The following is a 56,996-nucleotide window of genomic DNA, read 5'->3' as shown; positions in this document are numbered from 1 at the left end:
TCGAGGGCGGCGAGGAGGGCGGCGGTGTGTGCTTCGGCGCGGGTCATGCCGCCTGCGAGTGGGACGGCACCGCCGGGCAGGGCGCGGAGGTTCGGCCATTCCGGGGTGGGAGTGCGTTCCCGGGCGATCCATGTGCGCCAGTCGGCGCCCCACGCGGCGGCGGGGCGGAGCGCCCACGTCGCCCGGTAGGTGCGCCACTTCTCGTCGGCCGCCCACAGGCCGTACTCGCCGAGTCGGGCGAGGTGCCCGTCGTGCCGCAGCCAGGTCCAGGTGGCGTCGTCGATCTCCCACTGGGCGGCGGTGATGAGGGAGGCAGAGCTGCTGCTCTTACCGTTCACCTTCGGTTCACTACCGTTCTGGGGGTCGGAATCCGTGCCCCCTGAGGGCTGGAATCCGGTCCCCCCAGGGGTCGGAATCCGGTCCCCGGGGCCGTTATCCCGCTCCCCTTCGAAGACGTCGGCAGGGTCGGATTCCGACCTTCCGAGGGTCGGAATCCGACCCCCCGGAGGGGCCGAATTCCGGTCCCCCTCGTCTGCTTGGTCGGCGAGGAAGGAGGCGGCGATGGGGAGGTGGTAGTACGTCTCTCCGCGCGGCCCCTTGCGGCCCGCGAGCTGCGTCAGCTCCCCGCTGGCGATCAGCTTCGTGAGGGCGTCGCGCACGGCCGTACGGGAGGCGTTCGAGCGCTTCATGAGGGTGGGCACGGACGCGTACGCGATGCAGCGGCGATCGCGGCACCGGTCGGCGATCAGGGCGAGGACCATGCGGGCGGTGCCCTTGCTGTTGCTGTGGTCCCACACCCATTCGCGGGCGTCGTAGCTCATCGGGTGGCGGCTCCTTCATCAGGGCAGGCGGATGCGACGGGCCCTCTTCGGGCGGTGCACAGGGTGGGGGTGGGGTACGGTCCCCGGTGCCGACGTGTCGGTGAGGGCCGCGAGGGCACGGGGGATGAGACCCGGCCACGGTTGATTCCTTGGCCCAGGGCGCGCTGGGGTTTCTGTTTCTGCGGGCCAGCACTCCAGGCGGAACACCAAGACAGCCACACCCGCGCGCGAAGATCCAGCGTTCGGCCGAGAAACCACACAGCTCACGGCGAACGCGTCCTTGGCTGCGTCTCCGAAGCTGCTAGCTGGTGCGCTGATACCGGTTGCTAGCGGCTGCAGGGCCGCTCTGCGAGCCAGTGCCGGCCGTCCTCGGACCCGCGACGAGGCGGGACCGTACCTCCGGCTCCAGTCAAGCTGCCTGGGCGTAGGTCGAGGCAGAGAGCAGGTCCGCGAGCCGCGCGGCGCTCTGTGGGCTGATCGTCGTCGTGAACCCCGCGCACACGCGCTGGAGAGCGGCGTCCCTCGCCGAGTCCACCTTCTGACGGACGGCGCGAGCTCCTTCGGGGGCGATGACGGGCTGGATGACGGCGGGTTCGGTCTGGCGTTGGGGCATGGACGTCCTCAGGGCGGCGTTCGGTCGGCGACCCGCCGGTGTGTGGTGAGGGGCCGGCGGTTGGCTGGGGAGGTCCATGGTCCGGAGAATCGCCGGTTAGGCTAACCGGCGATCGTCGGCTATGTTGCGCCCTTCATCGCCTCGGTCGGCAGGGCAAATTCCACCGGCCTCGCCCCGCTACAGCGGGTTCTGCTCGATGCTGATCCGGTCCCAGTCCATGTACCGGCCGAACTTCTTGGGCTCGTCGATGACGATCCCGGAGAAGAGGAACCGCAGCACCGCGTTGCGCCGCTCGTCCGTCATGTCCTCAGCGTTCCAGGCAGCCCGCGCGCCCGCGCCCGTCAGACCGTCGAGGAGCACCATCGGCCGGACGACGACCTTGCGCTGCGCCTTGGCGATCCGGTCGGTGATCTCCTTGCGCATCTTGCGGTACTCCGCCGTAGAGATCTCCTTCGCGGTCCACATCTGGTTCAGCTCGCCGAGCAGCCGCTGGTCGTCCTCCAGCTCCTCGGTCACGCTCTCGGAGAGGTTGCTGCTGGCGAGTCGGCCGTCCACCCGCAGTTCGCCGAGAAGCTTGACCGCGGCGTCAGCGACGAAGTCCTCCAGCGTCTGGGCCATGATCGACCGGGTGCACTTCTTCTCGTCGTTCCGGCCCCGGCGGTTGCACTGGTAGACCGGCCCTGTGCCCTTGGCCGTACCGGACATCAGCGTCCCGCACCGCCCACACATCACCAAGCCGCGCAGCAGGTAGTAGCGCTGCGCGGGCTTGCTGAGCGCCTCCCGGTACACCGCCGACCGGTACTCACGCCGCGTCCGCACCTCGGCCCACACGCCCGCGTCGATGATCGCGGGCCAGGTGCCGGGGCCGGCCTCCTCACCCTGATGCATGCGGATTCCGGCGACGTGGCGTGAGTCGAGCAGAGCGCGGACGGTGCCGCTGTTCCATGCCTTGCCGCTGGCCGTGCGGATGCCCCTGCGGTGGAGGTCCTTCGCGATCGGCGCCGCTCCCTCGCCCTTCAGGTAACGGTCAAAGACCTCCCGGACGATCTCGGCCTCCTCCTCGACGATCGTCATCCCGTCCTTGGTGTAGCCGAATCGCCTCACACCGCCCTGCGGCTTCCCCTCTCGAGCCCGGTCCTGCATTGCGGACTTCAGCCGCCGCGAGGTGTCGTCCGAGGAGCGGCAGGCGTGCGCGACCTCGATGCGGAGGATGAAGCGGTCGTCGGGGTCGGATAGGTCCCGCCGGTTCGCCTCACCGTGGAGCGTGATGGCGTGGTCGTCGGAGACCTGGAGCAGTTCCTCCAGGTCCCGGGGCTGCCTCATGAGCCGGTCGGGGTGGTAGGCGATGATGTGCCGGAAGCCGCGATTCCGGGCGTCCTCCAGCAGGCGGTCCCAGCCGGGTCGCTTCCGCTTGCGGCTCCAGGCCGAGCGGCTGTTGTCCACGAAGATGTGGGCGGGGTCGATGACGAGGCCGCGTCGTTCGGCGACCTCGCGGCAGATGCGTTCCTGGCGGTCGACGCCCGTCTGATCGTCGTCGTCCGCCTGGGATATGCGGCAGTAGATGGCGGCCGGTTCACCGGCGGTGCTGGAGTTGCCCCTGGTGGGCCTGTTGCGCGACACGCGAATGAGTGTACGAACGTGGAGTCGCCTGGGTCACGGCGGCGCCGGGTCTGGTGTCGGCGGTGCGGGCGGCGAAGCAGTACCTGACGTACGTGGCGTCCGGCCCGTTCCAGTACGCCGTCGCCGAGGCGCTCCGCCTGCCCGACGCCTACTTCACGGCCTTCCGCGACGACCTGCGCGCCAAGCGGGACCTGCTCGGCGCGGGCCTCACCGACGCCGGCTTCGCCGTCTTCCGGCCGACCGGCACCTACTTCGTCACCACCGACATCCGGCCCCTCGGCGAGGGCGACGGCCTCGCCTTCTGCCGCGCCCTGCCTGAGCGGGCGGGTGTCGTCGCGATCCCCAACGCCGTCTTCTACGACCACAAAGAGGCCGGCGCACCATACGTCCGGTTCGCGTTCTGCAAACGCACCGAGGTACTGATGGATGCGGCGGAACGGCTCCGCAAAGCGTTCGCGCACTGACCGCCGCTGCATGGGGTCAGTCGTCCTTGGCACGGCCGTCCTCCGACTCCGGTCGGCCCGCCACCTGCACTGCAAGAGCCCATCGCAACCCGCACCCCGGTTCGCCTTGCCTTCCGCACGGGCGCAACGCCGGAGGCTATTCGGTGTCCTTCGGGTGTCGCGGGGAGGCGTACACAAGGATCACAGTCGAGGTGTCCGGGCTGACCAGGTAGCGGACCCGGCCGCCGCTGGTGATCTCGTACTCCCACTGCTCCAGCTCGGAGCCCTTCCATTCCCTGGTGGCGTGTCTGCCTCGGAGCTGGTGCTGGCGGTTCCAGTTAGCCCGCGACAGCGGGTCTGCGCGAAGGGCTTCCAGGCAGCGATGCGCGTTCGGCAACGCCACCCGGCACAGCTCCTCCCAACCGGTCGCGGCCTCCGTCGTGCCGTAAATGACGCTCCAGCCGCTCAGCGGAGGAACACTGACCCGATCGCCTTTCTTCGGACTCACTCGTGCACCTCGACGGGGCCGAGGTCGACGTCACCGAGCGGACGGAGCGCTTCCCTGAGCTGGTCAGGATCGGCGTTGATGCGGGCAGTGGCCCGCCACGAGACGATCGCTCGGTGCACAGCCTCCCTGGCGCCCAGTTCAGCGGCGTCGGACAGCGCTTCCAGAAGCTCAACAGTGAATTCCCGGACTTCCTCAGCGTCCAGGTGGCGCACCCACGGGAACACCTCGGGCAGCGCGAGCAAGAGCGACTTGGCACCGTCGTCCTGCTTCAACAGAGCAAGGAACAGCCGGGACGCCGTGGTCAGGTTTTCCTCGGCGCGCTCTGCGTATATGGCCGTGGTCAACATCATGTCGGGCGCGTCTCGGTGCGTAACACGCAGACATCCCAGGGCGGCGGCCCTGGCGGCGACAGCCTTCGGGTTCCGCGACAGATCGGTGAACGAGACAGACTCCGATTCGAATGCCAAGGGTGCGATGTTCATACTCAGACTGTACTCTGATTGTGCTCTGATTTCTGTAGCGCGAGGTGGATAGCAGCTGAAAGCCCCACTCCTGCGACAGGGCCCACCCCCTCCGACGCTGCTGCTGCGCCGACAACGAGCACCGGGGAACCGACCTGGCCCGACGCGGAGCCAGGAAACAAATGGATGCATGAACACGGAGTCACCTGGGTTACCGGCGCCCCCGATCTCGTCGCCGCCGTCCGCTCGGCCAAGCAGTTCCTGACGTACGTCGCCTCCGGACCCTTCCAGTACGCCGTGGCCGAGGCCCTGCGCCTGCCGGACTCGTACTTCGAGGAGTTCCGCGCCGACATGCGGGCCAAGCGCGAGCTGCTCGCGGGCGGTCTGGAGCAGGCCGGATTTACGGTCTTCCGTCCGGCCGGTACGTACTTCATCACCACGGACATCAGGTCACTCGGCGAGTCGGACGGCTTCGCCTTCTGTCGTGCGCTGCCCGAGCGTTGCGGGGTCGTGGCGATCCCGAACGCGGTCTTCTACGACCACCGCGAGCAGGGCGCGCCCTTCGTCCGGTTCGCGTTCTGCAAACGGGCGAGCGTTCTTGAGGAGGCGGCTTCCCGGCTCAAGGGGCTGGCCGCGTAGTAGCCAACAACCGTACGAGCGAGGGTACCGGCCGCACGGCATCGGCTGCTCCGAGCCGCCGCGCACAACACCACCACACCGGAGGAACCACGCAGCGCGCCCGTGACCTGCGCAGACATCGATCGACGGACCCGTACGCGCCTACGAACTGCGGAACTCAGATGGCTGATGGCCGTGCGCGGTCGGGGGCTTGCGTAGCGTCATGCGTGAGCGGGTGTGCCCGCGATCTGCACGCGTCAGGCTTTGATGACCTCGACGGCGGGTCCACAGAGCAGGCTGATGTCCTCAAGGTCGGAGGTGAGGACGGTGACGGGTCTTGGCGCCGAGCGTGCAATGGCCGCGAGGACGGCGTCGATGGCGTACTTGTGGCCGCTGAGGTGATGGTCGCGCAACAGTGCTGCCGCTTGGTCGGTGACGCTCTTGGTGACGTCGTGGACGTCGATCCGGGAGAGTACCCACCGGATGCGGGCGGGGTGGATGCGATCGTAGTCCGCCTCGAGCGTGGTCATGGCGGTCGTGGCCACGCGGATGCCCTCTTCCGAGGCCGCTTGGACGAGAGCCAGGACCGTGCGGTCTTTGAGGTAGAGCTTGGACAGGCCCTCGCTGTCGAGGAGGAGCGTGCCGGGCATCAGGCTGCGGCACCGCTCGAGTCGCGCTGATCATGGCGCAGTACGGCGCGGGCCGCTTCGATCTCCTCCCGGGACAACGAGTCGTTGTCGGTCTCGAAGTCGGCGACCATCTCACGAAGCTTGTCCATGGCCACACGCTGCTCGAGGGCCTCGGCCACGTAAGCGGAGAAGCCGCCTGGACCTACATGGGTACGTGCGGCCTCAGCGAGGTCTTCAGGGAGGCTGATCGAGTATTTCTTGCTACCACTCATGGTCCAGATCCTACCAGGGGTAGCAATTCGGTGTCTCTGAATCCGGGCTGGGCGGATGGCCTGTAGTGGCAGGCAGCCGAGCGAGGTGTCAGCGGGCAGGGAGACTCGGCGCCAGATCGGCGGGCTGGTGCCTCGCAGGGCGATCTTCAACTGTTAGGTCGGCACGCGCTCGGCGGTCACGGCGAAGGGTTCCCTCAGGGCGGAGGCGGATTCCGGCACCGGCAACGGGCTGCGATCGCGAAGGGGTCGCGCCGGTCCCTGGCGAGTGCCGGTGACATCTTTCCGCACTGCGCCGAGTGGGCGAAACACTTCTGGCGTTCCCTGCCCATCCGCGCGGATAGCCTTGACCCGCCCAGGGCGCGTGGGCTACCCGCGCCCTCGCGAACAGTTGCAAAAGCCTGGCCAGGAGTGGGCGTGGTGGCGAAGACTTACCCGTCGGCGGAGCCCGAGTCGGCGACTTGGGACCGGGAACGGATGTTTGCCGGGTTGCCGGAACTTGCCCTGGGCGAGGCGGTGTTCCTTCCCGAGGACCCGCCCCGGATGGGACGGATGGCGTTCTGGACGCCTGGTAGTGAGCCACCGGACCGCGGGGTGGAACCCGAGGAACTCACCGTGGTCCGCCCGCACGGCTCGTCCGTGCGCCGGGCACGGGTGGTCGCCGTTCTGTTGCCGGTGGAGCAGGCGCTGCCGCTGCTGACCCGCTGCCGTGCGCTCGGCGCGGACGGCAGCGGGCGGGCTTCGGCCGGTACCGCGTTCTGGGGCACAGCGGCCCTGCTGGGGCTGCGTCTGCTCGCCCGGGGCCGGATACTGCCCGGGGTGTCGCCGGAGGGATTCGACGCCTGGCGGGTCGGCCCGCTGGACACCGAGGACCATGAGCGGCTGACCGCCCTTGCCGCCGCGATGCCTCCTCAGGCCCGCGCGGTCGCGGTTCCCGGACTCTCCCGCCTCACGCTTGCGGCGGCCGAGCCGCTGCTGCGGGCCTTCCTTGACGCCGTGGCCGATTCCCTCGCCCGCCCTCCCGCCGCCCGCCAGGTGACCGGCGGACCGGCGTTCGCGGCGCGCGCTCCGCAGTCCGTACCCGAGCAGCGGGCGTGGGCGGCGGAGGTCGCCGCCGGCCGCGACGCGGGTCTGGCTGTCTCACTGCGGCTGGAACTGGACCGCGCGGACTCCTTCCGGGCCGTGGTCCAGCTGCGCAGCCTGGCCGATCCCACGGTGCTCGCTGACGCCGCGGACCTGTGGTCCGGCCACGCCACCGCCCCCGAACTGTTCGGCCCACGGGCCAAGGTGGACACGCTGCTGACGCTCCGCCGGGCCACCCGCGCCTGGCCCCCGGCCGGACGGCTGCTGGACTCCGCCGCCCCGGCCGACCTGGAGCTGTCCGACGAGGAGGCCCGGTCGCTGCTGGGCGACGCGGCGGAAAGCCTTGCCGCCACCGGGGTCGCCGTGCACTGGCCCAAGGAGCTGGTACGCGAGCTGACGGCCTCCGGCGTCCTGGAACCCGTACGCCGCCAGGGGACGCAGTCCGCGGCCGAGTCGTTCCTGTCCTCCGGCGGCCTGCTGGACTTCCGCTGGCGGGTCGCCCTCGGAGACCGGGAACTCACCGAGGAGGAGCTGGAGCGGCTGGTCCAGGCACACCGGCCGATCGTGCGACTGCGGGACCAGTGGGTGGTCGTGGACCCGGATCTGGTCCGCCGGCTGCGCCGGGCCGCACAGTCCACGACGACCCCGCTCACCCCGATCGACGCGCTGGGCGCCGCGCTGACCGGCAGCGTGGAGGTGGACGGCGAACAGGTGGCGGTCACCGCGAGCGGCGTACTGGAGGAGCTGCGCTCCCGGATCGCCGACCCCGAGGCCCGCGCCGCGCGCGAGCCCCAGGGGCCGCCGAAAGCCTTGGCCGCGACCCTGCGCGACTACCAGCTGCGCGGCCTGAACTGGCTGCACCGGATGACCTCGCTCGGCCTGGGCGGCTGCCTCGGCGACGACATGGGCCTGGGCAAGACCGTGACCCTGATCGCTCTCCACCTGCGTCGCCAGGAGGGGAAGACCACCGCCGGCCCCACCCTGGTGGTCTGCCCCGCCTCGCTGCTCGGCAACTGGGAGCGCGAGATCCGGCGCTTCGCACCGGCCACCCCGGTGCGCCGCTTCCACGGCCCCGGCCGCGACTTGGCGGGCCTCGACGGCGGAGCGGACGGCGGCTTCGTCCTGACCACCTACGGGACCATGCGCCGCGACACCGAACGCCTCACCGAGCAGCCCTGGGGCCTGCTCGTCGCCGACGAGGCCCAGCACGTCAAGAACCCGCACGCGCTCACCGCCCAGGCCCTGCGCCGGATCCCTTCCCAGGGACGGGTCGCGTTGACCGGCACCCCGGTCGAGAACAACCTGTCGGAACTGTGGTCACTGCTCGACTGGACCACCCCCGGCCTGCTCGGCACGCTCACCTCCTTCCGTGACCGCTACGCCACGGCCGTCGAGGGCGACCGCGACGAACAGGCCGCCCGGCGGCTGGCCACCCTGGTCCGACCCTTCCTGCTGCGCCGGCGCAAGTCCGACCCCGGCATCGCGCCCGAACTGCCGCCCAAGACCGAGACCGACCAGCCGGTGTCCCTGACGAAGGAGCAGGTGTCGCTGTACGAGGCGCTGGTACGCGAGCTCATGGCCGAGATCGAGGAGAGGCAGGGCATGGCGCGGCGCGGCCTGGTGATGAAGCTCCTCACCGGCCTGAAGCAGGTCTGCAACCACCCCGCGCAGTTCCTGAAGGAGCCCGCGGGTGCCAGGCTCGCGGGCCGTTCGGGGAAACTGGAACTCCTGGACGAACTCCTCGACACCGTCCTGGCCGAGGACGGGTCTGCCCTGGTCTTCACCCAGTACGTGGCCATGGGCGCGCTGATCGAGCGCCACCTGGCCGACCGCGGCGTGGGCACCCTGTTCCTGCACGGAGGCACCACGGTCAAACGCCGCGAGGAGATGGTCGACGCCTTCCAGACCGGCAAGAAGAAGGTGTTCCTGCTGTCCCTCAAGGCCGCCGGGACCGGTCTGAACCTGACCCGGGCCGGACATGTCATCCACTACGACCGCTGGTGGAACCCGGCCGTGGAGGATCAGGCCACCGACCGCGCCTACCGGATCGGACAGACCCAGCCGGTCCAGGTGCACAAGCTGATCGCCGAGGGCACCGTGGAGGACCGGGTCGCCGAGATGCTCCGCCAGAAGCGGGAACTGGCCGATTCGGTGCTCGGCTCGGGCGAGGCGGCCTTCAGCGAACTGAGCGACAGCGAACTGGCCGAACTGGTCACACTGCGAAGGACGGGACGATGAGCAGACGCATCCCGGCTCAGAGGGAAGCCGCGCGCACCTTCGACGCACTTCCGCCGGCCAAGGGCAGCCGCGCGCCCTTCGCCGACTCCTGGTGGGGCCGCGCATGGCTGCGCTCCCTCGAGGAGTCCTCCCTGGACTCCGGCCGCCTCTCGCGCGGCCGGACCTACGCGCGCGGCGGCGCGGTCGGACCCGTCACCGTCGCCCCCGGCTCGGCTGCCGCCCCGGTGCAGGGCAGCCGCCGCACCCCGTACCGCTCCACGGTCCAGGTGGAACAGCTGACGGACCGGCAGTGGGACCGGCTGCTCGACATGATCGCCGAGCGGGCCGCCAACATCGCCGCCCTGCTGGACGGCGAGATGCCCGCCGGGCTCGCCGACGACGCCGCGGCCGCCGGCGTCCCGCTGCTGCCCGGCCCACGGGACCTCGACCCCGAGTGCAGCTGCCCCGACTGGGGCTACCCCTGCAAACACGCCGCCGCCCTCTGCTACCAGGTCGCCCGGCTCCTGGACCGCGACCCCTTCGTACTGCTGCTCCTGCGGGGTCGCGGCGAACGGGAGCTGATGGACGAGCTCGGCCGCCGCAACACCGCCCGAGCCTCCGCCGAAGCCGCGGTGTCCACGGCAACGGCAGGCGCAGATCGGGACGGGTCCCCGGCCCGGCCCGGCGATCTCGCAGGGCCCGCCTTCGCCTCACGCGCCGACCTGCCGTCCCTGCCCGCCCCACCCCCGCTGCCCGAACGGGCCGGCCGCGGCCCCGCGCTGGTGGACGCGGCCGTCCCGGAGCCCGGCGTGGACCCGGCCGCGCTCGAACTGCTCGCCGCCGACGCCGCGATGCGTGCCCGGCATCTGCTCGCCGGAGCCCTCGGAGCGCGGCATGCCCATACCCTCCCGCCCCTCCCGCTCACCGAGTGGCAGGACGCCGTCCGCTTCGCCGCCGCCCACCCCGCCCCGGAGGTCTTCGCCCGGATCGCCTCGAACTGCGGCCGCACCCCCCGCGACCTCGCCGCCGCCGCCCGCGCGTGGCGGCACGGCGGCACAGCGTCCCTGGACGTACTGGAAAGCTCTTGGATCCCACCCGCCTCCCGTCTGGAGCGCGACCGCGCGGCGCTGCGAGCGGACTGGGCCGACGGCAGACCGCCCCGGCTCCGCGCCTGGCGCAACCGCTGGACCGTCGAGGGCCGCGATGCCCAACTGCGCATGGGCCGGGACGGTATGTGGTACCCGTACACCAAGGACCAGGGCATCTGGTGGCCGGCCGGACCGCCTGACGCCGATCCCGCCGTGGTCCTGACCGCTCTCCTCGAAACATGATGCTCGGGGTGTCCTGCGATCCACCGATTCCGTCCCCGGCCGCACGTCGCGTTCGGTCGCGCGGCGGAGATGCGCGGATCGGTCGGCGCCCCGACCGGCGACGGCGGACTGCGGTGAGCCCAGTGCACCACCTACGAATGAGTGTGTGAACGATGAGTCGCCTGGGTTACCGGCGCCCCCGATCTCGTCGCCGCCGTCCGCTCGGCGAAGCAGTACCTGACGTACGTGGCGTCCGGCCCGTTCCAGTACGCCGTCGCCGAGGCGCTCGCGCTGCCGGACACGTACTTCACCGCGTTCCGTGAGGACATGCGGGCCAAGCGGGATCTGCTGGCGGCGGGGCTGGCGGACGCGGGCTTCGGGGTGTTCAGGACGGCCGGCACGTACTTCATCACCACCGACATCCGCCCGCTCGGCGAGAGCGACGGTTTCGCCTTCTGCCGTTCGCTGCCGGAGCGCGCGGGCGTCGTCGCCATCCCGAACGCGGTCTTCTACGACCACCGCGACGCGGGCGCTCCGTTCGTGCGGTTCGCGTTCTGCAAGCGGACGGGGGTGCTGGAGGAGGCGGTGGGACGTCTGAAGGCGCTGGCGGGCTGACGACACGCCCCGGGTGCCGTCCACGAAAGGAGGGCGGGCGTTTCCCGGCAGTTCCGACCTGCGGACGTCGTCTTGCGTCAGCTGGGCAGGGGCGTCGTACTCGACCAGAACGCGGACCGCACGTTCGGCTCCGGCAGCGTCTGCCTCGAGTAGTCGGGGCCGTTCGGCTTGCTCGTCGGCTGAGCGACCTCGGACTTCTCCACGCACGGGGTGGTGACGCTCAGATGGGCCTGGCCGTTCGGCCCGATCAGAACCTCCAGCTGGAACCCGTCCCGAGTCTCGAAATTGGCTGCAAGGCCGTTCGGACTCGTGGCGACGAGCTGGTAGCCCCTGCTCTTCCAGTGGCGTTCCAGGACGCCGAGGAAGCTGCCGCGCCGTTCGGCGGAGATGACCGTCATGACGGAACGGTCACGGTCCACGTAGCAGTCACCCGGCATGGAGTACAGGTGCGTCCACTGAACCGGGGGCTTGATGGCCTCGAACGCCTCGTCCAGAATCGCGTCAGCCCTGTCGGCAGCCTCCTGCAGGTTCATCTTCGACCGACTTTCCTTGCTCGTCGACGCGCTGCCTGCCGCGCCGCATCCGGAAAGAACCAGCACCAGCGCGGCAGCCGCTGCAACCCTCGCCCTCATCGTGGCGTCTCCCTCACGACGTATCCCGGCTGCCCTGCGACGATGGCAGCGATGTTCCGCGCAGAAACCTTGTCCTTCCCTTCCTCCGGGGAGAAGTAGTTGCTGTGCGCCTCGATATCCAGGGTCGAGTTCCACACCTCGGGGAAAGAAGGCTGCGCCAGCTCCGGTCCGGGTAGGGTCTGGAACCTGTTGGCCCCGAACGCTTTGCTCGCAGGATCCTTGCCGAACCAGACGTCGTCATCACCCTGGTCGGCCAGGTCGCCAGCGAGGTACGCGCCGAGCGGACCGCCCCCGAAGAACCCCATGGTCCCTGCGGTGGCCTCCTTCGAGGAAGGCAGCTTGGTAACGATGTCATTCTCAGCCGCGCCCACCCAGACGTGCTCCTTGCCCACCCCGAGGTCCTCCGCCTTGTCGACGCCGACACCGGGACTTCCTACGAGGACGATGTCATCGGCGCCCGCGATCCCGCCCGCCTCCTGTGTGGCAGCGCCCACCAGTCGAGAACCGTAGGAATGCCCGATGGCGGTGACGTGAGGATCCGCGTTCTCGTTGGTGGCCGAAATTCCACTCATGAAACTGTTGTAGGCGGGGGCGCCTCGCTCGGCATCGGCCGTCGTCATCACGTCGAGTGACTGAGGCGCGTCGTAGCCGAGCCATACGATCGCGGATGAGGAGGGGTCGAACTTCTGGGCGCCCTGCGCGGTGTAGAAGGCACGCTTCACCGTGCCATCGGCGAATCCCGAGTCGAGCTTGGTTCCCAGGCCAGGCACATAGGCCGACACGTTCTTCGACGTGTCAGGGTTCCCGTACGCGACGATCGCCCTCCCGTTTCCTTCGAGACCGATGCCCAGAAGGAACATGGGCGGCTGGCTTCCCGCATTGAGCTTGGCCTGTATGCCCTTCAGTCCTTCGAGCTTTTCTTTGGACGCCTCTCCGGGCTGGCCCTCCAACTGCGCGATGAGCAGGTGGATGTTCTCCCGGTTGGCCTCATCCCGGACCGTGGACGGGATCCCGTCCAAGTTGCCGATGATTTCCGGGAAGGCCGCCTTGTACTCCTCCCGCTCCTCGTTACTGAGGCTGTCCCACCACTCTTTGCGGTCGGCCGGCGACTTGGCCAACGGGATATGATCCTGGAGGTATTTACTGGCCGCTGAACTCACAGCATCGACATCCGATGCCACGTCCGCCCATGTTTTGGTGTCGACATTCAGCCCCGGCGCCGCCTTGAGCTTGTTCAGCGCCTTGCTGTACCGATCGTCGATCTCCTGTGCTTCCCGTACGGCGTGGGCGATGCGGTCGGCGATGTCCACGGCTTTGGCATGGTGCGGGTTCGGGTTCTTGAACTGAGGATTGTTCGGCATCAGCCCCGGTGCTTGAAATCCTGTGTCGTTGCCGGTGATCAAGCCGTTGTTGCCCATGACTTTCCCGCCGGGGATCGACTCACCGGTGAGCTCGTTCTTACCGCCGGCGGGATACGTGACGGTGCCGTCCTCGTTGACGGTGTATGCCAGCGCTGCCGCATCGTCCAGTGCCTCAGTCAGCCGCCGTTTGGGTGCGGTGATCTCGGACGAGAAGCCGTCGAGAGCTCCAGTGATCAGGCCGCACTCGACTTGGGTGTAGTGGAAATTCTCCGACAGCTTCCGCAGCTGCTTGAGTGCCGCGTCCGCGGCCTCACCCTCGTTGGCCTTCCGCATGGCCGCGGTGATCTGCTTGTCAATGCGGTCCATGGCCGCGTCGGCCGAGCCGCTGATCGCGCGGTATCCGTCAGCCGCCTCGGTGTACTCGGACGGCGTGAGCGCCTTGAGCGTCAGGTGGTCCATGTCCGGGTCACCGCCCCTTGGCCTGGCTGCCGGGGTGCGTGTCCTCGTAGTACTCGGTCTTCAGCTTGACGATCTCAGCTTCGATGGCCTGATCCGTCCGCAGCTGGTCGTTGCCCGCCTTCTCCAGCACGCCGGCAAGCCCGTCGCACACCTCGCCCACGTCCTTGATGTAGCGCTTCCAGGACTCGTAGACATCCTGTTGGGCCGCTGCGGTCAGGCACCCGGTTCCCTTCCCGAGCCCCGTCTGGCCCGACTCCATCTTCACCCACGCCTTGCCAAGGTCCTCACGCAAGGACCCGACGTCCTCCCCCGCCTTGGTCCATGCCGCCTTGTCCGACCTCAACTTGCCAGAAGAAGCACCGGCGTTACTCGTGCCGCCGCCTCCCTGGTCGGCCAGCACATGGTTGAGCTGCATCTGCGTGGTGTGCCGCTCGACCGCTGCGGCCTTGAGCTGCTCCCACTCATCCCACGCCATGCGTGGTTCCTCCCCGTGTCCTGTCGTACCCGACGAGCGGACGTGAACCTGTCACAGCAGCGCTGCGGTGACCGAGCCGTACCATAACTCCCCTGCATAACGCGCAGTATCCGTATCGGCCACCACGGCGCCTGAGTAGTTCTACTCAGGCGGAAGCCCGTCCCCGATCGGACGGAGTGACGTTGTCGGATGCACCTTGCAGCGTGCGCGAAGGGGACGTGCAACCCGCTGTCCGGGCGCGGGAGCTCGTCGAGGTTGAGGGTGAAGGTGCGGTCGTCGGCCAGGGGGATGGGGATCTTGCCCGTGCCGTACTTGTGCGTGTGTGCCGCGGCCGTACGGCTGCGCCCGGTCGGACCCCGCACAAATGGGTGTGTGAACACGGAGTGGCCTGGGTCACGGCGAACGGCCCGCTCGTCTCCGCCGTCCGGACGGCCAAGCAGTACCTGACGTACGTCAGCGCCGGCCCGTTCCAGTACGCGATCGCCGAGGCGCTGCGCCTGCCGGACTCCTACTTCGAAGAGTTCCGCGCCGGCCTCCGCCGCAAGCGCGACCTGCTCGGCGACGGCCTGCGCGCGGCCGGGTTCAAGGTCTACGAGCCGCAGGGCACGTACTTCATCACCACCGACATCACCCCGTTCGGAGAGAAGGACGCCTACGCCTTCTGCCGCGCCCTCCCCGAACGCTGCGGCGTCGTCGCCATCCCCAACTCCGTCTTCTACGACGACCCCGACGCCGGCCGCAGCCAGGTGCGCTTCACCTTCTGCAAGAGGGACGACGTTCTCGACGAAGCCGCGAGCCGCCTGCAGCGCCTCGCGTCCTGAATGAGGCAGGGCCGGCCGCCCACCTGTCGGTATTGCCGTTTTGCGGTTGGTCTCGGGCGGTCTCTCGCGTGGATCTCACCGCCGCCGCGAGGCCGTCCGAGGTCAGCTGGACGCTGCGCCGGGACGAGGCGGACGACAGGAGACTCCGGAGCAATCCCGCCTCCAGCGACCGCACCCACCGTCACGTACGTGAAGTACTTGACGTACGTGACGGATGGGTGCACGCTGGGAAGGCCGGACGATCGAGGAGGCAGGTCATGGCCGCTGTGCACTACGAGAGCTACACCCAAGCGCGCGCACACCTGAAGGACCTCCTCGACGCGGCCGACGAGGGACGGGTGGCGACCGTACGCCGTGACTCCGGGCGCTCGGCAGTCGTGGACGTGGAGCGGCTGCGCCAGCATCTGTCGCTGGTGTGCCCCGCAAAGGCGGAGGTGGTCCCCGAGGCGGGCGGCTGGTCCGTCTTTCTGTCAGGACTGCCACTGGCCGCCGACGGGGCCACCTTCGACGAAGCCATAGGGGAGATGGTCCAGGCCCTTCGCGAGTACGCCGAGGACTGGCAGGACAGGCTGCGGACCGCACCCAACCACGCGGACAATTGGGGCCTGGTGCAGCTGATCGCTCTCAGCGACGACGGACAGCTGCGCGACTGGCTGGTGGGTGCTCCACGGTGACCTGGCCCCAGCCCGACCGTGAGAACCATGATCGTTTCTGCCGTGCCGAGAAGTGGGAACGCGTTCGGGACGCCCGCGGGCGCACCGGCACCCATCACGTGACCTACGAACTCACCCTGCACGACGGCCGGATCCTGCGCACCAGAATCTCGCACCCGGTGGACCGCACCGCGTACGGCGCCGCGATGTGGCGACACATCCTGCGGGACCAACTGGACGTCACCGAGGACGAGTTCTGGGCCTGCGCCCAGCACGGCGAACTGCCCGACCGAGGCGCCCCCGAGCCGCCGAGCGAGGCCCTTCCCGCCGACCTGGTGCATCTGCTCATCCACCGCGCGGGCGTCGGCGAGGACACCGTGGCGGGGATGACCAAGGACGAGGCGGTCGCGAGACTCCAGAAGTACTGGACGGACGGGAGCTGAGCCCCCACCCTCGACGCCCTTCGTCAGCGGGCGTCCGCCTCGGGCTCCGGGCGCGGGAGCTCGTCGAGGTCGAGGGTGAAGGTAAGGCCGTCGGCCACGATGCCGTAACGGCCGCGACTCGCGGTGCAGTCGTCGCGGCCCTTGCGTGCGGACGAGGCCGGGACGACCTCGGAGATCAGCAGGACGTCCTCGAAGCCGTAGCGCTTGCCCTCCCGGCGGGCGTGTCCTCACGGAGGATCGCCAGATCCGGGGGCGGAGTTCTCATCCTTCACTCACCGAGAACCTTCGCGCCCGGAGACCGCCCGGTCGCCGCCGCCCCTCTGAAGCTTGTCGCGCGACCGGCATCGGCGTACAATTTCCTGTACGCATAGGAGGGTCGACCGTGAAGACCATGAGCTATTCCGAGTCGCGCGCACGGTACGCCGAGGTGCTCAACTCCGTCACCGACGACCGCGAGGAGGTCGTCATCACCCGGGCCGGACATGAGCCGGTCGTCATCGTCTCCCTCGAGGACTACGAATCCCTCAAGGAGACGGCCTACCTGCTCCGAAGCCCTGCGAACGCCCGGCGCCTGCTCGCGTCCATCGACGAGCTGGAAAACGGCGGCGGCACCGTACGCGAACTGGCGACCGACGAATAAGGGCCGCGAGTTGAAGATCACCTTCTCCTCCCGTGCCTGGGAGGACTACCTGTGGTGGGAACTTCAGGACCGGAAGATCCTGAAGCGCATCAACACACTCATCGCGGACATCGCCCGGAACGGCAACGAGGGGATCGGCAAGCCGGAACCGCTCAAGCACGGATTCCAGGGCTACTGGTCGCGCCGCATCAACGACGAGCACCGACTGATCTACAAAGCCACCGGGGACGCCGTCCTGATCGCACAGTGCCGCTACCACTACGAGAGCTGACAGGACTCGGGGTAGGGCACAGCGCCCTCCTCGCAACCTGCCCCGCGCCGCACAGAGATGGATTTCACCCGCGCCCACGCCCGGTGCGGGTCCGACGTCGAGCTCATGGGTTACCGGGACGGGGAGCAGGCTGACGTCGTGCTCCGTGTTCAGATCGCGCACCGGTGAGTTTCCCGCGCCGCGCCGGTCTGTACGCGTGAGACCGACTCACGGAAGGCTGGCGCCATGCGGAAACTGATCTACGGCATGAACCTGACCCTGGACGGCTATATCGCCGCGCCCGGCGACGACATCGGCTGGAGCGTGCCGAGCGACGAGCTGTTCCAGTTCTGGTCCGACCGGTTGCCGGCGACCGACCTGTCGCTGTACGGGCGCAAGCTGTGGCAGACGATGAGCCCCTACTGGCCGACCGTCGACCAGCGGCCCGACGCCACCCCGGCGGAGGTCGAGTTCGGGTGCCGCTGGCGGGACATGTCGAAGGTGGTGTTCTCCTCGACGATCGACAAGGTCGACTGGAACACCCGCCTGGTCACCGGCGACGCGGTCGCCGAGATCACCCGGCTCAAGGCCGAGGACGGCGGCCCGATGGACATCGGCGGCGCGACGCTCGCGGGGGCGGCCATGCGGGCCGGGCTGATCGACGAGTACGTGCTGGCCACCGCGCCGGTCCTGGTGGGCGGCGGCACGCCGTTCTTCACCGCGCTGGACAACTGGGTGAACCTGAACCTGGTGGAGACGCGGACGCTTCCCGGCGGCGTGATCCTGACCAGGTACGAGAAGAGACGCTGAGCGCTCGTCAGGCGACTCGACCGCCTGCCGGGTCCACGTGAACGTGAACGCCACCATCGAGGGTGGACGGCCGTCGGATGTCGCCGGACGCCAGGTCGGATTCCCGCCAGCTTCCGCTGGTGGGGCCCGCGATGCTCGACGGCATGAACCGACTCGAAGGAAACGTCGCCTTGATCACGGGCGGAAGCCGGGGCATCGGCGCCGCCACGGCGCTCCGGCTGGCGGAGGAAGGCGCCGACATCGTCGTCACCTATGAGAACAGCTCGGAGCGCGCGGCCGAGGTCGTGGAGCAGGTCAAGGCCCGGGGGCGTCGAGGTCTGGCCATCCAGGCCGACAGCGCGGTCCCGCAGGCACTGACCGCCGCCGTGGACGAGGCCGCCGCGACCTTCGGCAGGCTGGACATCCTGGTCAACAACGCCGGCGTCTTTCTCGTCGGCCCGCTCGACGACCTGGGGCCGGCGGAGATCGACCGCACCCTGGCCGTGAATGTCCGGGCACCGCTCGTGGCGTCACAGGCGGCGGCGCGTCACATGGGCGAGGGCGGACGCATCATCAGCATCGGCAGCAACGTCGCCGAACGCGCGCCCTTCCCGGGCCTGGCCCTGTACGCGATGAGCAAGACGGCCCTCGTCGGCATGGCCAAGGGCCTGGCCCGAGAACTCGGCCCGCGCGGGATCACGGTCAATGTGGTCCACCCCGGCCCCACCGACACGGACGCCAACCCGGCGGACGGCCCGAACGCCGAGACGATCGCCGGCCTCACCGCCGTGGGCCGTTATGCGGCAGCGGCCGAGATCGCGGCCACCGTCGCCCACCTGGCAAGTGTGGACGGCAGGTACATCACCGGAGCCTCGGTCCACGTGGACGGCGGCTTCACCGCCTGACAAGCCGGCGGGCCTGCCGCGGAGCTGATGGCGGTGGTTCTCGTCGGCCCGTGACAGCGGGGCGGGGTTCGGGACGCGTCGGTGAAGGAGGCGGATGCGGAGACCGCCGGCTTCGCCTTCCGGTACTCGCACCGTTCGTCCGGTCCGCGTTCCGCCGGGGGGGCGCGTCCGTATGGGCGGGCCGGGCGGACGGCAGAGGCGCCCGTCCACAGGGTGTGGGCGGGCGCCTCTGCGCGTGGGGCGCGTGCAGGTCGTCGGGGACCTACTCGTCGTCCTCCTCGGGCTTGGTCTCCGCGTCGTCGACGTCGGACTCCAGGCCCAGCTGCTCCACCAGCCACTTGTCGAACTCGATGGCCGCGCGGACCCAGCTCACCGTGGAGGAGACGAACAGCTCGATGTTGACGCCGGCGCCGATCAGCAGCTGCGCCTCGCCGATGAGGCGGACGGTGCCGTCGTCGTGGGTGTGGGTGTAGACCTTGGGCCACAGGGTGCGCCGGTTCCAGTCGTCGATCGACTCCAGGAGCTGGAGCTTGTCGTCGATCTTGTGGGCCCGGTCGTAGAACGTCCGCACCGAGTAGACCGCCTGGTCACCCTCGCCGCGGAACATGAAGTACGTGCGGAACTCCTCCCACGGCGCCGCGAGGTCGCCCTCGTCGTCGACGACGTACTTCAGCTCCATCTGGTCGAGGAGCTGCTTCACGAGATCCTGATCCGGGACGACGGGGCCCGCCGGTCCACCCTGGGGCTGCGGCTCGGGCTGGCCCCCGAAATTCGGAATCGAGGACGGGTCGATGGTCACCGTGTTTTTCCCTTCGTACGGATCCCGCCATCCTCTCCCATGCGGGGAGGGGGGTGGCAACCCCCGCCAGGCCCTGTCAGCCCTGAGCTGACAGGATCCGGCCTGTCGCACCGAGGGACGGTGACCGGCGGAGGGGAATCGTATGGCGAACGGGCGAAGCGAGAGGGGCGGCCGGACCGACGCGGCCGCGCGGCCGGAGCCGGGGGGCCGGACCAGGTGGGGCGTGGTGGCGGCGATCCTGGCGCTGCCCGTGTTCCTGGTGGTCGGGCTGCTTGTGCTGATCGCGGTCTGGGTGCTGGCCGACGACGGGGAACCCGACGGGACCCGGCTCAGGAACGTGCCCTGCGCCGAGGCGCTGGCGTTCGGCGGGGCCGAGCTGCCGACGGGGGCGCGGGACGCGGAGTGCACGGTGCAGTCCTGGCTGGACACGAACTACCAGGCCGACTTCCGGATGCCGCGCGCGGGCGTCGACGCCTGGCTGACGGAGGCCTACCCCGGGGCCCACGGGCCGGGCGGACCGGGGGCCCTTGCCTGCGCCCACGGCTACGACCGCTGCTTCCAGCTCGACGTCGGCGGCCGCCCCGGGACGGACGCCCATTACGTCGACGTGAACGTGACGTACGTGAACGCCGAGACCGCGCGGGTGCGGTACTCGGCGTTCACGACGTGACGGGAGGGAGCGGGGAAGGCGGCGGGCGCGCCGGGACAGGGCGGGGCAGGGCGCGTTACAGCGTCTTGCCGGTCGCGGGGCCCACGATCAGGCCGTCGCCGAACGCGTCCACCCGGACCGTGTCGCCGTCCTTGACCTCGCCCGCCAGGATCTCCTTGGCGAGCCGGTCGCCGATGGCCGTCTGGACCAGCCGGCGCAGCGGCCGGGCGCCGTACGCCGGGTCGTTGCCCTCGTCGGCGAGCCAGGCGAGAGCGGCGTCGGTGATCTCCAGGGTGAGCCGGCGCTCAGCGAGCCGCTTGGCGAGACGGTCGATCTGGAGACGGGCGATCCGGCCGAGCTCCTCCTTGTTCAGGGCCGAGAACACCACCAGGTCGTCGAGCCGGTTGAGGAACTCCGGCTTGAAGGAGGCCCTCACCACCTCCAGGACCTGCTCCTTCTTCTCCGCCTCGGTCGGCACCGGGTCGACGAGGTACTGGCTGCCCAGGTTGGACGTCAGCACCAGGATCGTGTTGCGGAAGTCGACCGTGCGGCCCTGGCCGTCGGTCAGCCGGCCGTCGTCCAGGACCTGGAGCAGGACGTCGAAGACCTCCGGGTGCGCCTTCTCCACCTCGTCCAGCAGGACCACGCTGTACGGCCGCCTGCGCACCGCCTCGGTGAGCTGGCCGCCCTCCTCGTAGCCGATGTAGCCGGGAGGCGCGCCGACCAGGCGGGCGACGCTGTGCTTCTCGCCGTACTCCGACATGTCGATGCGGATCATGGCCCGCTCGTCGTCGAAGAGGAAGTCGGCGAGGGCCTTGGCCAGCTCGGTCTTGCCGACGCCGGTCGGGCCGAGGAACAGGAAGGAGCCGGTGGGACGGTCGGGGTCGGCGATGCCCGCGCGGGAGCGCCGTACGGCGTCGGAGACCGCCTGGACCGCCTGTGCCTGGCCGATGAGCCGCTTGCCCAGCTCGTCCTCCATGCGCAGCAGCTTCTGCGTCTCGCCCTCCAGCAGGCGGCCGGCCGGGATGCCGGTCCAGGAGGCGACGACGTCGGCGATGTCGTCCGAGCCGACCTCCTCCTTGACCATGGTGTCCTTCGCGGCCTCCTCCTCGGCCTCGGACGCGGCCTCCAGGTCGCGCTCCAGGGTCGGGATCTCGCCGTACAGCAGCTTGCTGGCGGTGTCGAAGTCGCCGTCGCGCTGGGCCCGCTCGGCCTGGCCGCGCAGGTCGTCGAGCTTCTCCTTCAGTTCGCCGACCCGGTTGAGGGACTGCTTCTCCTTCTCCCAGCGGGCGGTCAGGCCGCGCAGCTCCTCCTCCCGGTCGGCGAGGTCGCGGCGCAGCTTCTCCAGGCGCTCGCGGGAGGCGGCGTCGGTCTCCTTGCTGAGCGCCAGCTCCTCCATCTTCAGCCGGTCGACGGACCGCTGGAGCTCGTCGATCTCGACCGGGGAGGAGTCGATCTCCATCCGCAGGCGGGAGGCCGCCTCGTCGACGAGGTCGATGGCCTTGTCGGGGAGGAAGCGGGAGGTGATGTAGCGGTCGGAGAGCGTCGCGGCGGCGACCAGGGCCGCGTCCGCGATCTGCACCTTGTGGTGGGCCTCGTAGCGGCCCTTGAGACCGCGCAGGATGGCGATGGTGTCCTCGACGGTCGGCTCGGCCACCAGCACCTGCTGGAAGCGCCGCTCCAGCGCCGGGTCCTTCTCGATCCGCTCCCGGTACTCGTCGAGCGTCGTCGCGCCGACCATGCGCAGCTCGCCGCGCGCGAGCATCGGCTTGAGCATGTTGCCGGCGTCCATCGCGGAGTCGCCGCCGGCGCCCGCGCCGACGACCGTGTGCAGCTCGTCGATGAAGGTGATGATCTGGCCATCGGAGTCCTTGATCTCGGCCAGGACGGTCTTCAGCCGCTCCTCGAACTCGCCGCGGTACTTGGCCCCGGCGACCATCGCGCCCAGGTCGAGCGCCACGAGCCGCTTGTTCTTGAGGGACTCGGGCACGTCGCCCTTGACGATCCGCTGGGCGAGCCCCTCGACGACGGCGGTCTTGCCGACGCCGGGCTCGCCGATGAGGACGGGGTTGTTCTTGGTGCGGCGGGACAGCACCTGCACGACCCGCCGGATCTCTGTGTCCCGGCCGATGACCGGGTCGAGCTTGCCCTCGCGGGCGGCGGCCGTGAAGTCGGTGCCGAACTTCTCCAGGGCCTTGTACTGGCCCTCGGGGTCCGCGCTGGTCACCCGGCGCCCGCCGCGCGCCTTGCGGAAGGCCTCCTGCAGCTTCTCCGGGGTAACGCCCTGCCGGGCGAGCACCTCGGCGGCCGGGCCGCCCTTGGCGGCGATGCCGAGCAGCAGGTGCTCGGTGGACAGGTACTCGTCCCCGAGGTCGCGGGCGCGGTTCTGCGCGTCGGCGACGACGGCCAGCATGTCGCGGTTGGGCTGCGGGGGCGCGACGGTGGACCCGGTCACGCTCGGCAGCGCGCCGAGCGCCTTCTCGGCCCCGACGCGCACGGCGGCCTGGTCGGCGTCGACGGCTGCAAGCAGGTCGACGATGTTCTCGTTGTCCTGGCCCTGCAGCAGAGCCAGCAACAGATGGGCGGGGGTGAGGTCGGCGTGCCCCTGGGACACGGCCCTGCTGCTGGCCGCGTTGATCGCGTCCCGGCTCCGGTTGGTCAGCTCGGCGTCCACGTTCGCTGTCTCCTCCTTGCGTCAGCGCTCTCCCGTACTGACTCTGTCAGCGTACACAAAGTTGAGTCTATTCCGCTCAAGGTGTGCATGGGGCGCTGTCCGCGCACTAAGTTCCGACCATGGCCGCATATCCGCAGGACCCGGGCGCGCCCGACGCGCCGTATCTCGCCTTCTGGCAGGAACGTCATCTGTGCACGCTGACCACACCACGCCCGGACGGCAGTCCGCACGTCGTTCCGGTCGGCGTGACGTACGACCCCGGGAGCCGGCTGGCCCGGGTCATCACCGACGGGGCCAGCCGGAAGGCGGCCAACGTCCTGGCGGCGGGCCCGGACGGTGCCCGGGTGGCGGTGTGCCAGGTGGACGGCGGCCGCTGGGCCACCCTCGAGGGGCGGGCGTTCGTCCGTACGGAGCCGGAGCGGGTCGCTGACGCCGTGCGGCGGTACGCGGTGCGCTACGGGCGCACACCGGGCCCCAACCCCACGCGCGTGGTGATCGAGATCGAGCTGACCCGGGCTATGGGACGCGGCTGAGCCGAACGGAGGGCCGAGGGAGGGCCGCGGGCGAACCGGGAGCGGATCGAGGGCGGACCGAGGGCGGACCGAGGGCGGACCGAGGGAGACCCCGCGTAAGCCCGAAGAGGCCGAGGAGGAGCCCGAGGGGAGCGCCGGCGAGTCGCAAGGCGCCGCGGCGCGGCCGCGGGGAAACCGTGAGACGTGCGGACAGCGCCGACGGGTCGGCTGACCGGATTCTTTCCCGTCGTTTTCCGGCCAACGCTCAACCGGGCGCATAACCGGAAATGTCCCCGCAAACTGCAGCGGCGTCACCGTGTTCAGGTCACGGTGACGCCGCTGCGGGGGGAAGCGCCTGAGCGATCTGTTACGACGGGGGAATCGCGTCAGGCACTGCGGGGGGTGGCTGAGACGGTCTTCAGGGGTGGGACCTCGGGCTCGACGAGCCTGTGGTCCCGCTGGTCCAGGTTCACAAAGATCATTCCGTACCGGATGGCACAGCGCACGGGCTGCGGCGCCCCACGGGGCTTGCGCAGACACCGGTAGGCCCGTACGTCCTCGTCCTCGTCGCGCGTCACGACCACCGGCTCGCCGAACACCGTCACCATCAACGAGTCACCACTGTGGGGGATGGCGGTGACCAGATCGATGAAGTGCCAGCCAGAGCGGTAGGCGGTCGCCATTTCGCGGCGGAAGGAGCGGTCGTCGGGTGGCGTGGTCATGACTCGGCGACCCACGTGCTGTCGGCCGGGGCGCCCCAGGTGCTGTCGCCCGGCGCCACCCAGGTGCTGTCGCCCGGCACGCCTGCCGCGGTGACGACCCAGGTGCTGTCACCCGGCGCGTCCGCCGCGGTGACCACCCAGGTGCTGTCACGGGGGGCGACCCACGTGCTGTCACCGGCCACGGCGGCGGTGCTCCAGGTGCTGTCGCGCGCCACGTCGCCCTTCGTGCCCGCAAGACCGCTCAGCGCTCCGAAGGCGAGCGCTGCGGAGAAGGCGGCGGCAAGCGCCGAGCGAAGCATTCTCTTATGCATAGTCGGCTTCGTCCTCATTTGAAGGTCACCTCTCCCCCGTCGACTACGACGATGGCCCATTCGGGCACGTCATGGCCACACAATCGATGCATCATGTTCCTGCACGTTCAGGACCCTGGGGGGTGGAGATTTGACGAAAAATCAGACAAAGCAGACACATCCTCATGCGTCGACTGAGCTGTGCGAGGAAGGTCGCCGTCTCTATGGGACCGCACTTCGGACGGGCCGCATAGCCCGCGCAGACGTGGAACCCGCTCCGTGTCTGATGGAGTTCGCCCTGCTCCACGCGGACCCCGACGACGCGAACTGGCTGCGCCCGGTACCCCCGTCGATCGCCCTGTCCCAACTGCTCAACCCGATCGAACGCGAGATCACCCGACGCAGGCGGCTGTCGGTGGAACTCGCCGACGCTTTCGAGCCGTTCATGACCCTCAGCGCCCAGCCGACGCCGGCCACGCACTCGATCACGGTGCTGGAGGGCATCGACCGGATCAACGCCGCACTCGATCTGGCCACCTCGCAGTGCCAGACCGAGATGCTCACCGTCCAGCCGAGCCGCCGCCGCCTGGAGCACACCCTCGTCCAGGGCCTGGAGCGCGACAGACCGCTCATCGACCGCGGCTGCCGCATCCGGACGCTCTATCAGCACACGGCCCGCTACAGCCCCGAGACGCTGGCCTACGTCTCCCAGTTCACCGACGGCAAGGTGGAGTACCGCACCATCGACGAACTCGTGGAACGGCTGATCATCTGCGACGAGACCGTGGCCTTCATCCCCACCCGGGACGACGGCCAGGTCGCCCTCGAACTGCGGCACCCGGGACTGGTCCGCTACCTGATCAAGGTCTTCGAGTTCATGTGGGGCCGTGCCGTCCCGCTCGCCACCGGCGCCCCCTACGAGACCGCGCCCGACGGCATCACGGAGATCCAGCACTCCATCGCCAAGCTGCTCGTCGAGGGGCACGTGGACGAGGCGATAGCCCGCCGGCTGGGCATGAACGTGCGCACCTGCCGAGCCCACATCGCCAAGCTCGCCACCGCCCTGGGCAGTGGCAGCCGGGCCCAGCTCGGCTTCCTCATAGCCCAGTCGGGGATCCTCAAGCAGGAGCCCTGACCCGTCCGGAGAACGAGAACGAAGAACGAACAGGGAGAACCGCAGTGAACGCCCCGCCGCACCCCCACCACGGCGTGGAAGACCTGTGCGCCGCGGGCCTGCGCCTCTACGAGCAGGCCCTGCGCGACGGGCGCGTCAAGACCGACGACGCCGAGACGGCGGCCCCCTGTCTGCTGTCCTTCGGCCTCCTGCACCCCGTCGTGGACGACCTGGCCCAGCTGGAGCCCGCGTCCCCGGCCCTCGCCCTGCACCGGCTGCTGCGCTCCTCGGGCGTGCGCATCGCCGAGGAACGGCGCCGCGAGGAACGGCTGGCATCGCTGTTCGAGCCCCTCATGCGGATCACCGGCGCCCGCACGGCCACCGCCGAGCCCGTCTCCCTGCGGCTCCTCAGCGGCACCGAACGCATCAACGAGGCCATCACCGAGGCGACGTCCGAGGCGGCCAGCGAAGTGCTCTGCGTCCAGCCCCATGTCCACTACAGCGGCCAGCGCGGCGAGACGGCCCACGCCGTCGCCATGGCCCGCGACCAGGCCCTGCTCGACCGGGACTGCCGCATCCGGACCCTCTACCAGCACACCCAGCGCCACCAGCCCCTCGTCCTGGCCCGCTACGAGCAGCTGCGGGGCGACGTGCAGGCCCGCACCCTCGACGAGGTCACCGACCGGCTCATCGTCATCGACGGCTCGGTGGCCTTCATCCCCGCCGGCGAGGACGGCAGGCTGGCCCTGGAGGTCCGTCACCCGGCCCTCCTGACCTACTTCACCACCACGTTCGACCGGCTCTGGCGGCTGGCCACCCCCATGTACCCGCAGGCCGTCCAGCGCCCGTCCAGGGGTGGCGTCACCCCGCGGCAGCAGGCCATCGCCGCCCTCCTCGTCGAGGGGCACACCGACGCCGTCATCGCCGACCGGCTCGGCATGAACGTCCGCACCGCCCGCGTCCACATCGCCAAGCTGGCCACCACTCTCGGCAGCGAGAGCCGCGCCCAACTCGGCTACCTCATAGGGCAGTCGGGGATCCTTGACCAGGAACGGCGCCGGGCGCCGGAGCAGGGTCAGGGCCTGGGACAGGGCCTGGGGTAGCGGCGGAAGCGGACGCGGTCGCAGAGGGCGCGGCCTGCGCTGCGGTGGAGGCCGGGGCAGAGGCGGACTCAGAAGCACGAGCAGGGTCAGGGGCAGGGGCAGGCTCGACGGAGGAGTCCGCGGACGGAGCGACGGTGGCCCCGGGGCCGGGCCCGGGCCTCTGGGCGGGGACGCCCGCCGCGCCGCCCGCCACGCCGCCCGGCGCCTCCTCGTCGGACGGCCGGTCGAGGCCGACCTGGGCGATCCGCACCCCCAGCTGAGTACGGCTGGCCGCGCCCAGGGTCTCCGAGAGCCGCGCGATGTGCGCGCGGCACGTGCGGACGCTGATGCCCAGCCGCTCGGCGATCACCGCGTCCTGATGCCCCTCGGCCAGCAGAGCGGCGATGGACTGCTCGCGATGGGAGACACCCTCGACCCGCGGGTCGGGGAGCGGCGCGGTGAGCGGGATCGCCAGCCGCCAGAGACGCTCGAAGACCGTCACCAGGTAGGAGACCAGGGCCGGGTGCCGCAGCTCCAGGGCCATCGTGCGGTCCGCGTTGGCCGGGACGAAGGCGACCGTACGGTCGAAGAGCATCAGCCGGTCGATCACCTCGTCCAGCGTGCGGGCCTCCACCGTGTCGCCCATCAGCTCCAGGTAGTTGAGCAGGCCCTGCCCGTGCCGGGCGACGTGGTTGTAGAGGTCGCGCATGCGCACGCCCCGGCCGCGCAGCTCCAGCGCGCGGTGCAGGCCCTCCGACAGCTCGTGCTCACGCCGGATGCCGCCGGGCTGGACGGTGAGGACCTCGGTGGTGCACGCCTCGGTCGCAGCGTCCAGGGCGGCCTGGATGCGGGAGGGGCCGTCCAGGACGCGGATCGCCGCGCCCTCGCCGCCCGCGGCCCGCTCCGGCCCGCCCAGACCCGCGTACCACTCGAAGGCGGCGACCGCCGAGCCCATCCGCCGCTGGCTCGCGCTGACCTCGTCGTGCAGTCCGCGCAGCAGCCGGGTCATGACCTCCTGCGGGGAGGTCGGCACCAGCCAGTCCATGTCGTCGGGATCGGGGTGCAGGAGGGCCAGCTCGAGGAGGCACGGGACCGGCTCGGCGTCGGCACGCGCCACCCGGCCGCGTCGTACGGCCCGTGCATACACGCGATCCCCGGCCTCGCACAGTCGGTCGGCGCCGTGTGGATGGTCCTCCGTCCCGTGCCCGGCCATCGCCCGTCCCACCCCCGCCGTACGCCTCTTCCGGAGCGCAACTATGCGCGGCCCGGACCGGCTCCGCAACACGGCTCCTCCGGCCAAGGCCGTCGAAAACCACCCTTCTGAGTGAGTTCCTCCCAGCCTCCTCCCCCGGCACTGCAACAAGCTGACGGTGGTGCGGGGCCTTCGCGGGGTGCATGGTTGGTTCCGCTTACCCCCGGGGGCTCTTCTGCAGGGGGGTGAGCGAAACCAACCCGGCCGGGCCACGGGGGAGTCCGGCCGGGCTCCGGAGCGTCGACGGCGCGGCGCGGTGTCCACGGGGGTGTGTGCGGCGGCGTCCAAGGCCTCCGCACGGGACGCCGGTCCGCGCGAGCGACGACGGGGAACGGCGAGCGGCCGTCAGGGAACCGAGCCGGTTCCCTGACGGCCGCGCAGCCGCCCTCGCTACCGCCCTCACAGCCGCAGAGGCCCGGCGCCGGTCGGGCGGCGCGGCCGCAGCCGGGGATCAGATGAGCTTCAGGGCCTGGCAGTCGGCCTTGAACTTGGCGGTGCAGATGTCGGAGATCTTGTAGATGCCGTCGGCGACGACGGTCTGCTTGATGTTGCTCTTCGTCAGCGCGACCACGGTCACCAGCTTGGCCGGAATGCCCTTGGTCGTCGGACTGTCGACCTTGTCGCGGGTGAGCGCGGCGAACTGGAGTTCGCGGCCCTGGACCTTGGCGACGGCCGCCTGGGCGGCGGCCTCGGCCATGGCGGGGTAAGGCTTGTAGACGCTCATGAACTGCTCGCCGGCGATGATGCGCTGCACGGCCGACAGCTCCGCGTCCTGGCCGGTGATCGGGGGCAGGTTGCCGGCGCTGACGCCCGCCGTCTCCAGGGCCTTGATGATGCCGCCGGCCATGGCGTCGTTGGCGGAGTAGACGCCGGCGATGTTGCTCTTGCCGATCGCGTCGATCGCCTTCGCCATGTTGGCCTCGGCGACTTCCGGGCTCCACTTGTCGGTGTCGTACGACTTCGCGATCGTGACCCGGCCGCTGAGCTCGCTGAGCGCGCCCTTCTTGAACTGCGCGGCGTTGGGGTCGGTGGGCGAACCGTTCACCATGACGATCTTGTCGGAGAGGCTGACCGTGCCGATGGCCTCGGCGAGCGAGCGGCCCTGCACCTCGCCGACCAGCTCGTTGTCGAAGGAGACGTAGGCGTCGATCGGGCCCTGGGCGAGACGGTCGTAGGCGATGACGGGGATGTCGGCGTCCTTGGCCTTCTGCACCATGGGCTCGATGGCCTTCGCGTCGACCGCGTCCAGCAGGATGACGTCGACCTTGTCGTCGATCATCCGCTGCATCTGGGTGTCCTGCTTCTTGGTGGACGCGGCGGCGTTCGCGTAGTCGGTCCTGCCCTTGCCGCCGGTGAGTTCGGCGACCTTCCGCTTGATGATGGGGTAGTCGAACTCGGCGTACCGCGTGTTCGTCTCCTCCGGCATCAGCACGCCCACCGTGATGTCGTCGCTCCGGGTCGGTGTCGCGCTGACGCCGCCCTCCGACGCCCCGAGCATCCCGCAGCCGGCGAGCGACAGGGACATCGTGGAGGCGACCACAGCTATGGCGATACGACGCATTCGGGGGCTCACTTCAGGTGCGTTCGGTGCAATGCGGACATGGGTGCGACATGGTGACCCAGATGTCTGAAAAGACAACGCGGCAGCGGCCGCCGACGTCAAGCGGAACCGCTTAACGAAGTAGCAACGTCACGCTCTGCTCAGCGGGTGAAGACGCAAGGAGACGAAGCGGAGACCTTGCGAAAACTCCGCGAAGTTCCGTCCGGAAAGCGTCCAAGAATCCATACAACCAACGGCGTTGGCCGCGGGTCTTGATCAGAGGGGCTTTCTCCGGACCCGGACCGGGGAAGCGGAGCGCGACCTCCCGGTTATGCGGCCGTGACCTGCGGAATCGCCCCTTCCTGCGCCTGCGAAGCGGTGACGGAGCGACGATTGATCACGCATGGACGCGGGCTGCGGATGAGTGCACCGCAAGCCGCCGGTGGAAACGCACGACCGGCCGAACGAACGAACCCGGCCCTTTCCTCGCTCGGTTCATCTCGCGGACCCGTACGCAGGCCTGGAAGCAGATCTGCGTGCCGTTCTTCTCTTCTCTCTTCCGGTCACCGCTTCGCCGTGCACGGGTACTTCTCCGTTGATTCCTCGGGGGATTCTTCATGTCCGCGCGTTCCGTCGCCGGCGTGGAGCGCGCGCCTGATCTCACCGCGCGAGAGAGGCGCACACAGGGGAGGGCCCGGAGACGACGTCTCCGGGCCCATCTGTTTCCCTCGGTGCTCTCTCGGCGTTCCCTCGGTCCTGAGCGATCCTGCTCGGGTCCTGCTCGGCTCCGGCTCGGCTTCGACCCAGGTCCTGCTCGGTCGCGGCTCGGTCCCGGCTCGGTGCTGCCTCAGTCGGCTGTCTGCTGCCGCTTGGGACGCCAGACCACCAACGCGCTGGTCTGCTGCGCCTCCTGGTACGGCACCAGGTCCCGCCGGTAGGAGGCGTGCACCGCGGCCTCCCGTTGCTGCATGACGGCCGCCGCGCCGTCCAGCGCCGCCTGCAGTTCGGCCGCCCGCGCCTGCAGGGCGGCCACCTGGTTCTCCAGCTCGATGATCCGCTTGATGCCGGCCAGGTTGATGCCCTCGTCCTGCGACAACTGCTGGACGGTGCGCAGCAGTTCGATGTCACGCGCCGAGTAGCGCCGGCCCCGGCCGGCCGTGCGGTCGGGGGAGACGAGGCCCAGACGGTCGTACTGACGCAACGTCTGCGGGTGCAGGCCGGAGAGCTGGGCCGCCACCGAGATGACGTAGACCGGCGTCTCCTCGGTCAGTTCATACGGCCCACGAAAATTGTCACTGCGCCGACGGCCGTCCATCACGCTCATGCTCCCTTCGCGGCCTCGAACAGCTCCGTGCGCGGATCCTCGCCCGCGGTGGCCTCGCGATACGCCTCCAGCGCGTCACGAGCCTTCCCCGACAGGTCCTTCGGAACACTCACCTCGACGGTGACCAGGAGGTCGCCGCGAGTGCCGTCCTTGCGGACCGCGCCCTTGCCCCGCGCCCGCATGGTACGGCCGTTGGGGGTGCCGGGCGGCAGCTTCAGCGTCAACGACGGTCCGCCGAGCGTGGGGACCTTGATCTCGCCGCCCAGGGCCGCCTCGGTGAACGTCACCGGCACGGTCACCGTCAGGTTGTCGTCCTTGCGGCCGAAGACCGGGTGGACGCCCACGTGGACCACGACGTACAGGTCGCCCGAGGGGCCGCCGCGCTCACCCGGCGCGCCCTTGCCGCGCAGCCGGATGCGCTGGCCGTCCGTCACCCCTGCCGGGATGCGGACCTGCATGGTCCGCGACGACTTGGCGCGGCCGCTGCCCTTGCAGTCCAGGCACGGGTGCTCGGCGATGAGGCCGCGGCCCTTGCAGTCGGGGCAGGGGTCGGTCAGCGAGAAGCCGCCGCCCGAGCCGCGGGCCACCTGGCCGGTGCCGACGCAGGTCGGGCACACGCGCGGGGTGCCGTTCTTGTCGCCGGTGCCCGAGCACGCCTTGCACGGGGACTGCGAGGACATCCGCAGCGGGACCGTGGCGCCCTCGATCGCCTCCGTGAAGGTCAGGGTGACCTCGGTGTCGATGTCCTGGCCGCGCCGCGGCTGGGTGCGGGTGGCGCCGGCGCCGCCGCGGTTGAACAGACCGCCGAAGACGTCCCCGATGCCGCCGCCGAAGCCACCCTGGGCCCCACCGCCCTGGGCGCCGCCGGCGCCTCCGAAGAGGTCGCCCAGGTCGAAGTTGAAGGAGCCGCCGGCGCCCGGGCCCGGGCGGAAGCCGCCGTTGCCGAACAGGGCGCGTGCCTCGTCGTACTCCTTGCGCTTCTTGGGGTCGCCGAGGACGTCGTTCGCCTCGGAGATCTCCTTGAAGCGCTCCTCCGCCCTGGCGTTGCCCTTGTTGGCGTCCGGGTGGTACTCGCGAGCGAGCTTCCGGTAAGCCTTCTTGATCTCGGCCTCGGTGGCGTCCTTGGGGACGCCGAGGACCTTGTAGAAGTCCTTCTCGATGAAGTCCTTGGTGCTCATCCTCGACGTCCCTCCTCTCGCGTCGTCACGACGACCGGCGCGCCGGTCGCCTCGAGCTCAGCCCTCGTCCGGGCCACCGCTCTCCTTGTCGTCCGCCGCCTCCTCGGAAGCGGCGCCCGTCTCCGCGTCGGCCTTCGCGGGCTGCGCGCCGGGCTGCGGTTCGGCCACGGCCACCCGCGCGGGGCGGATGGTGCGTTCGCCGATCCGGTACCCCGGCTGCAGAATCGCCACGCACGTCGTCTCGGTGACGTCGGGCGCGTAACTGTGCATCAGGGCCTCGTGGATCGTCGGGTCGAAGGGCTCGCCCTCCTTGCCGAACTGCTGCAGGCCCATCTTCGCCGCGACGGTCTCCAGTGACTCGGCGACGGACTTGAAGCCGCCGACGAGTTCGCCGTGCTCCCGCGCGCGGCCGATGTCGTCCAGCACCGGAAGGAGTTCGGTCAGGAGGTTCGCGCTGGCGATCTCCTTGACCGCGATCCGGTCCCGCTCGACCCGGCGGCGGTAGTTCTGGAACTCGGCCTGGAGGCGCTGGAGGTCCGCCGTGCGCTCGTCGAGCGCCTTGCGGGCCTGGTCCAGCTGGGCCACCAGACCGGCCGTCTGGTTCGCGTCCCCTGCCGGGGCCGCCCCGTCCGCCGAAGCGGAGGGGGCGGTCTTCGGCTCGGCGTCTTCAGGGGTGGCGCCGGAGGGGACGTCGGGCTTCTCCTCGAAGCCCGGGGTCTCCTCCGTCACGCGGCACCGTCCTTGCGCTCGTCGTCCACGATCTCGGCGTCCACGACGTCGTCGTCGGCCTTGGGGGCGCCGGCGCCCGCGGCGCCCGCGGCGTCCTGGCCACCGGCGGCCTGGGCGTCGGCGTACATGGCCTGGCCGACCTTCTGCGAGACCGCGGCGACCTTCTCGGTGGCCGTGCGGATCTCAGCGGTGTCCTCGCCCTTGAGCGCGGCCTTCAGCTCCTCGACGGCTGCCTCGACCTCGGTCTTGACCTCGCCGGGGACCTTGTCCTCGTTGTCCTTGAGGAACTTCTCCGTCTGGTAGACGAGCTGCTCGCCCTGGTTGCGGGCCTCGGCGGCCTCGCGGCGGCGGTGGTCCTCGTCCGCGTACTGCTCCGCCTCCTGGCGCATGCGGTCGACCTCGTCCTTCGGCAGCGAGGAGCCGCCGGTGACGGTCATCTTCTGCTCCTTGCCCGTGCCCAGGTCCTTCGCGGTCACGTGCATGATGCCGTTGGCGTCGATGTCGAAGGAGACCTCGATCTGCGGGACGCCGCGCGGGGCCGGCGGAAGGCCGGTCAGCTCGAACATGCCGAGCTTCTTGTTGTACGCCGCGATCTCGCGCTCGCCCTGGTAGACCTGGATCTGCACGGACGGCTGGTTGTCCTCGGCCGTCGTGAAGATCTCCGAACGCTTCGTCGGGATCGTGGTGTTGCGCTCGATCAGCTTGGTCATGATGCCGCCCTTGGTCTCGATGCCGAGGGACAGCGGGGTGACGTCGAGGAGCAGGACGTCCTTGACCTCGCCCTTGAGGACACCGGCCTGGAGCGAGGCGCCGATGGCGACGACCTCGTCCGGGTTGACGCCCTTGTTGGCGTCCTTGCCGCCGGTCAGCTCGCGGACGAGCTCGGCGACGGCCGGCATACGGGTCGAACCGCCGACGAGAACGACGTGGTCGATCTCGGAGAGGTTGATGCCGGCGTCCTTGATGACGTTGTGGAACGGCGTCTTGCAGCGCTCCAGCAGGTCGGCCGTCAGCTGCTGGAACTGGGCGCGGGTGAGCTTCTCGTCCAGGTGCAGCGGGCCCTCGGCGGACGCCGTGATGTAGGGCAGGTTGATCGAGGTCTCGGTCGACGAGGACAGCTCGATCTTCGCCTTCTCGGCGGCCTCGCGCAGACGCTGCAGCGCCATCTTGTCCTTGGCGAGGTCCACGCCGTGGCCGGCCTTGAACTGCTGCACCAGGTAGTCGACGACACGCTGGTCCCAGTCGTCGCCGCCGAGGTGGTTGTCGCCGTTGGTGGCCTTCACCTCGACGACGCCGTCACCGATCTCCAGGAGGGACACGTCGAAGGTGCCGCCGCCGAGGTCGAAGACGAGGATCGTCTGGTCGTCCTTGTCGAGGCCGTACGCGAGCGCGGCCGCGGTGGGCTCGTTGACGATGCGCAGGACGTTGAGACCTGCGATCTCACCGGCTTCCTTCGTCGCCTGACGCTCGGAGTCGTTGAAGTACGCCGGGACGGTGATGACCGCGTCGGCCACCTTCTCGCCCAGGTAGGCCTCCGCGTCGCGCTTGAGCTTCTGCAGGATGAACGCGCTCATCTGCTGCGGGTTGAAGTTCTTCCCGTCGAGCTCGATCGACCAGTCGGTGCCCATGTGACGCTTCACCGAGCGGATGGTGCGGTCCACGTTCGTGACCGCCTGCCGCTTGGCGACCTCGCCCACCAGGACTTCGCCGTTCTTCGCGAAGGCGACGACGGACGGCGTGGTCCTGGCACCCTCGGCGTTGGTGATGACGGTGGGCTCGCCGCCCTCCAGAACGCTGACGACGGAGTTGGTTGTGCCCAGGTCGATGCCGACCGCACGTGCCATGGTGATCTTCCTCCAGCTGACTTGAGTGGAACGGACTCAAGTGTGCACGACACTCACCGCTGGGTCAACAGACCTGAGTCGAGCGCACTCAACTCTTATCCGTTCCTTACACGCAAGGAGGCGTTGACCTGCGGCGATACAGATCCTCCGGCTCGTCGGACCTCGGAATCCGGGGGCGACTGCGCGGCCTCGGGTTGACGTCGGGGCGCATACACGGGTGCGGGACGCGCCATCGTCCGCGGCCCCGGGCGGGCGCCGGTCCGCTCCTCCTGCAGTGCCCCCCGCGCGCGGGGGGCACGCGGGGCACGGGCGGCACGACGGCCCCCGCGCGGGTCGCGCCCGCCGCCCTGACGGCCCCCACGCGCGCGGGCGGGCCCGTACACCGAGACCCGCAGCAGCCCGAGCACGACCACCAGCACCCCGCCGGCCACCCACAGCACCGCCCCCGCCTGCAGCCATGCGGCGTGCGCCAGCACCCCGACGAGCACCGCGCCGAAGGCCGCGACCCCGAGCAGGACGACCACCCCCTGGGGGGTGAGCCCGAGCCGGCGCAACCGGTGGGCGAGATGGTCGGGCGCCCCGCGCAGCAGAGGCCGTCGGGCCAGCCGCCGTGACACGAGCACCAGCAGGACGTCGGCCCCGGCGACGGCCGTGAGCGCGAACAGCACCGCCGCGCCCTCGACCGGATCCTGCCCCGCGCGGGCGATGACGGCGGCCGCGGCGAGCAGGAAGCCCGAGAAGAGCGAGCCGCACGCGCCGAGAGCCACGCGCGCGGGAGGCCAGTTGTGCATCAGGAACCCGGTCAGCGCGGCGGCGAACACACTGAGCAGCACCACCAGACCGTCCATGATCTCAACGGCGACGCAGGCGGCCACCCCGAAGGCCGTGACGACCCCGACCGTCCCGGCCACCCCGTCGGCGTGGTCGAGCGCCCGGAAGGCGAGGGCGACGAAGGTGATCCAGCCGACGGCCGCCACCCCGGGAAGCGTCCCGGTGTCGCCGTAGGGCACGACGAAGGCGGCCGCGACCGCGGTGCCGAGCACCAGGAAGCGCACGTTGAGCCGCCACACGTCGGCGATCAGGCCGAGCGCGGCGACGGCGCCCCCGGCAGCGAGCAGCACCTCGATCCCGTCCCCGAGCGGGGCGATGCCCGTCCGGTCGCCGGTGACCGCGACGAGGCAGGTGGCGAGCACGACGGCGGCGCCCCCGAACAGCGGCACGCGCCGCTGTCGCTGCCGCCGGTCGAGCAGTCCGAGGCGCAGAGCGGGCGCGCGCAGCAGCGCGGCGAGGGCGGCGGAGAGGAACAGGGCGATGGCGGCGGCGACGATCCCGTAGAGCACGGATATAAATTAGTCATAAATGTACCAATTTGGTACGAATAACACGGCCGGATTATGACCGGATCCTGAGGCGACCCTCAGCGACTCAGATCACTCCGCCTCCCGCTACAGTGCGACGGAGAATACGGGGTAGTCTCTGACGGACTGCATAAGTTACCGCTTAGTAATCACTGACGAAGTCCCCTCGCAGGCCCGAGGAGCCCCCAAATGCAACTCGCCGCGATCATCGTGTCGCTGGTTCTGATCGTGGTCGGCGTGGCCCTGTTCGCCCGCGCCGTCCTGCAGATCTACACCTTCATGCGGCTCGGCCAGAACGTGCCCGCGGGCACGCGCACCGACGAGCCCGTCCAGCGCACCGTCACCGTGGCCAGGGAGTTCCTCGGCCATACCCGGATGAACCGCTGGGGCGTCGTCGGTGTCGCGCACTGGTTCGTCGCGGTGGGCTTCTTCTCGCTGCTGCTGACGATCGTCAACGCCGTCGGCCAGCTGTTCCAGTCCGACTGGCTGCTGCCGGTCATCGGCGAGTGGGCCCCGTACAACGTCTTCGTCGAGTTCATCGGCACGATGACGGTGCTCGGCATCCTGGTGCTGATCGTGATCCGCCAGCTCAGCCGGCCGGACCGGCCGGGCCGCAAGTCACGGTTCGCCGGCTCCAACTTCGGCCAGGCGTACTTCGTCGAAGCCGTCATCCTGATCGTCGGCGTCTGCATCTTCATGCTGCACGCGCTCGAAGGCGCCCAGCACCACGTGGACGGCTACGAGGCGTCCTTCTTCATCTCGTACCCGGTGGTGTCGGCGCTGGAGCACGTGGACGTCTCCACGCTCCAGAACCTCACCTACTTCTTCGCCGGCCTCAAGATCGCGACGTCGTTCATCTGGATGATCACGGTCGCGCTCAAGACCGACATGGGCGTGGCCTGGCACCGCTTCCTGGCGTTCCCGAACATCTGGTTCAAGCGCAACGCGGACGGCGCCACCTCGCTCGGCGCGCTGCTGCCGATGACCTCCGGCGGCAAGCCGATCGACTTCACCGACCCCGGCGACGACGACGTCTTCGGCGTCTCCCAGGTCGAGCAGTTCTCCTGGAAGGGCCTGCTGGACTTCTCCACCTGCACCGAGTGCGGCCGCTGCCAGTCGCAGTGCCCCGCCTGGAACACCGGCAAGCCGCTCTCCCCCAAGCTCCTCATCATGTCCCTGCGCGACAACGCCCACGCCAAGGCCCCCTACCTGCTGGCCGGCGGCGGCAAGTCGGCGGAGGGCGAGGAGAAGGCGAGCGAGGAGCAGCTCAAGGACGTCCCCGCGGCAGCCCTCGCGGAGGCCGAGCGCCCGCTGATCGGCACCGCCGAGGAGAACGGCGTCATCGACCCCGACGTCCTGTGGTCCTGCACGACCTGCGGAGCCTGCGTCGAGCAGTGCCCGGTGGACATCGAGCACATCGACCACATCGTCGACATGCGCCGCTACCAGGTGATGATCGAGTCCGCGTTCCCGTCCGAGGCGGGCACGATGCTCAAGAACCTGGAGAAGAAGGGCAACCCCTGGGGCCTGGCCAAGAAGCAGCGCCTGGAGTGGCTGAAGGAAGTCGACTTCGAGGTGCCGGTCGTCGGCCAGGACATCGAGGACCTGACCGAGGTCGAGTACCTGTACTGGGTCGGCTGCGCGGGCGCACTGGAGGACCGCGCCAAGAAGACGACCAAGGCGTTCGCCGAACTGCTGCACATCGCGGGCGTCAAGTTCGCGATCATGGGCGGCGACGAGAAGTGCACCGGCGACTCCGCCCGCCGCCTCGGCAACGAGCCCCTGTTCCAGGAGCTCGGCATGGAGAACGTCATGGCGCTGAACATGGCGTTCGGCGAGGAGCTGGACGACGACGGCAAGGTCGTGCCGGAGTCCGCCAAGCCGAAGTCGGCGAAGAAGATCGTCGCCACCTGCCCGCACTGCCTCAACACCATCGGCAACGAGTACCCGCAGCTCGGTGGCGACTACGAGGTCATCCACCACACCCAGCTGCTCCAGCACCTGGTGGACGAGGGCAAGCTGATCCCGGTCACCCCGGTCGAGGGCATCATCACCTACCACGACCCCTGCTACCTGGGCCGGCACAACAAGATCTACACCCCGCCGCGCGACATCATCGCGAGCGTCCCGGGTCTTCGGAACGAGGAGATGCACCGCCACAAGGAGCGCGGCTTCTGCTGCGGCGCCGGCGGCGCGCGGATGTGGATGGAGGAGCGGATCGGCAAGCGCATCAACAACGAGCGCGTCGACGAAGCCCTCTCCCTCAACCCCGACATCGTCTCGACGGCCTGCCCGTTCTGCCTCGTCATGCTGACCGACTCGGTCAACGGCAAGAAGAACGACGGCACGGCCAAGGAGTCCATCCAGGTCGTGGACGTCTCCCAGCTCCTGCTGGAGTCGGTCAAGACCCCGGTCGACGACGAGCCCCCCGCGGGCGAGGCGCAGGCCGAGAGCGAGCCCGAGCCGCAGCCGGTGGAGTAACCCGGACGGCCGTACCGTCGCCCCCGTGTTCCAGCCGGACGCGGGGGCGACGTCGTTCCCCGGCTCCCCTCCCCCGGCCCGCCTCACCCTTGGGGCATTCCCCTGAACAACCACTGAATCCAGCACCGTTGCTCCCCTTAGGGGATGTCACAGCTCGGCAGCAAAGCCGTGCGCGAACGACGGCCCCGGCCCGTCAATCGGCGGGACCAGGTACGTTCGAAGGCGTGGCTGGATTCAGGATCGGACGCGGCGGCCGGGACAACCGTGCCCCGCAAACGCGACCGCAACACCCTCCGTACGGGCAGCAGGCGCCCCAGGGACCGTCGCGGCCTTCGGGCCCGTCGGGTCCCTCAGGGCCGTCGGGTCCCTCGGGGCCGTCGTACGGCTACCCGTCTGCCCAGCAGCCGTACCCGCCGCAGCGACCGCAGTACGGCGGCGCGGGCGGCGGCCAGTGGCCGCAGGCGAACGGCGGCGGTCACGGCGGCCGCAACGGCGACGAGCCGGAGTACTTCGGCGGCGACGCCCCCTACGGGGCGCCCGGCGGTCCCGGCGCAGGCGCTCCGGGGGGAGTCCCGCACGACCCGTACGCTGCGAACAACCCGGGCCACACCCAGGCCTTCTCGATCGACGAGCACTCCCAGTACGACCAGTACAACCAGGGCGGTACGTACCACGCAGGCGCGGCTCCGGCCGGCCCCGTCGGTCCGCGCCTGCACTGGAAGGAACTGATCAAGGGCGTCGTCCTCGCCCCCCAGCAGACCTTCCTGCAGATGCGGGACTACACGATGTGGGGCCCCGCCCTCGTCGTCACGTTCCTCTACGGGCTGCTCGCCGTGTTCGGCTTCGACGGCGCGCGCAAGGACGCGATCAACGCGACCCTCTCCAACGCCATCCCGATCGTCCTGACGACCGCCGTCGCGATGGTGCTGAGCTCCTTCGTCCTGGGCGTGGTCACCCACACGCTGGCCCGGCAGCTCGGCGGCGACGGCGCGTGGCAGCCCACGGTCGGCCTCTCCATGCTGATCATGTCCCTGACGGACGCGCCTCGCCTCGTCTTCGCGATGTTCTTCGGCGGCGACGCCTCGTTCGTCCAGCTGCTGGGCTGGGCGACCTGGGTGGCGGGCGGCGCCCTCCTCACCCTGATGGTCGGCCGCTCCCACGACTTGCCGTGGCCGAAGGCGCTGGGCGCGTCGTCGATCCAGCTGATCGCCCTGCTGTCGATCGTGAAGCTGGGCACGTTCTAGCAGCCGGCGAGCAGAGGACAGGCCGTAGCCAGTAGCAGTAGGCAGGTAGGCACGCGACAGGCCCCCGGACGACGGCGAACTCCGGGGGCCTTTCACACGCCGAGCGACTTTCACTCATAGTGACGATCTCCCAGCCTCACGTACGGGCGAGAACATCACCTGCGGCGGCCCGACGAACATGCCGAACATCCGGATCGAGATCGACCCGAACGTGAACTCCACCGACGAATACTCCACGCTCGTATGGATGCCGGGCGCGTCCCCGGTGACCAACGCCTGGAGCCCGTTCCTCGACGCCACGACGACCGGCTACTGGTACCTCACGGACTGCGTGACCGGCTACGCCGCCCCACGCACGACAGGCAGCACGCTCGAGGGGAAGCCGGCCGGGACTTCGGCCCGCTTCCCCCGCTTCTCTCGCACCGACCCGGCGCCGGCGTCGTCCACGCCGCAGGTCACACCTGAGTTCGGTGGAAGTTCAGGAAGGACCGGGAGGCCGTCGGACCGCGCTGGCCCTGGTACCTGGATCCGTACCGCTCACTGCCGTACGGCGACTCGGCGGGCGAGGACAGCCGGAACATGCACAGCTGGCCGATCTTCATCCCGGGCCAGAGCTTGATCGGCAGAGTGGCGAGGTTGGACAGCTCGAGCGTCACATGCCCGGAGAACCCGGGGTCGATGAACCCGGCGGTGGAGTGGGTGACCAGTCCGAGCCGGCCGAGCGAACTCTTGCCCTCCAGCCGGGAGGCAAGGTCGTCGGGGAGCGAGATGACCTCGTACGTGGAGGCCAGCACGAACTCCCCGGGGTGAAGGATGAACGGCTCGTCGCCCTCGGGCTCCACGAGCCGGGTCAGGTCGGCCTGCTCGACTGAGGGGTCGATGTGCGGGTACCGGTGGTTCTCGAACACCCGGAAGTACCGGTCGAGCCGGACATCGATGCTCGACGGCTGCACCATGGATTCGTCGTAGGGATCGATCCGTACCCGTCCGGAGTCGATCTCGGCCCGGATGTCCTTGTCTGAGAGAAGCACGTCCCGAGGATACGCAAGGCGCGCGGAGCCACCACCATCGGACGACTCCACGCGCCGTGCCGCAAGCCGCGTCAGTCTCCTGCCACGGCGACCGCCGCCTCACGGCGACTGCGCCTCACACACCCGCCCGCCCGGCACGAAGACCGCTGCGCGTGCGAGGACCACTGTGCGTACGAAGACCGCTGCGCGTACGAGGACCGCTCTTCTCGCGTTCCTCCGCGCACACGGCTACCGCTCCCCGACGGCCACCGCTTCCTCGCGGTGGCTCTGCTCGAGAGTCACCGGCACGGCGTTGCGCAACCGGGCGCAACGAGGACACCGGACGAGCCGCCCGGGACCGAGCCGCAACGCCTGCTGCATCGGGAACGAAGCGGTGCTGAACACGTGCCCATCGGCACAACGGACGACGGTGCGCTCCATCAAGTCCTGTAGTCCCTTCCCCAAGAGCCGCGTCCGGCTGCTGCTCGCCGGACACTGAAAGCCACATTACGGGACGAACGGGACGACCTCACAGGCGGCACTCCGACCCCGCCCGACCCCACTTCCACCGCACACCGTACGCCCCAACTCCCGCCTCGTGTAACCGGATCCCTCCCGTTGAAACACACTCAGGCCCCGGGGCTTCAGCGCCCGGGGCCTGGCATGAGGTAGAGTGACGGAGCGTTCCGACACCGGCCCAGACCGGCGTCTTACGCGGGTGTAGTTTAATGGTAGAACATCAGCTTCCCAAGCTGAGAGCGCGAGTTCGATTCTCGTCACCCGCTCCAGCAGAAACCCCCAGGTCGATGACCCGGGGGTTCTTTGTTGTCCAGACCGGTCAACGTGGCGCGCACCACATCCGCACCATAAGGGCGTAGCTAGCTGCCTGTGGGCTTCTCATTGTGGTGCGCGGGGTCGCGCCGCGGGGCGCCCCAAGTGACGGACCCTTGATTCCTTCCGCTGTTCAGCCCAGGGGCTGGGCTTCACAGCCACCGCTTGGCAGCCTCGACGCTGTCGCCGCCGCTGGTGTTGAACGCGATCGCGGCCCCTGGTGCATGCCGCCGGACCAGGTTCACGACCTGCTCGAAGAACGTCACGAGGGGTTCAGGCTTGCGTATCCCACCCCCGATGACGACGACGTCCCAGTCTTGTCCGGAAAGTGCCGAGACCACCGTGGACTCGGCTGATTCGTCCGGCGCGATCAGCGTCATGGAAGCGTCGACGGCGTGTTCGCCGAAACGGGCCAGTTCCTTGTCCAGGACCGCGCGCATGGCGTCCCCGTCCATACCAGGCACCGCGTGAGGATCGAAACCAAGAATGAGAACGGAAGGCATGCTCTGCATGACGATCAGCCCACCGGTGCCGGTTCCCGTTGCCCGAAACTGCCATCCCGATGGCAAACCCCATTCGAGACGCCAAGGCGCTACCCGAGTCGGTGGAGGGCCGCACCTGGTCGAGGCGCGGGCGGACACCGCTCGTCAGAGTGCCGGGCACGGGTTCCGGTCGGGTCCTGATGGCCGGGATGATCTGCTTCAGACCGGGCCGCGAGACCCGTCTGATCTACCGGACCCGGACGTACCGGGGCCGGACCGGCGAGAAGAAGGGCTTCCGGGCGCGTGAGTTCGCGGACCTGCTGAGCTCTGCCCGGCGGGACCTGGGGGGTGCCCCGCTGATCGTGGTGTGGGACAAACCGCTCAGAAGCCGAATAGAGGGCGCCACGGGGCGCCTTCGGCGCCTCCCAACTACTGCTTGATGAGAACGCCTTGGCGCCACCGGGCAGGATGCGGTGGTCACGAGCCGGGCGGGCGCCGTGCTGCGCAGTTCGTTGCCGCGCAGGCAGTTGCCCCGGCCCCGCGTGGCGGTGGGGAACGTCCAGCCGACGTCGACGCCGTTGCCGGTGAACGTGTTTCATCGACGGCATCTGATCCTCCCCGGCTTCGACCGGCAGCGCCCGCTCGGTTCGCAGCTGTTCGGCTGATCACGCCACGCCCCTTCGCTTCGGCCTCATCAGCCTGGTGACCGGATGCAGAGGCTCAGACCAGCGAGCGGTGAGGAGGAGAGCCCGGCCGATGTGTCGTGCCGGACGAGGTATCCGTCGCCGAGCAACGCCTGGCCGGACGGGAGCGGGGATGTTCTTCTTGGCCGTACGGTCCCAGACGCCGGCTGTCGCGGTCGGACCGCAGGACCAGTGGATCCAACGGCCGACCGCCTGCAACTCTTTGCGGACACACGGGGCGCCGGTGCTGACGGTGTCGGTGGTCTTGCCGGTCTTCAGGTCCTTCGCAGTGACCACGCCGTTGCCGGAACCCGGGGTCCACAGCCTGGTTCCCCATACGGAGGCAGCGGTGACGGAGCGGGTGACGATGGGTTCCAGGGTGCTGTGGGCACCGAGGTCACCGACGTACTCACCTCTTCTGCCGCTCCTCGTCCGAGTGCTGATAGATCCGCGCCGCCTACTCGGACGACTGCCCAGAACTTCCGGCACCAGCGCCGGGCCCGGGGCAGGGGCTCCGGCGTCGGATGCTGAGTCAGGAGCCGGAGCCGTCCAGGGGAATCCGGGTCCACTTGAGGACCTGGGGGTTGTGCGGCCGGACGGTGACTTTCAGGTAGTCCTTGGCGTTGTCGGAGCCGTCGACGGTGATGCGGTGCAGCTTGGGCACCGCGGTGGTCAGGTGGTAGAAGGACAGCCACGAGGAGCCGGCGGCCAGCGGCTGGTCGCTGTTGTAGAGGTGGCTGTCGCCGTTGAAGAGGTAGACCGGGCCGTCGAAGGCGGCCGACTCGCGGGCGACGGCGGCGACGATCGGCTGGAAGGCGTAGTAGTCGGCGTAGGAGGGATCGCTGACGGTGGGGTCGAACATGTCGGCCTGCATCATCAGGGTGACGGCCCGGTCGTGGTGGCGGTGGGCCGAGGCGAAGGTGGCGTGGATGGACTCGGTTACCGACGCCGTGCGGGCCAGTACCTCGGCGGCCTGCTCGGGGGTGGGCTGGGTGTTTCCGGTCCACGGCTCCATGCTGTTGTTGCTGCCCACCACGTCGACCGCGGCGAAGGCGACGCCGGCACGGGTGTAGCGGACGTCCTCCGGGACACCCTCGTCGGCCTGCGAGGTCACCCGCACGCTGTTCTGGCCCAGGGTCCAGCCGGGACGGGGAAAGAACACCTGGCGGATCTCGGCGAGACGCTCAAGCGGGTTGTACGAGCCGTTGCTCGGCCGGTGGCAGTCGGTCCACTCGTTGTCGCCCACGGTGTACACCAGCGGGTCCTTGAACTGGTCGAAGTCCGACTTGATCATCTGGAAGTACGCGTCGCCGCACACCGTCGAGCCGTTCTTGATGTCCCCGAGGTGCGTGACGAAGGTGACGTCGGGGTCGGCGTTGATCCGGCTGATGACGTGCGGGAAGTCGGCGATCTCGGCGTCACCGTAGGGCATGTCGCCGAACACCGCGAAAGTGAACGGCGTGTCGTCGTTGGTGGCGCCCGTGCCGGCGGTGTCCGGGCCGGCCGAAGCGGGCCCGGTGGACACGGCGAGCGTGAGCAGGCTCAGGGCGGCGGTGGCGGACAGGGTGTGGCGCCACGATCTCATCGGGTTCTCCCTCACGGTCGAGCGGCCCGGGTGGGCCGGGGGCACGGCTGGTCAGCGGCCGGAGTGGGGGAAGCTGTGCGGCCTGCAGCGGCGCGGGCGGCAGACGCTGATCGGCCCGGCGGGGAGTCTGGCGGCCCCGGTTGGCCTCGAGGTCCGTGGGTGAACGGACGGGCGGTGAACTCTTGTCAGCGCTCCGGTGGCCGATGGGCCAGTGAGGCGGGACGTGAGCATCGGTCGCCGTCCCGCCCCAACTGGCCGCACCCCTACTTGTCGTCCGGGGTGATCTCCCAAGTGGTGTTGTCGCCGTGCTGCTGGGTCCAGAAGAGCCGCCAGCCGTCACGGAACAGCCTCGGCACCTTGGCGCCGAGGATGCCGTGCGTGCCCGGGTCGCCGTCGGAGACGTGGATGCCGGTGATCTCGTTGTCGCCGTCGTTCTGGATGCCGCCGTTCACCGAAGACAGCATGTTGTCCAGGGTCGCCGAGGGGTCGCGGCCCTCGGCCAGGAAGCGCACCGGCTGCGCGCCGCGCGAGTAGTCGGTCGTCGTGGCGAAGACGTATCCGGAGTCCAGGGCGCCGCGCTGGGTGTGCACGGTGTCGCTGGCGTCCTCGACGAACGCGACGTGCGTGCGGTCGAGGAAGGTGACGTTGTCGATGCCGGTGTGCGCTTTGTCGCCGGCGTAGAAGACGCTGAGCTTGCCGTCGTCCGAGCGCGGGTCGCTCTGCGTGAGCTTGTAGAGGGTGCCCCAGCCGCCGTAGCCGTCGTTGGCCGTGCTGGTGGTGTTGGTGTCGCCGGTGGCGTCGAAATAGAACTCGCGGAAGTCCGTGCCGGGGCGGAACTGGCCGTTCTCGGTCCGCTTGAACGGGGTCGCCTTGGCAGCCTTCGCCAGGGCGTTGGCGTCGAACGCCTTGCCACTGGTGTCGGTCTTGGTGTCGTGGATGGTCACCCAGTGGGTGGTCAGGGCCGGACCGTAGTTGGTCAGGTCCTTCTCGTCGTCGGTGAACGCTCCGCCGGTGGGGTGCGCGCCGTCGACGTTCTGGAACGCGATGGGTGAGCCGCTGCGGCGGGAGACCACCTGCAGTGCCTGGAGCCTGCCGCCCTTGGTGAGGTCGTGCTTGTCGTACGGGATCAGACGGTAGACGAAGCTGTTGGGAATCTTCGTCTTGGTGGCGACCGTCGCGCCGCCGCTGTCCTCGGCCATCCACAGGTTGCCGGCGGAGTCGTTCTGGATGCCCTCGTAGCCGGCCCGTCCGGTGACGAAGGAGATGTCCTGGACCTTCGAGTTGATGTCCGGGGTGGCCTGGAGCACGGCGCCCGCGGTCCCCTCCTCGGAGGTGAACAGCAGCCGCTTGGCCCAGGGGTCCCAGGTGGAGCCGTCGATGGCGGGAATGCTCGTGCCGTCGGTCTCCTTGGTGGCCAGGAGCGTCACCCGGTGCGCCTGGTCGGCGTCGAGGTTGACGCGGGTGATGTACCCGGCCTCGCCGCCCTCGTGGCCCTGGAAGAGGAAGTGCGTGCCGTACGAGTACGACGCGTCGGCGCCGTGCTGACCGGACAGCCTCAGGTAGGTGTTCTTGTCGGGCTCGGTCTTGCCGGCCTCGATCTTCACTCCCGGGGCCTGCTTGATGCCGGGGTCGGGCAGCAGCGTGCCGTCGCCGAGGTATCCGTAGTACGGGACCTGGTCGGTCGGGTTCTCCAGCCTCAGGGAGCCCTGCGCGACGGGGTGCTCGGTGAGCCCGGGCGACAGGACGTTCGGAGCGGTCACGCCGCGGGCGTCGGTGACAGCCGGCACCGACGACCAGGCGGCCACACCGCCACTGGCGTCGGCGGCACCGGAGGACAGTGCGAGGCCGACGCCGATTACGCCCGTCACCACCGCTGTCGCGACAACGCGGCTACGTGTCTTCTTGGCCATGTGCGAACACCTTCCAGAGGAGCGAGGGCACACAGTCAAGGCACAGTCGCCGTCGCGGGACGGCCGGATCGGCGTCGGCCCGGTTGATGATTCATGAACATTGCGTGGTCTTGCCCGGCAAGGCTGTACGGCAGCGGAGTACAGCAACCACCGCGACCACAGGGGCCCGCAACCGCACCGGCCGAGACCGGGTCATCGGCGGGGCCCGCTCGCTCTCCGACAGCGCCTCGCGATGCATGGCATGTACCTCTCAATGAGTTCGACATGTCCGGCCCGGCTGAAGCCGTCCGGAGACCGTGGCTGCCGAACGCTCCACGGGGTCACCTGTGGTGTTCGTGGTCCCGGCGGTCCTCGCGCCTCCAGCGCGCCCGGTTCTGGCGGCTTTGACTTGCTCCTCGGGCTGAAGCTCGAGGATTCTGGCCTTCTCGACGTGTTGCCGTGCCGCTACGCGGCACGGTGTCGGGTCGGGAATCCGTGGCTTCCTGTTTCTTCGCGCTGTGCCGGGATCGCTCCTGGTCTTACCGGCGCTCCGCAGGCCGATACCGCCAGTCCGGCGGTCGTCTTCACGTTGATCGCGGCATTGGTGTCCCGGTCGTGGACGGTACCGCAGGCGGCACACGTCCATTCCCGGACGTTCAGGGGTTTGGGTCCGTCCTTGACGCCGCAGGTGGAGCAGGTCTGGGAGGTCGGTGTGAACCGGCCGATCCTGACCAGATCGCGGCCGTACCGTTCTGCTTTGTATTCCAGCATGCCGATGAACGAGGACCATCCGGCGTCGTGCACGGACTTGGCCAGCTTCGTGCGGGCCAGTCCCGCCACCGGCAGGTCCTCCACGGCGATCCCTTGGTTCTCGGAGATCAGCTTCGTGGAGAGCTGGTGGTGGAACTCACGGCGCGCGTCAGCAACTTTGGCGTGGGCGCGGGCGACCTTCAGACGGGCCTTGGCCCGGTTCTTTGATCCCTTCTGCTTGCGGGACAGTTCCTTGTGGGCCTTCTTCAGCTTCTTCTCCGCACGCCGCAGGAAGCGCGGGGAGTCGGTCTTCGTGCCGTCGGAGAGGACCGCGAAGTGCGTGAGGCCGATGCGGCTCGGCACGGGCTGTACCGGTGCTTCACCTGCGCACCGCCGGACCACGCCCGTGCGGTAGTAGCCTTCCCGCGCGGAGGGGTGCCATGTCTGCGTGGATCATTCTGTGCTCCGGCTGCTTTGTCGTCGTCCTGGGCGTGTCGACCTTGACCGGCAGCCGGGGAATCGCGGCGTATACGCGGTCACCCAGGGCTGGTTGGGGCGGGATCGCGATGGGTGGCGGCTTCGTCCTGGACGGCGGGGCCAGGCTTCTCGGGCTCTCTTCCGGAGCGGGGATGGTTGTTTCCACCATTGCTCTCGGGGTCATCGTGCTCGGTGCGGTGTTTCAGCTGCGGGCTGGAATGTTCGCCAGAGCTCGTCATGCCGGCGACGCAGATCGAGCAGTTCGGTTCTCCTGACCCGCTGCAGAGTGGGACCCCAGGCCAGTGGCCTGGGGTCATGTGTTTCCGAGAGTGACCCGGTGCCGGCCGTCGAGGATTTCGCCGACGGCGTGCCTCGCTGACCGGCGGATGCGGGCTCAGCGACGGTTGTCGTCGATGCCTCGTTCGTAGACGTGCCGGTCGCGTTCCCGGCCGAAGACGATGTTCTTGATGGTCATGGGCCCGGCCGTCGAGCAGTCGGCCGGGGTGTCGTCCACGCGCGCCATGGCGGTGGCGATCCAGACGCCGCCGCCCGGGTGCCAGCCGCGGACGGTGAGGTAGTCGCCCCACTCCCCCTCGTCTCCCGTCTGCGGGTTGCTGCCGGAACAGGCGTTGCCCTTGCCGGGGAGGAAGTAGTCGACGCTCGGGGAGACGGGTGTGATGTCGTCGAACACGGCGATCATGGAGCCGGGGAAGTAGTGGCTGTTCCCCGCGCCGCCGCCGAAGGCGTCGATGTAGCCGATGTGGCCGCGCTCGTCCGGGGCGATCGCCGGGTAGGCGTGACCGATGGTGCGGCTGTACACGTCGTGGCTGAGGCCGACGCGCAGATCGGACTCGCGGACGACGGTGATCCTCACGTACGGGAAGGGCCGCTGTGTGCCGTACTGCTGAGCGGCCCAGGCGAACCACAGGTGGCCGCGGCCTCGTGCGGCGAACACGCCACCGGACGTCGCCCCGCCGCACCAGTTGGTGACCGTCTTGTCCTTGCTGCTGCAGTCACCCTCCCTTCCCGGAACCTGAAAGGTCATGTAGCGGAACGGTGGTACGTCCCGGTCGACAGTGGTCACCCACTGGGACTTCTCCGGCCAGACCAGCAGGCGCAGTCGGCGGCCCTTGCCCTCCGGCAGGGTGGTCGACGCCGCGTAGGCGACGTCGGTGATGCCCTGGGGGACCCGCAGTTCCCCGTCCTCCCCGTAGGCGCCGCCCCCGATGGTGTCGGTGCGGGTGATCGAGTCGTAGTGAGCGGGACGCCCGGCGGCCAGATCCGCCCGCGAGACCCGCAGGAGCGCCGCGGCCAGGACGTCGTAGTCGTCCGTCCCGTCGTGGAATCTGATGAGGCGGGTGGTCAGATACAGGAACCGGTGGCCGATCACGACGTCGTTGTAGTCGAGGTTCAGGTCGTCGGACCAGCCGAAGGCGGACGGGGTGATCGTGTAGGGACGCCAGTCGACGAAGTCCCCGATCCGGGAGTTCGCGAGAACAAGGTGTCCACCGCCCGGGTGCTCGTTGAAGGCGGGAATGTACTGCAGCACCCAGTGCTGCCGGCGGTAGGAGAAGTCGGCCTTGGTGACCTGGTCGCAGCAGAAGTCGGGGCCGAAGACGGTGTACGGGTCCAGTCCTCGCCAGTTCCTGCCGTTGTCACGGGAGAACTCGGCGTGGAAGTTGCCGGTGGCGAAGATGTCCCGGCCCGACTGGTCCGTGCTGGGCTCCGGTTTCCACCACGGCAGTCCGGTCGTCACCGGCACGCTGGTGTCGCGGAACAGCGTCAGCCGCCTGGGGTCCCTGGGCGGCGGGGTCGGTCGGTGATCCGGGTCGGGCACCGGCGCGCCCAGCCGTGGGGAGACGTCCGGCACCAGGGCCGGGGCCGGGGCCGGGTCGGCGGGGCCCGGTCGCCGCCGGGGGTGGCCCGGCCGACGCGGTGTCCGCTGAGCTCGGGCGGCCGGGGCCGGCGGTCCGGCCTGCGCGTGCACCACGGGTCCCGGCTGCAGCACCCCGCTCAGGGCACGCTGCGGTCCCGGTGTCGACCACCTCTTCGCCCCGCCCGAGGAGGGCGCGCCTGCCGCGGCGGAGATTCCGGCGCCGGCGGCGTCGACGCCGGCGAGCAACAGCACGGTCGCCAGGGCGACGAGCCAGACCCGGTGCGTGCTCGCAGCAACACAGAAACGCCGTTTCTGACGTCTGGTCAGTTCAGTCACGGAAGACAAGATCTCGTCATGTCCGCCACGGGGGCGGCAGACAGGCCCGGAGAGTCCACCGGCCGGCTCAAGCGACGGCGCCGGCCACGAGGGACGCGGGTCCTCAGCCTCCAGGTTTCCCACCGGGCGCCCGGTGGGCCGCCCGGGTGGCCCCGGACGTCCACGCGGGTGAACACCCGGATGCCGCCCCGGCAGGCCACCGGTCGCTGTCTCATCCTGGCCTTGCCGTCCTCCGCCGCACCACGCTCACCCACTCGGCGCGGTACTCACGACAAGCACATCCTGGACCTGCGGACCCCGCGGCTCCGCGTCCGCCAGGCAGTGGGCGGCCCAGCCGGTCCCCGACCGGTTCCACAACCCGTTCTACGACCGGTTCCACGAGCCCATCGGCACGGAGGAGATCTCCCTCGGCGGGTTCTCCGACTTGCTGATCTTCATTCGGCGCAGCACGGCGGCCCGGATGCTTGCGGGCACCTCGTCGGGACCGGACACGCCCGGACACGACCGGACCTCACCAGTCACCCGCACAGCGACCGTTACGGACCCGTCATGGAGGCATTCCGTGTACCGACCCTTGCTGCCCAGAGCCGTTCTCAGAGGGCTCGCCCTCGTGCTCGGCCTCGGGCTGCTCGCCACGCCGGCCTCGGCGGCAGACGTCCGCGACGGCGCGACGCGCGGCCCCGGACACCCCAGCACGCTCCTCGACGTCCTTGACGCGGCCGTCCGGCAGGGCTCGCCCGGCGCCCTCGCCCAGTCGCGCACCGGCCACCGCGTCCGCGATGCGGCAGTCGGCGTCGCCGACATCCGGACCGGTGAACGGCCCAGGGCACCGATGCGGTTCCGCATCGGCAGCGTCACCAAGACGTTCGTGGCGACCGCGGTGCTCCAACTCGTCGCCGAGCACCGGCTCCGGCTCGACGACACCGTGGCGGACGTCCTTCCCGGCGTTGTCGACCGCAACGGCAACGACGGCTCGGCCATCACGATCCGCATGCTGCTCAACGACACCAGCGGCCTGTACGAGTACACGCAGGACCCCCGGGTGGAACAGATCGCGGTGCAGGACCCGAAGCACTGCTTCACCCTGCGGGAACTGGTGCGCTTCGCGACGGACCACCCGCCGGCCTTCGCCCCCGGGACGTCCTGGGAGTACTCCAACACCAACTACTCGCTGCTGGCCATGGTCGTCGAGAAGATCACCGGCCAGACCTACGGCGCCCGGATCACCCGCCGGATCCTGCGGCCCCTCGGCCTGGCCGCCACGTCCTTCCCCGGCTGCTCGCCCCTCCTGCCCTTCCCTCGCCTGCACGGGTACACCAAGCCCGACCCGGCCGACCCGGCGGGCCCGGAGATCAAGGACGCCACGGACTACAACCCCTCCTTCGCCGCCGGGAACGGCGACATGATCTCCACGGTCGGGGACCTCGACCGCTTCGACTCCGCCCTGCTCCGCGGCGGACTTCTCCCCGCCCGGCTGCTGCGCGAGATGCTCACCCCGACGCCGGGGTCCTTCCCCAACACCGACACGCTCCGCTACGGCCTCGGCGTGGTGATCGCGCGGACGCCCTGCGGCGTCACCGTGTACGGCAACGCAGGCTCGATCCAGGGCTACGAAACGTGGATGAGCGGCACCCGCGACGGCCGGCACACCATGTCCTTCGTCCTCAACAACGACTGGCTCGACCCGACCGACACCATCGAGCAGGCGATCACGGCGGAGTTCTGCGCCCATTGACCGACGGATACGGCCGCGCTCTCCCGGCCCGGGCACGCATGCGGCCTCGGCCCGGGCACGCATGCCGCCTCGGCCCGGGCACGCATGCGGCCTCGGCCCGGGCCGCCTGGACGCGGCTGCCTGCGGAGGGCCCGTCGTCATCAGCTGCCGGCGTCGGGAGGGCCGTCCGTTCCGTGAGCCGGGCCGGCCGGGCCCGCGCGACGTCGGCCGTACACCCGCTGTCGCCCAAGCGCGCTGCTCCGGACCGCAGCCCGGTCGGCTCTGCTCCGGCCGGCGCGCCACGGGCGGCAGCTCTCCGGGAGACCTCGGCTCCCGTCGCGTCGCGCCCGCGCCGTGAGGCCCGGCGTACCGCGGCTCAGGTGTCGCGGGCCTCGCGCTCCGTCTTCGCGCGGACCGTGTCGATGACCGCCTGGACGGCCGTCACGAAGTTCTGGGGGTCGTCCAGGCCCACGAAGCGAGGCGCGACCCGCGCGATGTTGGGGTATCTGTCGTGCGGCAGCGTGAGGTAGTCCGTCTTCCAGGCGTGCAGGTCGGCGTCCCGGAGCTCCGGGGACAGCGCGGCCAGACTCGCGTCCATGGCGCTGTAGGCCAGCACCATGTCGGCGAAGACCCGGTAGTAGCGGGCGGCTTCGGCGTCGTCGAGGCCGGCCCGGCGCATGCAGTCCAGTTTGCGCTCCACGGACCTGAACTCGTTCTCCCGCCGGGCGGTGCGTGCGGCGGCCAGGGCCCCCACCCGGGGATGGCGGAGGAACGCCTCATGGGTGTGGATCGCGATCTCCATGAGGTCGTGGGCCCAGTCGTCCGTGGGCGGCGGGGTGTTGGCCAGTGCCTCCTCGTGCAGGGCGTCGATGAGTGCGAGCAGCAGTTCGTCCTTGTTGCGGAAGTGCCGGTAGATCGCCGTCGGGTGGGCGGACAGCTCACGGCCGAGGGCCTGGAACGTCAGCTTCTCCATGCCGGAGGAGTCCGCGACCCGGAACGCCGCCTGGACGATCAGCTCCTGACTCAGGGTGCCTCGCGGCAACCGGCTCGCCCTCTTGGTCGTCCTGGCACTGCTGTCGGTCATGCTGCCTTCCCCATGTCGATCCCTCCCATGATCGCGCACCCGGCCACGGCGTCAGCCGGCGACCGCCGAACCGTCCGCGCGCGGATCGGTGGCCGCCGCCAGCATCTGCCGGCCGTCGCCGGGGACCCGCCGGACCAACTGCCCGTGCCCCACCCCGTCGTCGTTCGCGTCGAGCGACCGGACCGTGAAGCCCGCCTCCTCGATCGCGTGGACGCCGGCGGGAGGGACGTCCTGCTCGGTGCTGACGACGCCCGCGCCGGTCGTCACCCCCGCCTCCATGGCTCCGAGGACCCAGCGTGACACCGACACGGCGTGTTCGGGAGAGGAACCGGCGGCGAGATGCAGAGCCATGTGCGTGTGCACCTGGGGCTGCGCGCGTCCGCCCATGGCCCCGTGCGCGCCGACGAGTTCGCCCCCTTCCCGGACCAGGACCGGCATGAGCGTGTGCAGGGGCCGCTTCCCTCCGGCCAGCCCGTTGGGCGAGGCGGGGTCGAGGGAGAACGAGGCGCCCCGGTTGTGCAGGACGATCCCGGTGCCGGGGTCGAGCAGGGCGGCGCCGAAGCTGTGGAAGACGCTCTGGATCAGAGAGACCCAGGTGCCGTCCGCGTCGGCCACGACCACCGCGACGGTGTCGCCGGTCGCCTTGCGCTGGGCGAGCAGGTCGACCGCCGTGCCCGACATGGCGTGCTCGGCGACGCGCCGCGCGTACTCGTCGGACAGCAGGTGGTCGACCGGGGCGCTGCCCCAGTCCGGGTCGGCGCAGTAGCGGTCGCGGTCGCCGGCGGTCCACGCGAGCACGGAGGCGACCAGGCCGGCGTCGCGGCCCAGCGGGTCGAGCGGTCCGCGGACGGTGCGGGCCACGTCGAGCGCCTTGAGACCCTGGAGGAAGTAGAGGCCCTGCGAGTTGGCGCCGGCCGACAGGTACTCGACACCGTCGTACTCCGCGGCGAGCGCCTGCGACAGCTCCACGGTGTGTGCGGCGAAATCCTCCTCCGTCATCGCGGAGCCGCCGGCGGCGAGCAGCTTCACCAGGCTCGCGCCCACCTCTCCGCCGTACATCGCGGCGGGGCCTTCGGAGCCGATCAGGGCCAGGGAGCGGGCGAGGTGGGGCTGGCGCAGCGTCTGTCCGGCCGCGAGGACCTCGCCGTCGGCGAAGAACACGCCCCGCATGCCGGGATCCCGCACCAGGTGGCCGCTCTCGCGTGCGAGGTCCTGGGCCAGTCCGGGGGCCACGGGCACCCCCTCACGGGCGGCGGCCTCGGCGGGTGCGAGCGCCGAGGCGAGCGGACGGGTGCCCCAGTTCTCGGCGAGAGCGCCCCATCCGGCGACCACGCCGGGAACCGTCACCGGCAGGGCGCCGAGGACCGGCATCATGTCGTGCGCCGCCGTCAGCGACGCCACGTCGACCGCGCGGGGAGAGCGGCCGCCGGCGTTGACGAAGCGGACGTCCCCGTCCCGGGTGCCCACCATGGCCAGCAGGTCGCCGCCGACGGAGCACTGGTTGGGGTAGACCACCGTCAGCATGGCGGCGGCGGCCAGGGCCGCGTCGACCGCGTTGCCGCCCCCGCGCAGCACCTCGGCCGCCACCTCACTGGCCGCGGCGTGGGGTGTCGCGACGGCCCAGGCGCCGCCTCTCGCGGCGAGCGGACGTTCGGTGATTGCGGACATCGTTCCCCTTCCCGGGTGCGCCGGCGGCCGCCTGCGGTGCGGCCTCTTTAACCGTCGCGTTACGTGAGACTTCTTGACAGTCCGAGAGCGGCGGGCCAAGCTTCCCTCTCATAGTCAACGTTATCGACTATGGCATTGACTTACATCGCCGCGCAACAGCGCGAACTCTCAAAGGGGTTCGGAAATGGCCAGGTCGCTCTCCTTCTCCCGTAGATCGGTGTCCGTACTGACCGGCACCACCGCCGTGGCCGCCATGGCCCTCACCGGATGCGCCGGGAACTCCGGCGGCGCCGACGCCGCCGCCACGACGGCCGCGTCGGTCAAGGTGCCCGCGGGCGCGCTCGTCAAGGACGGTCAGATCACCTACTGTTCGGACATCAGCGCGCCGCCGCTGACGTACTACGACGTCGCACAGAAGCCGGTGGGCGCCGAGATCGAACTCGGGGACGCGCTGGCCGCCGAGCTCGGGGTCCGGGCGAACTGGGCCAACACCAACTTCAACGGGATCATCCCGGCGCTGCAGGCCAAGCAGTGCGACGCGATCATCAGCCAGCTCTACATCAAGCCGGAGCGCGAGAAGGTCGTCGACTTCGTCCCGTACATGTACGCCTCCAACACCCTCGTCGTGGCCGGGAAGAACGCCAAGGACGTCAAGGGCGCGGAAGACCTGTGCGGCAAGAAGGCGGCCGGGCAGACGGGCACGACCGTCATCCAGTACCTCACCGACCAGTCCGGGAAGTGCACGGCGGCCGGGAAGCCGAAGATCGACATCCGGCAGTTCACCAAGGACAGCGACGCCCTCCAGCAACTGCGCATCGGACTCGTGGACGCCTACGGCACGACGCTGGAGACCGCCGCATACGTGCTGAAGCAGCAGCCGGACACCTTCAGCCTCGTCGGCGAACCGTTCAACCGCATCAAGGTGGGAGCCGCGACCCGCAAGGACGACACGGCCCTGCACGACGCGCTCACCAAGGCGCTGGCCGCGGTGAGCAAGAGCGGCGCGTACGACACGATCCTCAAGAAGTGGAACCTGTCCGGCGACGACATCGCCAACTGATCCCACGGCAGGCGCGCAGAGAGAAGACCACGTGACCCACGCAACCGTGCTCGCCGACGCAGGGCAGCCGGCCGGCTTCGACTGGCCGTTCTTCTGGCACTACTTGTTCTCCCCCTCCGGGGCGTTCCTCGACGGACTCTGGCGCACCGTCTACATCTCGGTCATCGCCCAACTGCTCGGCGTGATTCTCGGATTCGGCGTCGCCCTGGCCCAGCGCAGCCGCTTTGCCCCGCTGCGCTGGGGCGGCCGGACCTATGTCTGGCTGATCCGCGGCACGCCCCTGCTCGTCCAGCTCGTCCTCGTCTACAACGGCCTCGCCGCGGCGGGCGTCTACCGCTTCGGCGACGTCCAGGTGGGCGGGCTGGTGCTCCTCGGCGTCGTGCAGGCGGCCACTTTGACGCTCGCCCTGAACGAGGCCGCGTACATGGCCGAGATCTTCCGCGCGGCCCTCGGCGCCATCGATCCCGGACAGGCGGAGGCGGCGCAGGCGCTGGGCATGACCCCGGCGACGACCATGCGGGTCGTGCTGCTGCCGCAGGCGATCCGGATCATCGTTCCGCCGCTGGGCAACGAGTTCAACCTGATGATGAAGTCGACCTCCCTGCTGTCGGTCATCGGCCTGCAGGAGATGTTCCTGACCGCGCAGTCGATCAACTCGGCGACCTTCAAGACCTTCGAGATATTCCTCGTCGCCGCGTGCTACTACCTCGCGCTGACGACGGTGTGGTCGTTCGTCCAGCGGTTCATCGAGCGCAGACTCGCGGATCCCGGACGGGTGATCGCCGCACCCTCGCTGCGGGATCGGCTCGCCGGCGGCGGCCTGCGCCGCACCGCCGGCCGCCAGGACGCCACGCTCGTAGGCAAGGAGGCCCACTGACATGGAACCGATCACGAAGCAGGCCGGGGAACAGCGGCAGGCCGGGGAACAAGAAGGTCACGGGGCCGGGGCGTCCGCCGGTCCGGCCGACGCGTCGGCGGTGATGTCGGCACGCGGGGTGGTCAAGCGCTTCGGCGACGTACGGGTGCTGAACGGCATCTCCATGGACGTCCGGGCCCGCGAGGTCGTCGTCATGGTGGGGCCGTCCGGGTCCGGCAAGACCACGTTCCTGCGATGCCTCAACCACCTGGAACGCATCGACGAGGGGGAGATCCTCATCCACGGCCGCCCGGTCGGCTACCGGCCGCGGCAGCCCGGCTCCGGCCGGCCGGTGGAGGAGCGGGCGAAGGTGGTGGCCGAACGCCGCCGCAACATCGGCTTCGTCTTCCAGCGCTTCAACCTCTTCCCCCACCTGACAGCGCTCGACAACGTGGCCGTCGCGCCGACGAAGGTCCTCGGCACGCCGAAAGCCGAGGCCAGGGAGCAGGCGCAGGCCCTCCTGGCGAGGGTGGGCCTCGAACACAAGGCGTCGTCACGGCCGTCGGCACTGTCCGGCGGCCAGCAGCAGCGCGTCGCCATCGCCCGCGCCCTCGCCATGAAGCCGGAGCTGATGCTCTTCGACGAACCGACGAGCGCCCTCGACCCGGAGATGGTCGGCGAGGTCATCGCCGTGATGAAGGAACTCGTCGACGACGGCATGACGATGATCGTGGTCACGCACGAGATGGGGTTCGCCCGCTCGGCCGCGGACCGGCTCATCATGTTCGACGGAGGGGAAGTCTTGGAGGACGGTCCCCCGGAGCAGCTCATGACCGACCCCGCCCACGAACGCACCCGCGCCTTCCTGCGCCGTATCAACGAGGGCGGCTGAGTACGCGCGGCGGGTCCGTGCGGACCGTCCTCCGGGAGAACAGTCCTCCGGGAGAGCCGCACTGAGGCGTCGGCAGGGCTCGGCATGGCTCGGCGTGGCTCGGCAGGGCGACGAGGAGTGGCGCCGCGGCCTCGCGGCCTCGCGGCCGGCCGCGACGATCTGCCCGGCGCCTCCCCAGGGCCGGCAGGTCCGGGGGAAGGGGACCGTCGTCGGTCCCCTGGCAGAGAGGCGCGGGGCAGGGGTCGCGCTCCACGGAGCGCCGGGCGGGTGGTGCTCAGGCGGGCGGGTGGTGCTCAGGCGGGCCGGGTGGGGGCCCGTAGCTCCGTCGTGTATCCGCCCTGCGGGGTGGGTTCGGCGGTGAGGGTGCCGTCGAGCA

At 70.0% G+C, this 56,996-nt stretch carries 49 protein-coding genes, 1 tRNA gene and 7 pseudogenes (1 of these 57 running past the window's edge); 26 read left to right on the top strand and 31 right to left on the bottom strand.

From position 1 onward, the window contains the following. The 3 genes from IE239_RS30815 to IE239_RS30805 form a co-directional block, all read right to left on the bottom strand. Positions 1-821: the 5' portion of a helix-turn-helix domain-containing protein gene (locus IE239_RS30815; protein WP_190152714.1), read on the bottom strand. Its footprint begins 22 nt before the window's first position; only the first 821 of its 843 coding nucleotides appear in the window; it begins with the start codon at positions 819-821; the stop codon falls past the left edge of the window. A 409-nt stretch (positions 822-1,230) separates the two neighbouring features. Beyond that, positions 1,231-1,434: a hypothetical protein gene (locus IE239_RS30810; RefSeq protein WP_190152713.1), complete on the bottom strand. Its 204-nt coding sequence runs from the start codon at positions 1,432-1,434 to the stop codon at positions 1,231-1,233. A gap of 177 nt (positions 1,435-1,611) precedes the next feature. After that, positions 1,612-3,054, bottom strand: coding sequence for a recombinase family protein (locus IE239_RS30805; protein ID WP_190152712.1), 1,443 nt, complete (start codon positions 3,052-3,054; stop codon positions 1,612-1,614). A gap of 23 nt (positions 3,055-3,077) precedes the next feature. Here IE239_RS30805 and IE239_RS30800 point away from each other — a divergent pair. Then, a pseudogene (locus IE239_RS30800) lies at positions 3,078-3,518 on the top strand (aminotransferase class I/II-fold pyridoxal phosphate-dependent enzyme); the annotation flags it as partial. A 136-nt stretch (positions 3,519-3,654) separates the two neighbouring features. Here IE239_RS30800 and IE239_RS30795 read toward each other — a convergent pair. Both IE239_RS30795 and IE239_RS30790 read right to left on the bottom strand, forming a co-directional pair. Further along, entirely contained in the window at positions 3,655-4,005 is a 351-nt protein-coding gene (locus tag IE239_RS30795) for a hypothetical protein (protein ID WP_190152711.1), read from the bottom strand. After that, positions 4,002-4,487: a prevent-host-death family protein gene (locus IE239_RS30790; RefSeq protein ID WP_229878409.1), complete on the bottom strand. Its 486-nt coding sequence runs from the start codon at positions 4,485-4,487 to the stop codon at positions 4,002-4,004. Before IE239_RS30790 ends, IE239_RS30795 begins: the two co-directional genes overlap by 4 nt. A 180-nt stretch (positions 4,488-4,667) precedes the next feature. On the opposite strand from IE239_RS30790, the pseudogene IE239_RS30785 reads away from it, so the two are divergent. Continuing rightward, positions 4,668-5,105: pseudogene (locus IE239_RS30785) on the top strand (aminotransferase class I/II-fold pyridoxal phosphate-dependent enzyme); the annotation flags it as partial. A 236-nt stretch (positions 5,106-5,341) separates the two neighbouring features. Here IE239_RS30785 and IE239_RS30780 read toward each other — a convergent pair. Both IE239_RS30780 and IE239_RS30775 read right to left on the bottom strand, forming a co-directional pair. Next, complete coding sequence (locus IE239_RS30780; protein WP_190152710.1) at positions 5,342-5,734, bottom strand: type II toxin-antitoxin system VapC family toxin; 393 nt, start codon at positions 5,732-5,734, stop codon at positions 5,342-5,344. Continuing rightward, positions 5,734-5,985, bottom strand: coding sequence for a hypothetical protein (locus IE239_RS30775; protein WP_190152709.1), 252 nt, complete (start codon positions 5,983-5,985; stop codon positions 5,734-5,736). The genes IE239_RS30780 and IE239_RS30775 overlap by 1 nt, the downstream gene beginning before the upstream one ends. A 474-nt stretch (positions 5,986-6,459) precedes the next feature. Between IE239_RS30775 and IE239_RS30770 the strand changes: the two genes are divergently transcribed. The 3 genes and pseudogenes from IE239_RS30770 to IE239_RS30760 all read left to right on the top strand — a co-directional run. Beyond that, a complete protein-coding gene (locus IE239_RS30770) occupies positions 6,460-9,303 on the top strand; it encodes an SCO1167/SCO6262 family helicase (protein ID WP_190152763.1) in 2,844 nt (947 codons plus the stop codon). Next, complete coding sequence (locus IE239_RS30765) at positions 9,300-10,613, top strand: SWIM zinc finger family protein (protein ID WP_190152708.1); 1,314 nt, start codon at positions 9,300-9,302, stop codon at positions 10,611-10,613. Before IE239_RS30770 ends, IE239_RS30765 begins: the two co-directional genes overlap by 4 nt. 156 nt (positions 10,614-10,769) lie before the next feature. Beyond that, positions 10,770-11,207: pseudogene (locus tag IE239_RS30760) on the top strand (aminotransferase class I/II-fold pyridoxal phosphate-dependent enzyme); the annotation flags it as partial. Between the two features lie 77 nt (positions 11,208-11,284). On the opposite strand, the gene IE239_RS30755 reads toward IE239_RS30760, so the two are convergent. From IE239_RS30755 to IE239_RS30745, 3 genes are all read right to left on the bottom strand, one after another. Beyond that, positions 11,285-11,740, bottom strand: coding sequence for a hypothetical protein (locus IE239_RS30755; protein WP_190152707.1), 456 nt, complete (start codon positions 11,738-11,740; stop codon positions 11,285-11,287). A 95-nt stretch (positions 11,741-11,835) separates the two neighbouring features. After that, positions 11,836-13,659: an alpha/beta hydrolase gene (locus tag IE239_RS30750; RefSeq protein ID WP_190152706.1), complete on the bottom strand. Its 1,824-nt coding sequence runs from the start codon at positions 13,657-13,659 to the stop codon at positions 11,836-11,838. A gap of 7 nt (positions 13,660-13,666) precedes the next feature. Further along, on the bottom strand, positions 13,667-14,134 hold the full coding sequence (locus IE239_RS30745; protein ID WP_190152705.1) for a hypothetical protein: 468 nt from the start codon (positions 14,132-14,134) through the stop codon (positions 13,667-13,669). Between the two features lie 383 nt (positions 14,135-14,517). On the opposite strand from IE239_RS30745, the pseudogene IE239_RS30740 reads away from it, so the two are divergent. From IE239_RS30740 to IE239_RS30710, 7 genes and pseudogenes are all read left to right on the top strand, one after another. After that, positions 14,518-14,955 (top strand): annotated as a pseudogene (locus IE239_RS30740) (aminotransferase class I/II-fold pyridoxal phosphate-dependent enzyme); the annotation flags it as partial. Positions 14,956-15,212: 257 nt separating this feature from the next. Then, positions 15,213-15,629, top strand: a complete 417-nt coding sequence (locus IE239_RS30735) for a prevent-host-death protein (protein ID WP_190152704.1) — start codon at positions 15,213-15,215, stop codon at positions 15,627-15,629. Then, positions 15,626-16,051, top strand: a complete 426-nt coding sequence (locus IE239_RS30730; protein WP_190152703.1) for a cytotoxic translational repressor of toxin-antitoxin stability system — start codon at positions 15,626-15,628, stop codon at positions 16,049-16,051. The genes IE239_RS30735 and IE239_RS30730 overlap by 4 nt, the downstream gene beginning before the upstream one ends. A 382-nt stretch (positions 16,052-16,433) precedes the next feature. After that, entirely contained in the window at positions 16,434-16,691 is a 258-nt protein-coding gene (locus IE239_RS30725; RefSeq protein WP_190152702.1) for a type II toxin-antitoxin system Phd/YefM family antitoxin, read from the top strand. A 10-nt stretch (positions 16,692-16,701) separates the two neighbouring features. Continuing rightward, positions 16,702-16,962 carry a Txe/YoeB family addiction module toxin gene (locus IE239_RS30720; RefSeq protein WP_190152701.1) on the top strand — a complete coding sequence of 87 codons (261 nt, stop codon included), beginning with the start codon at positions 16,702-16,704 and terminating at the stop codon, positions 16,960-16,962. A 225-nt stretch (positions 16,963-17,187) separates the two neighbouring features. After that, entirely contained in the window at positions 17,188-17,751 is a 564-nt protein-coding gene (locus IE239_RS30715; RefSeq protein WP_190152700.1) for a dihydrofolate reductase family protein, read from the top strand. 143 nt (positions 17,752-17,894) lie between these two features. Then, the gene (locus tag IE239_RS30710) at positions 17,895-18,635 is read left to right on the top strand and encodes an SDR family NAD(P)-dependent oxidoreductase (RefSeq protein ID WP_229878408.1); all 741 of its coding nucleotides are present in this window, start codon (positions 17,895-17,897) and stop codon (positions 18,633-18,635) included. Positions 18,636-18,897: 262 nt separating this feature from the next. On the opposite strand, the gene IE239_RS30705 is transcribed toward IE239_RS30710, so the two are convergent. Next, positions 18,898-19,434, bottom strand: coding sequence for a type III secretion system chaperone family protein (locus IE239_RS30705; RefSeq protein WP_190152699.1), 537 nt, complete (start codon positions 19,432-19,434; stop codon positions 18,898-18,900). 142 nt (positions 19,435-19,576) lie between these two features. Between IE239_RS30705 and IE239_RS30700 the strand changes: the two genes are divergently transcribed. After that, positions 19,577-20,104, top strand: a complete 528-nt coding sequence (locus IE239_RS30700) for a hypothetical protein (protein WP_229878407.1) — start codon at positions 19,577-19,579, stop codon at positions 20,102-20,104. A gap of 55 nt (positions 20,105-20,159) precedes the next feature. Here the strand turns inward: IE239_RS30700 and clpB are convergent, their stop codons facing one another. After that, on the bottom strand, positions 20,160-22,757 hold the full coding sequence (clpB, locus tag IE239_RS30695) for an ATP-dependent chaperone ClpB (RefSeq protein WP_190152698.1): 2,598 nt from the start codon (positions 22,755-22,757) through the stop codon (positions 20,160-20,162). Positions 22,758-22,876: 119 nt separating this feature from the next. Here clpB and IE239_RS30690 point away from each other — a divergent pair, with 119 nt between their 5' ends. Next, complete coding sequence (locus tag IE239_RS30690) at positions 22,877-23,290, top strand: pyridoxamine 5'-phosphate oxidase family protein (RefSeq protein ID WP_190152697.1); 414 nt, start codon at positions 22,877-22,879, stop codon at positions 23,288-23,290. Positions 23,291-23,655: 365 nt separating this feature from the next. Here IE239_RS30690 and IE239_RS30685 read toward each other — a convergent pair whose 3' ends face one another. Next, positions 23,656-23,991, bottom strand: a complete 336-nt coding sequence (locus IE239_RS30685) for a Rieske (2Fe-2S) protein (protein ID WP_190152696.1) — start codon at positions 23,989-23,991, stop codon at positions 23,656-23,658. Continuing rightward, complete coding sequence (locus IE239_RS30680; RefSeq protein WP_190152695.1) at positions 23,988-24,290, bottom strand: hypothetical protein; 303 nt, start codon at positions 24,288-24,290, stop codon at positions 23,988-23,990. Before IE239_RS30680 ends, IE239_RS30685 begins: the two co-directional genes overlap by 4 nt. Positions 24,291-24,567: 277 nt before the next feature. Between IE239_RS30680 and IE239_RS30675 the strand changes: the two genes are divergently transcribed. Together IE239_RS30675 and IE239_RS30670 are read left to right on the top strand one after the other, a co-directional pair. Further along, on the top strand, positions 24,568-25,416 hold the full coding sequence (locus tag IE239_RS30675) for a helix-turn-helix transcriptional regulator (RefSeq protein ID WP_373308173.1): 849 nt from the start codon (positions 24,568-24,570) through the stop codon (positions 25,414-25,416). Between the two features lie 44 nt (positions 25,417-25,460). After that, entirely contained in the window at positions 25,461-26,498 is a 1,038-nt protein-coding gene (locus IE239_RS30670; protein ID WP_190152693.1) for a helix-turn-helix transcriptional regulator, read from the top strand. A gap of 216 nt (positions 26,499-26,714) precedes the next feature. On the opposite strand, the pseudogene IE239_RS30665 reads toward IE239_RS30670, so the two are convergent. The 7 genes and pseudogenes from IE239_RS30665 to IE239_RS30635 form a co-directional block, all read right to left on the bottom strand. Then, positions 26,715-27,690 (bottom strand): annotated as a pseudogene (locus tag IE239_RS30665) (helix-turn-helix transcriptional regulator); the annotation flags it as partial. 490 nt (positions 27,691-28,180) lie between these two features. Then, a complete protein-coding gene (locus IE239_RS30660; protein WP_190152692.1) occupies positions 28,181-29,290 on the bottom strand; it encodes a sugar ABC transporter substrate-binding protein in 1,110 nt (369 codons plus the stop codon). Between the two features lie 826 nt (positions 29,291-30,116). After that, on the bottom strand, positions 30,117-30,584 hold the full coding sequence (locus IE239_RS30655) for a heat shock protein transcriptional repressor HspR (RefSeq protein WP_190152760.1): 468 nt from the start codon (positions 30,582-30,584) through the stop codon (positions 30,117-30,119). A 5-nt stretch (positions 30,585-30,589) separates the two neighbouring features. Continuing rightward, positions 30,590-31,771, bottom strand: coding sequence for a molecular chaperone DnaJ (gene dnaJ / locus IE239_RS30650; protein ID WP_190152691.1), 1,182 nt, complete (start codon positions 31,769-31,771; stop codon positions 30,590-30,592). Between the two features lie 57 nt (positions 31,772-31,828). Continuing rightward, positions 31,829-32,500, bottom strand: coding sequence for a nucleotide exchange factor GrpE (gene grpE / locus IE239_RS30645; RefSeq protein WP_190152690.1), 672 nt, complete (start codon positions 32,498-32,500; stop codon positions 31,829-31,831). Then, on the bottom strand, positions 32,497-34,344 hold the full coding sequence (dnaK, locus tag IE239_RS30640; protein WP_190152689.1) for a molecular chaperone DnaK: 1,848 nt from the start codon (positions 34,342-34,344) through the stop codon (positions 32,497-32,499). Before dnaK ends, grpE begins: the two co-directional genes overlap by 4 nt. 95 nt (positions 34,345-34,439) lie before the next feature. Continuing rightward, on the bottom strand, positions 34,440-35,684 hold the full coding sequence (locus tag IE239_RS30635; protein WP_190152688.1) for an MraY family glycosyltransferase: 1,245 nt from the start codon (positions 35,682-35,684) through the stop codon (positions 34,440-34,442). A 207-nt stretch (positions 35,685-35,891) separates the two neighbouring features. On the opposite strand from IE239_RS30635, the gene IE239_RS30630 reads away from it, so the two are divergent. Both IE239_RS30630 and IE239_RS30625 read left to right on the top strand, forming a co-directional pair. After that, positions 35,892-38,183, top strand: a complete 2,292-nt coding sequence (locus tag IE239_RS30630; protein ID WP_190152687.1) for a (Fe-S)-binding protein — start codon at positions 35,892-35,894, stop codon at positions 38,181-38,183. 224 nt (positions 38,184-38,407) lie between these two features. Next, positions 38,408-39,427: a Yip1 family protein gene (locus tag IE239_RS30625; protein ID WP_190152686.1), complete on the top strand. Its 1,020-nt coding sequence runs from the start codon at positions 38,408-38,410 to the stop codon at positions 39,425-39,427. Between the two features lie 455 nt (positions 39,428-39,882). On the opposite strand, the gene dcd is transcribed toward IE239_RS30625, so the two are convergent. After that, positions 39,883-40,458 (bottom strand): dCTP deaminase, encoded by a 576-nt coding sequence (dcd, locus tag IE239_RS30620; RefSeq protein WP_190152685.1) that lies wholly within the window; start codon positions 40,456-40,458, stop codon positions 39,883-39,885. A gap of 228 nt (positions 40,459-40,686) precedes the next feature. Continuing rightward, positions 40,687-40,878 (bottom strand): hypothetical protein, encoded by a 192-nt coding sequence (locus tag IE239_RS42505; RefSeq protein ID WP_229878406.1) that lies wholly within the window; start codon positions 40,876-40,878, stop codon positions 40,687-40,689. 273 nt (positions 40,879-41,151) lie between these two features. Here IE239_RS42505 and IE239_RS30615 point away from each other — a divergent pair. Further along, a tRNA-Gly gene (locus tag IE239_RS30615) sits at positions 41,152-41,225 on the top strand. 195 nt (positions 41,226-41,420) lie between these two features. Here the strand turns inward: IE239_RS30615 and IE239_RS30610 are convergent. Then, positions 41,421-41,771, bottom strand: coding sequence for a hypothetical protein (locus IE239_RS30610; RefSeq protein ID WP_190152759.1), 351 nt, complete (start codon positions 41,769-41,771; stop codon positions 41,421-41,423). Positions 41,772-41,881: 110 nt separating this feature from the next. Here IE239_RS30610 and IE239_RS43495 point away from each other — a divergent pair. Beyond that, positions 41,882-42,124: pseudogene (locus tag IE239_RS43495) on the top strand (IS630 family transposase); the annotation flags it as partial. A gap of 123 nt (positions 42,125-42,247) precedes the next feature. Then, complete coding sequence (locus IE239_RS43345) at positions 42,248-42,415, top strand: hypothetical protein (RefSeq protein ID WP_190152684.1); 168 nt, start codon at positions 42,248-42,250, stop codon at positions 42,413-42,415. Between the two features lie 550 nt (positions 42,416-42,965). Here IE239_RS43345 and IE239_RS30600 read toward each other — a convergent pair. The 3 genes and pseudogenes from IE239_RS30600 to IE239_RS30590 all read right to left on the bottom strand — a co-directional run. After that, positions 42,966-44,018 (bottom strand): metallophosphoesterase, encoded by a 1,053-nt coding sequence (locus IE239_RS30600; RefSeq protein WP_190152683.1) that lies wholly within the window; start codon positions 44,016-44,018, stop codon positions 42,966-42,968. Between the two features lie 263 nt (positions 44,019-44,281). Further along, entirely contained in the window at positions 44,282-45,928 is a 1,647-nt protein-coding gene (locus IE239_RS30595; protein ID WP_190152682.1) for a phosphatase, read from the bottom strand. A 444-nt stretch (positions 45,929-46,372) separates the two neighbouring features. Next, a pseudogene (locus tag IE239_RS30590) lies at positions 46,373-47,008 on the bottom strand (RNA-guided endonuclease TnpB family protein); the annotation flags it as partial. Between the two features lie 89 nt (positions 47,009-47,097). Here IE239_RS30590 and IE239_RS30585 point away from each other — a divergent pair. After that, a complete protein-coding gene (locus tag IE239_RS30585; RefSeq protein ID WP_190152681.1) occupies positions 47,098-47,409 on the top strand; it encodes a hypothetical protein in 312 nt (103 codons plus the stop codon). Positions 47,410-47,528: 119 nt separating this feature from the next. Here the strand turns inward: IE239_RS30585 and IE239_RS30580 are convergent, their stop codons facing one another. After that, positions 47,529-49,346, bottom strand: a complete 1,818-nt coding sequence (locus IE239_RS30580) for a hypothetical protein (protein ID WP_190152680.1) — start codon at positions 49,344-49,346, stop codon at positions 47,529-47,531. Between the two features lie 363 nt (positions 49,347-49,709). Continuing rightward, positions 49,710-49,838, bottom strand: coding sequence for a hypothetical protein (locus IE239_RS43035; RefSeq protein WP_268254543.1), 129 nt, complete (start codon positions 49,836-49,838; stop codon positions 49,710-49,712). Between the two features lie 70 nt (positions 49,839-49,908). On the opposite strand from IE239_RS43035, the gene IE239_RS30575 reads away from it, so the two are divergent. Continuing rightward, on the top strand, positions 49,909-51,081 hold the full coding sequence (locus tag IE239_RS30575) for a serine hydrolase domain-containing protein (protein ID WP_229878405.1): 1,173 nt from the start codon (positions 49,909-49,911) through the stop codon (positions 51,079-51,081). Positions 51,082-51,436: 355 nt separating this feature from the next. On the opposite strand, the gene IE239_RS30570 is transcribed toward IE239_RS30575, so the two are convergent. Both IE239_RS30570 and IE239_RS30565 read right to left on the bottom strand, forming a co-directional pair. Then, entirely contained in the window at positions 51,437-52,144 is a 708-nt protein-coding gene (locus tag IE239_RS30570; protein WP_190152679.1) for a TetR/AcrR family transcriptional regulator, read from the bottom strand. A 51-nt stretch (positions 52,145-52,195) separates the two neighbouring features. After that, positions 52,196-53,812, bottom strand: coding sequence for a gamma-glutamyltransferase family protein (locus IE239_RS30565; protein ID WP_190152678.1), 1,617 nt, complete (start codon positions 53,810-53,812; stop codon positions 52,196-52,198). 184 nt (positions 53,813-53,996) lie between these two features. On the opposite strand from IE239_RS30565, the gene IE239_RS30560 reads away from it, so the two are divergent. The 3 genes from IE239_RS30560 to IE239_RS30550 all read left to right on the top strand — a co-directional run bounded on the left by IE239_RS30560 (position 53,997) and on the right by IE239_RS30550 (position 56,620). Beyond that, the gene (locus IE239_RS30560; protein WP_190152677.1) at positions 53,997-54,872 is read left to right on the top strand and encodes an ABC transporter substrate-binding protein; all 876 of its coding nucleotides are present in this window, start codon (positions 53,997-53,999) and stop codon (positions 54,870-54,872) included. 31 nt (positions 54,873-54,903) lie between these two features. Continuing rightward, positions 54,904-55,749 carry an amino acid ABC transporter permease gene (locus IE239_RS30555; protein ID WP_190152676.1) on the top strand — a complete coding sequence of 282 codons (846 nt, stop codon included), beginning with the start codon at positions 54,904-54,906 and terminating at the stop codon, positions 55,747-55,749. A 103-nt stretch (positions 55,750-55,852) separates the two neighbouring features. Beyond that, positions 55,853-56,620: an amino acid ABC transporter ATP-binding protein gene (locus tag IE239_RS30550; protein ID WP_308435437.1), complete on the top strand. Its 768-nt coding sequence runs from the start codon at positions 55,853-55,855 to the stop codon at positions 56,618-56,620. Positions 56,621-56,996: the final 376 nt, after the last annotated feature.

Source organism: Streptomyces humidus, assembly GCF_014649655.1.
GTDB lineage: Bacteria > Actinomycetota > Actinomycetes > Streptomycetales > Streptomycetaceae > Streptomyces > Streptomyces humidus.
Note: the sequence above shows the minus strand (reverse complement) of the source record. Positions and strands in the feature narration are given on the sequence as shown.

Coding starts and splice junctions, on each gene's coding strand:
- IE239_RS30810 (WP_190152713.1), bottom strand. CDS start 1,434: ATGCCCCAACGCCAGACCGAACCCGCCGTCATCCAGCCCGTCATCGCC.
- IE239_RS30790 (WP_229878409.1), bottom strand. CDS start 4,487: ATGAACATCGCACCCTTGGCATTCGAATCGGAGTCTGTCTCGTTCACC.
- IE239_RS30780 (WP_190152710.1), bottom strand. CDS start 5,734: ATGCCCGGCACGCTCCTCCTCGACAGCGAGGGCCTGTCCAAGCTCTAC.
- IE239_RS30775 (WP_190152709.1), bottom strand. CDS start 5,985: ATGAGTGGTAGCAAGAAATACTCGATCAGCCTCCCTGAAGACCTCGCT.
- IE239_RS30770 (WP_190152763.1), top strand. CDS start 6,460: ATGTTTGCCGGGTTGCCGGAACTTGCCCTGGGCGAGGCGGTGTTCCTT.
- IE239_RS30765 (WP_190152708.1), top strand. CDS start 9,300: ATGAGCAGACGCATCCCGGCTCAGAGGGAAGCCGCGCGCACCTTCGAC.
- IE239_RS30755 (WP_190152707.1), bottom strand. CDS start 11,740: ATGAACCTGCAGGAGGCTGCCGACAGGGCTGACGCGATTCTGGACGAG.
- IE239_RS30750 (WP_190152706.1), bottom strand. CDS start 13,659: ATGGACCACCTGACGCTCAAGGCGCTCACGCCGTCCGAGTACACCGAG.
- IE239_RS30745 (WP_190152705.1), bottom strand. CDS start 14,134: ATGGCGTGGGATGAGTGGGAGCAGCTCAAGGCCGCAGCGGTCGAGCGG.
- IE239_RS30735 (WP_190152704.1), top strand. CDS start 15,213: ATGGCCGCTGTGCACTACGAGAGCTACACCCAAGCGCGCGCACACCTG.
- IE239_RS30715 (WP_190152700.1), top strand. CDS start 17,188: ATGCGGAAACTGATCTACGGCATGAACCTGACCCTGGACGGCTATATC.
- IE239_RS30710 (WP_229878408.1), top strand. CDS start 17,895: ATGAACCGACTCGAAGGAAACGTCGCCTTGATCACGGGCGGAAGCCGG.
- IE239_RS30700 (WP_229878407.1), top strand. CDS start 19,577: ATGGCGAACGGGCGAAGCGAGAGGGGCGGCCGGACCGACGCGGCCGCG.
- IE239_RS30690 (WP_190152697.1), top strand. CDS start 22,877: ATGGCCGCATATCCGCAGGACCCGGGCGCGCCCGACGCGCCGTATCTC.
- IE239_RS30685 (WP_190152696.1), bottom strand. CDS start 23,991: ATGACCACGCCACCCGACGACCGCTCCTTCCGCCGCGAAATGGCGACC.
- IE239_RS30680 (WP_190152695.1), bottom strand. CDS start 24,290: ATGCTTCGCTCGGCGCTTGCCGCCGCCTTCTCCGCAGCGCTCGCCTTC.
- IE239_RS30675 (WP_373308173.1), top strand. CDS start 24,568: ATGGAGTTCGCCCTGCTCCACGCGGACCCCGACGACGCGAACTGGCTG.
- IE239_RS30660 (WP_190152692.1), bottom strand. CDS start 29,290: ATGCGTCGTATCGCCATAGCTGTGGTCGCCTCCACGATGTCCCTGTCG.
- IE239_RS30655 (WP_190152760.1), bottom strand. CDS start 30,584: ATGGACGGCCGTCGGCGCAGTGACAATTTTCGTGGGCCGTATGAACTG.
- dnaJ (WP_190152691.1), bottom strand. CDS start 31,771: ATGAGCACCAAGGACTTCATCGAGAAGGACTTCTACAAGGTCCTCGGC.
- dnaK (WP_190152689.1), bottom strand. CDS start 34,344: ATGGCACGTGCGGTCGGCATCGACCTGGGCACAACCAACTCCGTCGTC.
- IE239_RS30630 (WP_190152687.1), top strand. CDS start 35,892: ATGCAACTCGCCGCGATCATCGTGTCGCTGGTTCTGATCGTGGTCGGC.
- IE239_RS42505 (WP_229878406.1), bottom strand. CDS start 40,878: ATGGAGCGCACCGTCGTCCGTTGTGCCGATGGGCACGTGTTCAGCACC.
- IE239_RS30610 (WP_190152759.1), bottom strand. CDS start 41,771: ATGCCTTCCGTTCTCATTCTTGGTTTCGATCCTCACGCGGTGCCTGGT.
- IE239_RS30600 (WP_190152683.1), bottom strand. CDS start 44,018: ATGAGATCGTGGCGCCACACCCTGTCCGCCACCGCCGCCCTGAGCCTG.
- IE239_RS30595 (WP_190152682.1), bottom strand. CDS start 45,928: ATGGCCAAGAAGACACGTAGCCGCGTTGTCGCGACAGCGGTGGTGACG.
- IE239_RS30585 (WP_190152681.1), top strand. CDS start 47,098: ATGTCTGCGTGGATCATTCTGTGCTCCGGCTGCTTTGTCGTCGTCCTG.
- IE239_RS30570 (WP_190152679.1), bottom strand. CDS start 52,144: ATGACCGACAGCAGTGCCAGGACGACCAAGAGGGCGAGCCGGTTGCCG.
- IE239_RS30565 (WP_190152678.1), bottom strand. CDS start 53,812: ATGTCCGCAATCACCGAACGTCCGCTCGCCGCGAGAGGCGGCGCCTGG.
- IE239_RS30560 (WP_190152677.1), top strand. CDS start 53,997: ATGGCCAGGTCGCTCTCCTTCTCCCGTAGATCGGTGTCCGTACTGACC.
- IE239_RS30550 (WP_308435437.1), top strand. CDS start 55,853: ATGTCGGCACGCGGGGTGGTCAAGCGCTTCGGCGACGTACGGGTGCTG.